Source organism: Achromobacter aegrifaciens (genome assembly GCF_902859735.1).
GTDB lineage: Bacteria > Pseudomonadota > Gammaproteobacteria > Burkholderiales > Burkholderiaceae_B > Achromobacter > Achromobacter aegrifaciens.
The window spans coordinates 1-55,074 of record NZ_CADIJY010000001.1; the positions used below are offsets into that span (position 1 = coordinate 1).

Annotated in this window: 58 protein-coding genes and 2 tRNA genes (1 of these 60 only partly in view); 6 read left to right on the forward strand and 54 right to left on the reverse strand. The window is 66.3% G+C overall.

Features of this window, described 5'->3' with window-relative positions; genetic code table 11:
• A partial coding sequence (locus HV766_RS00005) for a DEAD/DEAH box helicase (protein ID WP_175180340.1) occupies positions 1–1,349 on the reverse strand: 1,349 nt, incomplete at its 3' end.
• A 304-nt stretch (positions 1,350–1,653) separates the two neighbouring features.
• Between HV766_RS00005 and HV766_RS00010 the strand changes: the two genes are divergently transcribed.
• Positions 1,654–3,126: a YdgA family protein gene (locus HV766_RS00010; RefSeq protein WP_125471003.1), complete on the forward strand. Its 1,473-nt coding sequence runs from the start codon at positions 1,654–1,656 to the stop codon at positions 3,124–3,126.
• Between the two features lie 90 nt (positions 3,127–3,216).
• Here HV766_RS00010 and HV766_RS00015 read toward each other — a convergent pair whose 3' ends face one another.
• The 8 genes from HV766_RS00015 to HV766_RS00050 form a co-directional block, all read right to left on the reverse strand.
• Entirely contained in the window at positions 3,217–4,425 is a 1,209-nt protein-coding gene (locus HV766_RS00015; RefSeq protein WP_175180341.1) for a metal-dependent hydrolase family protein, read from the reverse strand.
• Positions 4,426–4,450: 25 nt separating this feature from the next.
• Entirely contained in the window at positions 4,451–6,178 is a 1,728-nt protein-coding gene (locus tag HV766_RS00020; RefSeq protein WP_054455558.1) for an ABC transporter ATP-binding protein, read from the reverse strand.
• Between the two features lie 7 nt (positions 6,179–6,185).
• On the reverse strand, positions 6,186–7,112 hold the full coding sequence (locus HV766_RS00025; protein WP_054455556.1) for an ABC transporter permease: 927 nt from the start codon (positions 7,110–7,112) through the stop codon (positions 6,186–6,188).
• 10 nt (positions 7,113–7,122) lie between these two features.
• Entirely contained in the window at positions 7,123–8,094 is a 972-nt protein-coding gene (locus tag HV766_RS00030; RefSeq protein ID WP_054455554.1) for an ABC transporter permease, read from the reverse strand.
• Between the two features lie 117 nt (positions 8,095–8,211).
• Positions 8,212–9,819, reverse strand: a complete 1,608-nt coding sequence (locus HV766_RS00035; RefSeq protein WP_054455552.1) for an ABC transporter substrate-binding protein — start codon at positions 9,817–9,819, stop codon at positions 8,212–8,214.
• Between the two features lie 356 nt (positions 9,820–10,175).
• Positions 10,176–11,564 (reverse strand): GTPase/DUF3482 domain-containing protein, encoded by a 1,389-nt coding sequence (locus HV766_RS00040; protein WP_175180342.1) that lies wholly within the window; start codon positions 11,562–11,564, stop codon positions 10,176–10,178.
• Entirely contained in the window at positions 11,557–12,999 is a 1,443-nt protein-coding gene (locus tag HV766_RS00045) for a DUF2868 domain-containing protein (RefSeq protein ID WP_225591310.1), read from the reverse strand. The genes HV766_RS00040 and HV766_RS00045 overlap by 8 nt, the downstream gene beginning before the upstream one ends.
• Positions 13,000–13,087: 88 nt before the next feature.
• A complete protein-coding gene (locus HV766_RS00050; RefSeq protein WP_125471001.1) occupies positions 13,088–13,978 on the reverse strand; it encodes an AraC family transcriptional regulator in 891 nt (296 codons plus the stop codon).
• A 155-nt stretch (positions 13,979–14,133) separates the two neighbouring features.
• Here HV766_RS00050 and HV766_RS00055 point away from each other — a divergent pair, with 155 nt between their 5' ends.
• The gene (locus HV766_RS00055; protein ID WP_054455547.1) at positions 14,134–15,027 is read left to right on the forward strand and encodes a DMT family transporter; all 894 of its coding nucleotides are present in this window, start codon (positions 14,134–14,136) and stop codon (positions 15,025–15,027) included.
• Between the two features lie 24 nt (positions 15,028–15,051).
• Here the strand turns inward: HV766_RS00055 and HV766_RS00060 are convergent, their stop codons facing one another.
• The 12 genes from HV766_RS00060 to petA all read right to left on the reverse strand — a co-directional run bounded on the left by HV766_RS00060 (position 15,052) and on the right by petA (position 23,661).
• Entirely contained in the window at positions 15,052–16,248 is a 1,197-nt protein-coding gene (locus HV766_RS00060; RefSeq protein ID WP_175180344.1) for an aminotransferase class V-fold PLP-dependent enzyme, read from the reverse strand.
• A 17-nt stretch (positions 16,249–16,265) separates the two neighbouring features.
• Positions 16,266–16,739, reverse strand: a complete 474-nt coding sequence (locus HV766_RS00065; RefSeq protein ID WP_054455544.1) for a RidA family protein — start codon at positions 16,737–16,739, stop codon at positions 16,266–16,268.
• 97 nt (positions 16,740–16,836) lie between these two features.
• Complete coding sequence (gcvA, locus tag HV766_RS00070) at positions 16,837–17,751, reverse strand: transcriptional regulator GcvA (RefSeq protein ID WP_147400229.1); 915 nt, start codon at positions 17,749–17,751, stop codon at positions 16,837–16,839.
• Positions 17,752–17,885: 134 nt separating this feature from the next.
• Positions 17,886–17,961: transfer RNA gene (locus HV766_RS00075), tRNA-Asn, on the reverse strand.
• Positions 17,962–18,128: 167 nt separating this feature from the next.
• Positions 18,129–18,335: a sulfatase gene (locus HV766_RS00080; RefSeq protein ID WP_082401081.1), complete on the reverse strand. Its 207-nt coding sequence runs from the start codon at positions 18,333–18,335 to the stop codon at positions 18,129–18,131.
• Between the two features lies 1 nt (position 18,336).
• Positions 18,337–19,095, reverse strand: coding sequence for a GAF domain-containing protein (locus HV766_RS00085; RefSeq protein ID WP_175180345.1), 759 nt, complete (start codon positions 19,093–19,095; stop codon positions 18,337–18,339).
• Positions 19,096–19,316: 221 nt separating this feature from the next.
• Positions 19,317–19,392: transfer RNA gene (locus HV766_RS00090), tRNA-Thr, on the reverse strand.
• Between the two features lie 67 nt (positions 19,393–19,459).
• The gene (locus HV766_RS00095; RefSeq protein ID WP_054455540.1) at positions 19,460–19,909 is read right to left on the reverse strand and encodes a ClpXP protease specificity-enhancing factor; all 450 of its coding nucleotides are present in this window, start codon (positions 19,907–19,909) and stop codon (positions 19,460–19,462) included.
• A 12-nt stretch (positions 19,910–19,921) separates the two neighbouring features.
• Positions 19,922–20,533 (reverse strand): glutathione S-transferase N-terminal domain-containing protein, encoded by a 612-nt coding sequence (locus HV766_RS00100; RefSeq protein ID WP_006388039.1) that lies wholly within the window; start codon positions 20,531–20,533, stop codon positions 19,922–19,924.
• A gap of 154 nt (positions 20,534–20,687) precedes the next feature.
• Positions 20,688–21,539, reverse strand: coding sequence for a cytochrome c1 (locus HV766_RS00105; RefSeq protein WP_054455538.1), 852 nt, complete (start codon positions 21,537–21,539; stop codon positions 20,688–20,690).
• Positions 21,540–21,562: 23 nt separating this feature from the next.
• Entirely contained in the window at positions 21,563–22,951 is a 1,389-nt protein-coding gene (locus tag HV766_RS00110; protein ID WP_054455536.1) for a cytochrome b, read from the reverse strand.
• A gap of 74 nt (positions 22,952–23,025) precedes the next feature.
• Positions 23,026–23,661 carry a ubiquinol-cytochrome c reductase iron-sulfur subunit gene (gene petA / locus HV766_RS00115; RefSeq protein WP_054455534.1) on the reverse strand — a complete coding sequence of 212 codons (636 nt, stop codon included), beginning with the start codon at positions 23,659–23,661 and terminating at the stop codon, positions 23,026–23,028.
• Positions 23,662–23,801: 140 nt separating this feature from the next.
• On the opposite strand from petA, the gene mscL reads away from it, so the two are divergent.
• Positions 23,802–24,248, forward strand: coding sequence for a large conductance mechanosensitive channel protein MscL (gene mscL, locus HV766_RS00120; protein WP_042795720.1), 447 nt, complete (start codon positions 23,802–23,804; stop codon positions 24,246–24,248).
• Between the two features lie 117 nt (positions 24,249–24,365).
• On the opposite strand, the gene HV766_RS00125 is transcribed toward mscL, so the two are convergent.
• A complete protein-coding gene (locus HV766_RS00125; RefSeq protein ID WP_175163688.1) occupies positions 24,366–25,133 on the reverse strand; it encodes an aldolase in 768 nt (255 codons plus the stop codon).
• A gap of 144 nt (positions 25,134–25,277) precedes the next feature.
• On the opposite strand from HV766_RS00125, the gene HV766_RS00130 reads away from it, so the two are divergent.
• On the forward strand, positions 25,278–26,306 hold the full coding sequence (locus tag HV766_RS00130; protein WP_054455530.1) for an AraC family transcriptional regulator: 1,029 nt from the start codon (positions 25,278–25,280) through the stop codon (positions 26,304–26,306).
• A gap of 33 nt (positions 26,307–26,339) precedes the next feature.
• Here the strand turns inward: HV766_RS00130 and HV766_RS00135 are convergent, their stop codons facing one another.
• From HV766_RS00135 to HV766_RS00145, 3 genes are all read right to left on the reverse strand, one after another.
• Positions 26,340–27,671 (reverse strand): MFS transporter, encoded by a 1,332-nt coding sequence (locus HV766_RS00135; RefSeq protein WP_175180346.1) that lies wholly within the window; start codon positions 27,669–27,671, stop codon positions 26,340–26,342.
• Positions 27,672–27,721: 50 nt separating this feature from the next.
• Positions 27,722–28,348: a glutathione S-transferase family protein gene (locus tag HV766_RS00140; protein WP_175180347.1), complete on the reverse strand. Its 627-nt coding sequence runs from the start codon at positions 28,346–28,348 to the stop codon at positions 27,722–27,724.
• A 268-nt stretch (positions 28,349–28,616) separates the two neighbouring features.
• Positions 28,617–29,393, reverse strand: a complete 777-nt coding sequence (locus tag HV766_RS00145) for a Nif3-like dinuclear metal center hexameric protein (protein WP_054455525.1) — start codon at positions 29,391–29,393, stop codon at positions 28,617–28,619.
• A gap of 19 nt (positions 29,394–29,412) precedes the next feature.
• On the opposite strand from HV766_RS00145, the gene HV766_RS00150 reads away from it, so the two are divergent.
• Complete coding sequence (locus tag HV766_RS00150; RefSeq protein WP_054455522.1) at positions 29,413–30,573, forward strand: trypsin-like peptidase domain-containing protein; 1,161 nt, start codon at positions 29,413–29,415, stop codon at positions 30,571–30,573.
• 27 nt (positions 30,574–30,600) lie between these two features.
• On the opposite strand, the gene HV766_RS00155 is transcribed toward HV766_RS00150, so the two are convergent.
• From HV766_RS00155 to HV766_RS00280, 26 genes are all read right to left on the reverse strand, one after another.
• The gene (locus HV766_RS00155; RefSeq protein ID WP_054455520.1) at positions 30,601–30,969 is read right to left on the reverse strand and encodes a helix-turn-helix domain-containing protein; all 369 of its coding nucleotides are present in this window, start codon (positions 30,967–30,969) and stop codon (positions 30,601–30,603) included.
• Between the two features lie 77 nt (positions 30,970–31,046).
• Positions 31,047–31,838: a twin-arginine translocase subunit TatC gene (gene tatC / locus HV766_RS00160; protein WP_054455518.1), complete on the reverse strand. Its 792-nt coding sequence runs from the start codon at positions 31,836–31,838 to the stop codon at positions 31,047–31,049.
• A complete protein-coding gene (tatB, locus tag HV766_RS00165; RefSeq protein WP_054455516.1) occupies positions 31,835–32,359 on the reverse strand; it encodes a Sec-independent protein translocase protein TatB in 525 nt (174 codons plus the stop codon). The genes tatC and tatB overlap by 4 nt, the downstream gene beginning before the upstream one ends.
• Before the next feature lie 71 nt (positions 32,360–32,430).
• The gene (tatA, locus tag HV766_RS00170; RefSeq protein WP_054455514.1) at positions 32,431–32,661 is read right to left on the reverse strand and encodes a Sec-independent protein translocase subunit TatA; all 231 of its coding nucleotides are present in this window, start codon (positions 32,659–32,661) and stop codon (positions 32,431–32,433) included.
• A 14-nt stretch (positions 32,662–32,675) separates the two neighbouring features.
• Positions 32,676–33,044, reverse strand: coding sequence for a histidine triad nucleotide-binding protein (locus HV766_RS00175; RefSeq protein WP_054455512.1), 369 nt, complete (start codon positions 33,042–33,044; stop codon positions 32,676–32,678).
• Positions 33,045–33,061: 17 nt separating this feature from the next.
• Positions 33,062–33,412, reverse strand: coding sequence for a phosphoribosyl-ATP diphosphatase (locus tag HV766_RS00180; protein WP_054455510.1), 351 nt, complete (start codon positions 33,410–33,412; stop codon positions 33,062–33,064).
• Positions 33,409–33,813 carry a phosphoribosyl-AMP cyclohydrolase gene (gene hisI, locus HV766_RS00185; RefSeq protein ID WP_054455509.1) on the reverse strand — a complete coding sequence of 135 codons (405 nt, stop codon included), beginning with the start codon at positions 33,811–33,813 and terminating at the stop codon, positions 33,409–33,411. Before hisI ends, HV766_RS00180 begins: the two co-directional genes overlap by 4 nt.
• Positions 33,814–34,096: 283 nt before the next feature.
• A complete protein-coding gene (hisF, locus tag HV766_RS00190; protein ID WP_119449858.1) occupies positions 34,097–34,915 on the reverse strand; it encodes an imidazole glycerol phosphate synthase subunit HisF in 819 nt (272 codons plus the stop codon).
• On the reverse strand, positions 34,912–35,652 hold the full coding sequence (gene hisA, locus HV766_RS00195) for a 1-(5-phosphoribosyl)-5-[(5-phosphoribosylamino)methylideneamino]imidazole-4-carboxamide isomerase (RefSeq protein ID WP_054455505.1): 741 nt from the start codon (positions 35,650–35,652) through the stop codon (positions 34,912–34,914). The genes hisF and hisA overlap by 4 nt, the downstream gene beginning before the upstream one ends.
• Before the next feature lie 56 nt (positions 35,653–35,708).
• Positions 35,709–36,404 (reverse strand): imidazole glycerol phosphate synthase subunit HisH, encoded by a 696-nt coding sequence (gene hisH, locus HV766_RS00200; protein ID WP_054455503.1) that lies wholly within the window; start codon positions 36,402–36,404, stop codon positions 35,709–35,711.
• Between the two features lie 35 nt (positions 36,405–36,439).
• Complete coding sequence (gene hisB / locus HV766_RS00205) at positions 36,440–37,027, reverse strand: imidazoleglycerol-phosphate dehydratase HisB (protein ID WP_013390948.1); 588 nt, start codon at positions 37,025–37,027, stop codon at positions 36,440–36,442.
• 1 nt (position 37,028) lies between these two features.
• Positions 37,029–38,117, reverse strand: a complete 1,089-nt coding sequence (gene hisC / locus HV766_RS00210; protein ID WP_175180348.1) for a histidinol-phosphate transaminase — start codon at positions 38,115–38,117, stop codon at positions 37,029–37,031.
• Positions 38,114–39,418, reverse strand: coding sequence for a histidinol dehydrogenase (gene hisD / locus HV766_RS00215; protein WP_054455499.1), 1,305 nt, complete (start codon positions 39,416–39,418; stop codon positions 38,114–38,116). The genes hisC and hisD overlap by 4 nt, the downstream gene beginning before the upstream one ends.
• Before the next feature lie 53 nt (positions 39,419–39,471).
• A complete protein-coding gene (gene hisG, locus HV766_RS00220; protein WP_054455497.1) occupies positions 39,472–40,149 on the reverse strand; it encodes an ATP phosphoribosyltransferase in 678 nt (225 codons plus the stop codon).
• Positions 40,146–41,411, reverse strand: coding sequence for a UDP-N-acetylglucosamine 1-carboxyvinyltransferase (gene murA, locus HV766_RS00225; protein WP_054455494.1), 1,266 nt, complete (start codon positions 41,409–41,411; stop codon positions 40,146–40,148). Before murA ends, hisG begins: the two co-directional genes overlap by 4 nt.
• A complete protein-coding gene (locus HV766_RS00230; RefSeq protein WP_013390953.1) occupies positions 41,411–41,656 on the reverse strand; it encodes a BolA family protein in 246 nt (81 codons plus the stop codon). The genes murA and HV766_RS00230 overlap by 1 nt, the downstream gene beginning before the upstream one ends.
• Positions 41,657–41,661: 5 nt before the next feature.
• Positions 41,662–42,474, reverse strand: a complete 813-nt coding sequence (locus HV766_RS00235) for an ABC transporter permease (RefSeq protein WP_042795704.1) — start codon at positions 42,472–42,474, stop codon at positions 41,662–41,664.
• Positions 42,471–43,283 (reverse strand): ABC transporter ATP-binding protein, encoded by an 813-nt coding sequence (locus tag HV766_RS00240; protein WP_054455490.1) that lies wholly within the window; start codon positions 43,281–43,283, stop codon positions 42,471–42,473. The genes HV766_RS00235 and HV766_RS00240 overlap by 4 nt, the downstream gene beginning before the upstream one ends.
• Before the next feature lie 169 nt (positions 43,284–43,452).
• On the reverse strand, positions 43,453–44,082 hold the full coding sequence (locus HV766_RS00245) for an MlaC/ttg2D family ABC transporter substrate-binding protein (protein ID WP_175180349.1): 630 nt from the start codon (positions 44,080–44,082) through the stop codon (positions 43,453–43,455).
• A 37-nt stretch (positions 44,083–44,119) separates the two neighbouring features.
• Positions 44,120–44,926 carry an MlaA family lipoprotein gene (locus HV766_RS00250; RefSeq protein WP_054455487.1) on the reverse strand — a complete coding sequence of 269 codons (807 nt, stop codon included), beginning with the start codon at positions 44,924–44,926 and terminating at the stop codon, positions 44,120–44,122.
• A gap of 81 nt (positions 44,927–45,007) precedes the next feature.
• Complete coding sequence (gene mlaD, locus HV766_RS00255; RefSeq protein WP_054455485.1) at positions 45,008–45,505, reverse strand: outer membrane lipid asymmetry maintenance protein MlaD; 498 nt, start codon at positions 45,503–45,505, stop codon at positions 45,008–45,010.
• A 12-nt stretch (positions 45,506–45,517) separates the two neighbouring features.
• Positions 45,518–46,306, reverse strand: a complete 789-nt coding sequence (mlaE, locus tag HV766_RS00260) for a lipid asymmetry maintenance ABC transporter permease subunit MlaE (RefSeq protein WP_054455483.1) — start codon at positions 46,304–46,306, stop codon at positions 45,518–45,520.
• A complete protein-coding gene (locus HV766_RS00265; protein ID WP_175180350.1) occupies positions 46,303–47,139 on the reverse strand; it encodes an ABC transporter ATP-binding protein in 837 nt (278 codons plus the stop codon). Before HV766_RS00265 ends, mlaE begins: the two co-directional genes overlap by 4 nt.
• Positions 47,140–47,381: 242 nt before the next feature.
• Positions 47,382–48,443, reverse strand: a complete 1,062-nt coding sequence (locus HV766_RS00270; RefSeq protein WP_054455479.1) for an NAD(P)H-dependent flavin oxidoreductase — start codon at positions 48,441–48,443, stop codon at positions 47,382–47,384.
• Between the two features lie 18 nt (positions 48,444–48,461).
• Positions 48,462–49,439, reverse strand: coding sequence for a Bug family tripartite tricarboxylate transporter substrate binding protein (locus HV766_RS00275; RefSeq protein ID WP_054455477.1), 978 nt, complete (start codon positions 49,437–49,439; stop codon positions 48,462–48,464).
• A gap of 25 nt (positions 49,440–49,464) precedes the next feature.
• On the reverse strand, positions 49,465–50,688 hold the full coding sequence (locus tag HV766_RS00280; protein ID WP_119449863.1) for a YbfB/YjiJ family MFS transporter: 1,224 nt from the start codon (positions 50,686–50,688) through the stop codon (positions 49,465–49,467).
• A 65-nt stretch (positions 50,689–50,753) separates the two neighbouring features.
• Here HV766_RS00280 and HV766_RS00285 point away from each other — a divergent pair, with 65 nt between their 5' ends.
• Positions 50,754–51,626: a LysR family transcriptional regulator gene (locus tag HV766_RS00285; protein WP_054455473.1), complete on the forward strand. Its 873-nt coding sequence runs from the start codon at positions 50,754–50,756 to the stop codon at positions 51,624–51,626.
• A 34-nt stretch (positions 51,627–51,660) separates the two neighbouring features.
• Here the strand turns inward: HV766_RS00285 and HV766_RS00290 are convergent, their stop codons facing one another.
• From HV766_RS00290 to HV766_RS00300, 3 genes are all read right to left on the reverse strand, one after another.
• Positions 51,661–52,299: an OmpW/AlkL family protein gene (locus HV766_RS00290; RefSeq protein ID WP_054455471.1), complete on the reverse strand. Its 639-nt coding sequence runs from the start codon at positions 52,297–52,299 to the stop codon at positions 51,661–51,663.
• A gap of 194 nt (positions 52,300–52,493) precedes the next feature.
• Positions 52,494–53,960: a glutamate synthase subunit beta gene (locus HV766_RS00295; protein ID WP_175161963.1), complete on the reverse strand. Its 1,467-nt coding sequence runs from the start codon at positions 53,958–53,960 to the stop codon at positions 52,494–52,496.
• A gap of 8 nt (positions 53,961–53,968) precedes the next feature.
• A protein-coding gene (locus tag HV766_RS00300; RefSeq protein ID WP_054455466.1) for a glutamate synthase-related protein crosses the window boundary here: on the reverse strand, positions 53,969–55,074 show its final stretch. It continues 3,634 nt past the right edge of the window; the window shows 1,106 of its 4,740 coding nt (coding positions 3,635–4,740); its start codon lies off the right edge, out of view; the stop codon is at positions 53,969–53,971.

Genomic DNA, 55,074 nt, shown 5'->3' on the forward strand with positions numbered 1-55,074 from the left:
CCTTCGCCGCCGGCACGGGCCGGCGCGGGGGCGCGGTTGCCGGTCGCGGCGCGGGGCTGGCCCTGGCCTTGTCCCTGGCGCGAACGGCCGCCATTGCCATTGCCATTGCCGCTGCGGCCGCCATTACGGCCGCCGCCGCCGCGCGGGCTGCGGTTGTCTTCGTCGCGCTCCTGGCGGTCGTAGGCCGCCGCGGTCGTGGCCGGCGGCGTCCAGCCTTCCACGGGCTTGCGCTCGATGGTCTTCTTGATCAGGCGCTCGATGTCCTTCAACAGCTTGATTTCGCTGTTGTCGACCAGCGAGACCGCGGCGCCGGTGGCGCCGGCGCGGCCGGTGCGGCCGATGCGGTGCACGTAGTCTTCAGGCACATTGGGCAGTTCGAAGTTCACCACCTGGGGCAGTTGGTCGATGTCCAGGCCGCGGGCGGCGATGTCGGTCGCCACCAGCACCGTCACGGTGCTGTCCTTGAAGCCGGCCAGCGCGCGGGTGCGGGCCGACTGGCTCTTGTTGCCGTGGATGGCGGCGGCGGTCAGGCCGTCCTTGACCAGCTTTTCGGCCAGGCGGTTGGCGCCGTGCTTGGTGCGGGTGAACACCAGCACCTGGTGCCAGCCGCTTTCGCGGATGATGTGGCTGATGAGGTCGCGCTTGTGGTGCTGTTCCACCATGTGCACCGTCTGGGTGACCAGTTCGGTGGCGGTGTTGCGCGGGGTGACCGAGACTTCGCCCGGGTTGTTCAGCACGCCGCGCGCCAGGGTGCGGATCTCGTCGGAGAAGGTGGCCGAGAACAGCAGGTTCTGGCGCTGCTTGGGCAGCAGCGCGAGGACCTTGCGGATATCGCGGATGAAGCCCATGTCCAGCATGCGGTCGGCTTCGTCCAGCACCAGGATCTCGACGCCGGACAGGTCCACGGTCTTCTGGCCGCAGTGGTCCAGCAGGCGGCCGGGGGTGGCGACCAGGATGTCCAGCGGCTTTCTCAGCGCGGAGATCTGGGGGTTGATGTTGACGCCGCCGAACATCACCATGGAGGACAGCGGCGTGTACTTGCCATAGGTCTGCACCGATTCCTCGACCTGCGCGGTCAACTCACGCGTCGGGGTCAGGATCAGGCAGCGCGGGCGGCCGGGCTTGCGCTGCTCGGGCTTTTTCTGCATCAGCAGGTGCAGGATGGGCAGCGTGAAGCCGGCGGTCTTGCCGGTGCCGGTCTGTGCGGCGGCGAGCAGGTCGCCACCCTTGAGGACCTGGGGAATTGCCTGGGCCTGAATGGGAGTGGGCGCGGTGTAGCCGGTTTCGGCAATGGCGCGCAACAGGGAATCAGCCAGCCCGAGGTCGGCAAAAGGGGAAGAGGTAGTCAAAACAACTCCAGCGGCAGCCCGTCGCTCAAGTTGAGAGACTCCAATCCAGGCGGACGAATAAAGGAGAAAAGGGAAGCGCCCTGACGGGCGAAGCTTGGCAGCGAAGGGCCTAGCGGACGTGCGCAGATTGGCAAAACGCACCGAAGGATTGTAGCTGATGTGGCGCTGCAGCACCGCCCGGGAAGGCTGGTTCTGTATCAATAAGCAACACATTGCAGCGCCTTTGCACGAAATAAGTGTTTTCCCTAGGCTGCAATCCCTATAATCCGTCCGCTTTCATCCATTTGAAGAATAAAGGATCGCAATGAAAAAATCGGCAATTGTGGGCGTAGTCGTCGCGCTGGGCGCAGTATGGACCGGCACGGCTTGGTATACGGGCCAGAAGGCCGAGGCTTTCGTCAAGCAATCGATCGAGCAGGCCAACCTTGAACTGAAGAAGGTCGGCGAAAAATGGGGTGTGACCCCTGTGGTTGAGCTGGTCTCCTTCGACCGCGGCGTGTTTTCGTCCACCGAGCGCTACCGCGTCAAGTTCACCGAGCCGGCCGCCGACGGCAAGCCGGCCGTCGACCACGAACTCGTGTTCCTCGAGCACCTGGACCACGGCCCCTTCCCGCTGTCCAACCTGAAGTCGGGCTCGTTTGCGCCCGCCATGGTGGCCAGCCGCTTCCAGCTGGAAGAGACGCCCCTGGTCAAGGAATGGTTCGCCGCCGCCAAGGGCGCGGTGCCCCTGTCCGGCGCCTATAGCGTCAGCTACGCCAAGAACATCAGCGGCAACTTCGACATGGCTCCCGTCGAGTTCGCCAAGGACGCCAACAGCCTGAAGTTCTCGGGCATGAAGGGCGACGTGACCTACGCCACCGGCAGCAAGCACGGCACGGTCGCGCTGAAGGCCGACAGCCTGACGCTGGCGGGCGAGTCCGAAGAAAGCGACATCGTCAGCATGGCCATGACCGGCCTGACCCTGACCAGCGACATGACGCCGGCTTCGAACGACATGTACGTGGGCAGCCAGAAGGTCGCGCTCAAGAACTGGACCATCACGTCCAAGGAAAAGCCGCCGGTCCAGCTCAAGGACACCGCGATCACCGTCGACATGACCGAAGCCAACTCGCTCATGGGCGTGAAGATGGCCATGGATTTCGGCATGATCAACGTGCAGGAAAAGGACATGGCCGGCCTGAAGCTGGTGCTGGACGCGCAGAAGCTGGATTCGAAGGCGTTCAAGGCGCTGAACGACGTCTATGAAGCCGCTTCGCGCCGCATGATGCAGAGCAAGGGCGAAGAGCAGTCGCCCCAGTTCACGGATGAAGAAAAGCAGGTCCTCAAGACCAACGTCGAGCTGCTGCTGGCTGGCAACCCGACGCTGGCAGTGTCGCCGCTGGAAGTGCGTACCGCCAACGGCACGTCGACCTTCAACCTGGACCTGGACATGGCCAAGCCGGCATCGCTGGACGGTGAGTTCGCCGATACGCTGAAGCAGACGATCCGCAAGCTCAATGCCAAGCTGGTGCTGTCCAAGGGCAACCTGAGCGACCTGATGGCCATCGAGCCCCAGGTGCGCGGCGTGCCGGCCGAGCAGGCTCAGCAGACCGCCAAGGGCCAGGCTGAAATGGTTGGCACCATGGCTACCGCCATGGGCATGGCCAAGGTCGAAAACAACAACATCGTGACGTACCTGAACTACGCCGACGGCCAGGTCGATTTCAACGGCAAGAAGATGCCGGTCGAGCAGTTCCTGATGATGGTCATGAGCGGCGCGATGGGCGGCGCCCGCTAAGCCGGCGCACCACTCGACTCGAGCTGTACAAAGGCCGCCGCGCCCAGGGCGCGGCGGCCTTTTTCATTGCGGTCTGGGAACCGTCGCGTTTCAGAGGGGCAAGGCGCCGGCGGCCACTTCGCCGTTGCGCAGCACCGCAACGTGGAAGCGCTTGTCGGCCGCCTTCATGATGTCTTCGGTGGGATCGCCCTGCACCAGCAGCAGATCGGCCACGTTGCCCTCGGCGATGGCGCCGTGCTGGTCCATGCCCATCAGGTCGTGTCCGCGCGAGGTGCCGGCGATGAGCGCGTCCACGGGCGTCATGCCGAACTCGACCATGTAGGCCAATTCCATGGCGTTCTCGCCGTGCAGGTTGAACGGGGTGCCGGCGTCGGTGCCCAGCGCAATGCGCCCGCCCGCCTTGTAATACATCTGGAACGATTCGCGGTGGCGTTGCTCCACCGCGCGCGCCTTCTCGACCGCGTAGGCGGGGATGCCGTTGTCGGCGTTGGCGATGATGTTGCGCACCGCGGCGATGGTGGGCACCAGATAGGTCTGGGCGTCCAGCATCTCGCGCAGGCATTCGTCGTCCATGAAGATGCCGTGCTCGATGGAATCGATGCCGGCGCGCACTGCGTTCAGGATGCCCAGCGTGCCTTGCGCATGACTGGCGGTGCTTTTGCGAAAGCGCTTGGCCTCGTGCACGCCGGCCTTCATTTCGTCGAAGCTGTAGTGCGCGTCCATGGGGCTGACGCCGGGCGTCATGACGCCGCCCGTGGCCATGATCTTCACCAGGTCGCAGCCGGCGTGGACCTGTTCGCGCACGGCCTTGATCACGTCCTCGCAGCCGTCGGCCACGCGGCCGATGCGGTTGCCGTGGCCGCCCGTCATGCAGATGATGCGGCCCGAGGCCCTGATCGTGGGGCCGGGAAACACGCCGCGCGCGATGGCGTCGCGCACGCCGAATTCCAGGTAGTCCTTGCCGCCGCAATCGCGCAGCGCGGTGATGCCGCCGCGCAGGCTGGCCTGTGCGTTCTCCAGCGCCGTCAACGTGATCTGCGCAGGGCCTTGCTTGCTCAGTTGCGCGTTGGGATCGGCGCCGCCGGTGTAGACCAGATGGACGTGACAGTCGGCCAGGCTGGGCATCAGCGTCATGCCGTCCGTGCGCACGGTCGCGCCGGCGTAGCCGGAAAACTCCCCGGCCGGCGCCACGCGCACCACGTGCCGGCCTTCGACCAGCACGCCGTGGTTGGGCAGCAGTTTGCCCTTGCCGTCGAAAACCTGGCCGCCTGTAAACAGGGTCTGTCGTGTCGCCGTCATGTCTCGCTCCGGGTTGCGCCTGGCGTTACTCCGCCACTTCCAGGCCCTCGCGGGACATGGATTGCAGGCGGGGCATGAGGCCAAGCAAGTGTTGGCTGTAGGGATGCTGCGGACGTTCGAAGAGGTCTTCGGTGTTGGCCACTTCCAGCAGTTCGCCATAGCGCATCACGCCCACGCGGTCGCACATCTGGCGGATCACCGGCAGGTCGTGGCTGATGAACAGCATGGTCAGCCCGAGTTCCTCTTGCAGGTCTTTCAGCAGGTTCAGGATCTGCGCCTGGATGGACACGTCCAGCGCCGAGGTCGGTTCGTCGCAGATAAGGAAGCGGGGGCGCGTGGCCAGCGCCCGCGCGATGCAGATGCGCTGGCGTTGGCCGCCCGAGAATTCGTGCGGAAAGCGTTCGGCGGCGCGATCGCCCAGGCCCACCACGTCCAGCAGGTCGGCCACGATGCGGCGCGTCTCTGCTTCGCTGGCCGCCAGCTTGTGGAAGCGGATCGGCTCGGCCACGATGTCCAGCACCCGCATGCGCGGATTGAGCGAGGAGAACGGATCCTGGAAGATCATCTGAATCTGCCGCCGGAACGGGTTCAGCTGCTTCTCGCCCTTGAGCGCGGTCAGGTCCGTGCCGCCGAAATTGACCGAGCCTTCGCTCGGCGTGTAGAGGCCGGAGATCAGCCGCGCTACCGTGGACTTGCCGGAACCGGACTCGCCCACCAGGCCGAAGACCTCGCCTTCGCCGATGGAGAAATTGACGCGTTTGACGGCGTCCAGCGTGCGCTGGTTGCGCTTGAGCAGCGCGCTCTTCAACACGAAGCGCATGCTCAGGTCGTTGACTTGCACCAGCGGACCTCCGGTGCGTGCGCCGAAGTCGCGGCGCTGGCCCAGCCAGTGGGTGGCCAGGTCCAGCGGCTGCGCCGGCTTTTTCACGTCCTCGATGTAGGTCACCAGCGGGAAGCGCCGCAGCTTGATGTCGGGACGCGGCACGGCCGAGATCAGGCTGCGCGTGTAGGGGTGGTCGGGGTCGCCCAGAATCTTGGAGGTGGGACCTTGTTCGACCAGCTTGCCGTGGTAAAGAACCGCCACGCGATCCGTCACGTCCGCGATCACGCCCATGTCGTGCGTGATGATGATCATGCCCACCTGCTCTTCGCGGCACAGCTTCTTGAGCAGTTCCAGGATCTGCGCCTGGATCGACACGTCGAGCGCGGTGGTGGGTTCGTCGGCGATGATGACTTCGGGCTCGCAGCACAGCGCCAGCGCGATCACCACGCGTTGCCGCATGCCGCCCGAGAACTGGTGCGGGTATTGTTTGACGCGGAGTTCCGGCTTGTCGATGCCGACCTGCGTCAGTAGCTGCACGGCGCGTTTCTGGGCCTCGGCCTGGGACAGGTTCAGGTGCACCTGCATGGTTTCGACCAGCTGGCTTTCCACCGTCTGCAGCGGATCCAGCGAGGTCAGCGGATCCTGGAAGATCATGCCGATGCGGCGGCCGCGCACTTTGCGCTGCTGCGCCGGAGTCAGCGTGTCGATGCGTTCGCCGTTCAGCAGCACGGCGCCGCCCGCCAGGCGGCCAGGCGCCTCCAGCAGGCCGATCACGGCATTGCCGATGGTGGACTTGCCGGCGCCGGATTCGCCCACCACGCCCAGGATCTCGCCTTTTTCCAGGGACAGCGAGACGCCGTCCACGGCCACCAGCGTGCCGCGGCGGCTGGGAAATTCGATGCGGATATCTTCGATGTTCAACAGGGCCATGGCGTCCTCAGCGCAGCTTGGGGTTGAGCGCGTCGCGCAGCCAGTCGCCCAGCAGGTTGACCGACAGCACCAGCGCCACCAGCGCGATGCCGGGGAAGATGGAGATCCACCACATGCCCGAGAACAGGTAGCTGTTGCCGATACGTATCAACGTGCCCAGCGACGGCGCCGTGGGCGGTACGCCCACGCCCAGGAACGAGAGCGTGGCTTCGGTGATGATGGCGATGGCCAGGTGGATGGTGGCGATGACCAGTACCGGTCCCATCACGTTGGGCAGGATGTGCCGGCGCAGGATGGTGATGGGTCCGATGCCGATGAGGCGGGCCGCCTGCACGTATTCCTTGTTGCGTTCCACCAGTGTGGAGCCGCGCACGGTGCGGGCGTACTGCACCCAGCCCGAGATGCCGATGGCGAAGATCAGCACATACAGCGCGAGCTGGTCGTGCATGTCGCGCGGCAGCAGGCCGCGCGCCACGCCGTCGATCAGCAGCGCCACCAGAATGGCTGGAAACGACAGCTGCACGTCGGCGATGCGCATGATGAAGCTGTCCACGCGTCCGCCTGCATAGCCGCTGATGAGGCCCAGGCTCACGCCCAGCACCATCGAGAACAGCACGGACGCGAAACCCACCAGCAGCGACACGCGCGAGCCATACAGAACCGCCGACAGGATGTCGCGGCCCTGGTCGTCGGTGCCCAGCAGGAAGTCTGGGCTGCCGCCCTCTTCCCAGGCCGGCGGCGTGTTGGCGTCCATGATGCTCAAGGATGCCAGGTCAAAGGGGTTGTGCGGCGCGACGACGGGCGCGAACAGCGCGCCCAGCAGGATGGCCAGCGTGACGATCGCGGCGATGATGGCGCCGGGCGAACGCTTGAAGCTGTGCCAGAGGTCGCTGTCGGCCGCACGGGCGAAGAAGGGAGCGATGCGAGCAATCATGATGAGTCCTTTACTTGCTCTGCACGCGCAGACGCGGGTCCACGGCGAAGTACAGCAGGTCCACGACCAGGTTGATGAGCACGAACATGAAGGCGATCAGCACCAGATAGGCCGCCATGACGGGGATGTCCACCATGCTGATGGCCTGGATGAACAGCAGGCCCATGCCGGGCCACTGGAACACGGTTTCCGTGATGATGGCGAAGGCGATGATGGAACCCAGTTGCAGCCCGGTGATCGTGATGACGGGCACCATGGTGTTCTTCAACGCATGGCGGAAATTGATCAGCCGTTCCGGCAGGCCGCGGGCGCGCGCGAATTTGATGAAGTCGGCGCGCAGCACTTCCAGCATTTCGGCGCGCACCAGCCGCATGATCAGCGTCATCTGGAACAGCGCCAGCGTGATGGCCGGCATGATCAGCGCCAGCCAGCCTGATTTGGTCAGAAAGCCCGTGGTCCACCATCCCAGGCTGACCACGTCGCCGCGCCCGAAGCTGGGCAGCCATCGCAGCTGCACGCCGAAGAACAGGATGAGCAGAATGCCGATGAGGAAGGTGGGCAGCGAGATGCCGGCCAGCGAGATCGCCATGAAGGCCTTGGACAGCACGCCGTGGCGCTTGAGCGCGGTATAGATGCCCATGGGTATGCCCAGGGCCAGCGCCATCACGGCAGACACGAAGGACAGTTCCAGCGTGGCCGGCATGCGCTCTTCGAGCAGTTCGCTGACGGGGCGGCGGTGCCGGTACGATATGCCGAAGTCGCCGCGCACGGCGTTGGCCACGAAGTGCGCGTACTGCACCACGAAGGGATCGTCCAGGCCCAGCTGTTTGCGCAGTTCCGCGCGTTGTTCAGGGGTGGTGTCCTGGCCCACCATGCTGGCTATCGGATCGCCCACATAGCGGAACATGGAGAACGCGATCAGCGCCACCGTCAACATCACCAGCACCGACTGGATAAGCCGTTGCGCAACAAAGGAAAGCATTATCGGGAGCCCTCGGATTCAGATGACGCCGGGCCGCGTTTCCCTCGGGTAGCGGGAACCGGGGCTGGGCCGGGCGCGCCCGGGCGGCAGGTGCCGCCCGGGGCTCGCGTCGCCGGATTACGGCAGGACGACGTCGCGCAGGTCGAGCACGTCGTCGGCGCGCTGGATGACCTGGATGTTGTCCTTCACGCCCCAGGACATGGGCTGCTGGTGCAGCGGCAGGTAGCCATAGTCGTTGCGCACGATCTCGAAGGCTTCCTTGATCATGGCGTTGCGCTTGGCCTGGTCGGTTTCGACGCCGATCTTGTCGGTGAGCTCGTCGACCTTCTTGTTGCAGTACCCGCCCAGGTTGAACTGGCCCGCCGCCGTCTTGGCATTGCGGCACGAGGCCAGGTTCAGCAGCGTGTTGTGCGCGTCGGTGGAGCTGGGCGTCCAGCCCAGCATGTACATGCTGGTCTGGTTGCCGGCCTGCAGCAGGATCTTGCCGAAGTACTTCGACTTGGTCTGCGCCAGCAGGTTGATCTTGATGCCCACGCGCGCCAGCATGCCGGCCACGGCCTGGCAGACCTTTTCGTCGTTGACGTAGCGGTCGTTCGGGCAGTCCATGGTGACCGTGAAGCCCTTGGGATAGCCGGCTTCGGCCAGCAGCTTCTTGGCGCGCTCGGGATCCGGCTTGTACGGCGCGCCGAAGGAATCGTCATAGCCATTGATGGCGGTGGCGATGAGCGAGCCCAGCGGCTTGGCAGCGCCGCGCATGATCTTCTCGTTGATGGCCTTGGTGTCCACGGCCAGCACCACGGCTTCGCGCACCTTGGGATCCTTGAAGGGATTCTTGCCCTTCACGTCCGAGAACAGCAGTTCGTCGCGGTCCTGGTCCATGCCGATGAAGATGGCGCGCGCTTCCGGCGCGGTCAGCGGCTTGACGCCCTTGGCGTCTTCGAGGCGCTTCCAGTCCTGCACCGGTACAGGCTGCACCAGGTCCATTTCGCCGGAGATCAGCGCGGCCACGCGCGTCGCTTCCTGCGTGATGGGCTGGAAGATGACTTCGTCGACGTTGGTCTTGATGTTCTTGTTCCAGTAGCCGTCGTAGCGCTTGAGCACGGTCTTCACGTCGGGCTGGCGCGAGGCCAGCATGAAGGGGCCGGTGCCGTTGGCATTCAGGTTGGCATAGTTGCCCTGGTTGTCGCCCTTGACGTTGGTGGCTTCGGTGGTCTTGTTCTTTTCCGACCACGACTTGCTCATGATGTACAGGAACACCCATTCGCGCGGCAGGATGGGGTTGGGCGTGGGCGTGGTGACTTCGATGGTGTAGTCGTCAATCTTCTTGATGTCGGAGGCCTTGGCGCCGTAGCCCTTCATGTCGGAGCCCGGGGTCAGGCTGCGCTTCCAGGAGAAGATGACGTCGTCCGCCGTGAACGGCGAACCATCGTGGAATTTCACGCCCTTGCGCAGCTTGAACACCCATTTCGTGGGTTCGGGGTTCTCCCAGCTTTCCGCCAGCAGCGGAGTCAGTTTCAGGTTGCCGTCGTAGCCGGCAAGCGTTTCGTAGATGTTGCCCTGGAAGCCCAGCGTGAACGTTTCGTTCAGGGCCATCGGATCCATGGACGTCGCATCGCCTTGATAGGACCAGTGAAAGGTCTTGGCGGCCGCGCCGGCGCTGAAAGCCAGCGATGCGGCGATGGCAGCGGCGAGCGCAGCTTGCTTCAGGTGGGGAAAAGTACGCATAGCCCTCATGCTCCGTGTGGTGCGCGGATAGCGCGACAGAAGTGACAGGGCCCCGGCCCCATGGGGATCCGGGGCATGGCGTTGCTGCTTACGACGAAAGACGGATTGGGGTCTGGCGGGACGCAGCGCGAGCTGCGCGTGCGCCGGTGATGGCGCTGCCGGGAATCACTGCGTAGGACTTCGACTTCACGATAGACCCAACCCCTTGTGATTATCATGACGGGGACGGACCCGCATCGATGTAGGACGAATCTTATCGACGCATTCGTTTAAGCGTCAATCGGTTTGGATTGGGGTTAGTACTTGCTTGCCGGCGGCGTGGAATGGTGCGTGCGGCAAGGCTGGCGGCTCTGCGCTCAGGCGCCGGGCGGGGGCGCGTCGGCAAGGGTTTTCGCCAATTCGCGCACCACGCGCTTGCGGCGGTCGCTGTCTTCGTAGTGCTCGCCCAGGGCCGACCATTCGGGCCGGCTGCGGGCCTCTTTCAACGCTTCGGGCAGGGGCCCTTTGCGCCAGGCATCGTCGTCCGGATGGTCTAGTCTCAATGGCTCGCGCGCGGCATGGCCGCGGCGCTCCAGCGCTTCGATCAGTTGGCGCTGGCGCAGGGCCAAAAGACGCAGCACCGCGTCGTCGACGCTGATTTCGCGCCAGCCGCGCAGCTTGCCCGCCACGCGCTTGCCCAGCTTTTCCACGCCTTGCCACAGGCCGCCGGCGGCCGCGCCGATCAGCATGCCGGTGCCCAGGCTCAAACCGGCGCTGAACAGGTCTACCGCCGCGCCGGCCATGGCGCCCGCGGCGGCGCCCATGCCCACCTGCACACCCATGTCCTTCAGGGCCTGGGGATGGAACAGGTCCATGCCCCAGCGCTCGCCCTGCAGGGGCAGCGCATCATCGGTGAAGTCCGTCGCGCGGAAGTTGTAGAGCGCCAGCAATGCGTTGACGCAGGTCTGCTCGCGCTGGCGCACCTGGTCGCGCAGCGCGCCCGAGGCGGCCGCGAGCGCCGCGTCGTCGCTGGCGCTGGAGACGTGCAAGGCCGCCACGTCGACCAGCAGGTCGGCCAGCAGTTCGTAGGCGGCGCCACGGCGCGCGCGGCGCTGCTCGGCAAGATTGGCGGACAGCCGGGCCAGCGCGGCGGCGTGGCGGTCCAGCAGCACGCCGAGCTTGGCATAGAGCTGTTGTTCGCCATCCAGCGGCGGCGCGACGGTGTCGAACTCGACGACCGCGTGCAGGCCCAACCGGGCCATGGCGGCGCGCCATTCGTCGGCGCGATGCGCGGGCGCGTTGACGAAGTTCAGCACAGGCAGCAGAGGCCGGCCGCAGGCGGCCAGGATGGCGAGTTCGTCGCGGTGCTTGCCCAGCACCGGATCGCGCGCGTCGATGACGTACAGCGCCGCGTCGCAATCCAGCATCTTGGCCAGCACGCGGGCCTCCTGCTCGTAGCGGCCATGCGCCTCGGGCGTGTCGAGGAAGCGGCGGATGCGCGCCGGCCCGTCCAGGCGTTCTTGCGGGCTGTCGAGTTTTTCCAGGTACTCCAGCAGCGAGATGCTGTCTTCCATGCCCGGCGTGTCGAACCATTCCAGCACGGCCCGCCCTTCCAGCCGCAGGCGCGCGCCTTCGACGTGGCGCGTGGTGCCAGGGCTGTCGGCGACTTCACCGAAGGTGGTGTCGCGCGTCAGCGTGCGCAGCAACGAGGTCTTGCCGGTGTTGGTATGGCCGACCAGCGCAATCTTGATGAGGTCTTCAGCCATGGCCGGACTCCAGCCAGGCGAGCGGGGCCAGCGGCGCTTGCAGCACGGCATCGGCGGGCAGGCCCAGCGCCAGCAGGCGTTCGCGCCATAGCGGGGCGCGGGTGGCGGGAGCCTCGGCGTCCGCGCGCGGCGTGACCAGCCATACACGCGTCTGTTCCGCGTGCGCGGCCAGTTCGGCGATCAGCGACAGCGTTCCGCGGTCCGGCGTCTGGCGCGCATCGCAGGCGATCAGCATGCGCGTGGCGGCCTGGCCGGCGAGCGCATCCAGCACGCGGTTGCGCTCTTCGCGGGTATCCAGATTGCCGGCCTGCTGGACGCCCGCGGGCATATCGGCGGGTGGCCAGGCCAGGTCCGGCGGCAGTTCGAGCCCCAGCAGCACCGGCTGGCCGCCCAGGCCCGCGAGCGGCGGCGCGCCGACGCGCGGTTCGTGCAGGGGATCGACCGGGCGGTCTATGCCCGTGGACTGGGCGGGCGGCTCCAGGCGATCGCGCAAGGCGGAGAATCCGGGCAGCGAGGGATCGATGCGCAGGCGGCGCAAGGCGCGCAGCGATCCCGCCACGCACAGGGCGCCGGCCAACAGACGGGGCAGGATGCCGTAGACCACCAGCACGCCGATCAGCCACAGCGACCACTGCGCCTGCGCCTCGGCGGGCAGGGCCTGGGCGCCGTCGCTGGCGCGGATCATGGATGCGTCCGGCAGCGGAAAGCCCAGCAGGGACGGCAGCCAGCCCAAAGCCTGTGTCAGCCCGACGAATGTGTCGGGCGCCAGCAAGGTGGTGGCCCAGATGAAGCGGTAGCTGGCGGTGGAAAGCACGGCCAGCAGCACCGCCAGCGCTGCGCACAGGGCCGTCAGCCACAGCAGGTGGCTGACACTGCCGAAGAGCCAGCGCAAGGCGCCCGCGCGGGCCAGCAGGTTGAGGAAAGCCTGCGGTACCAGCGCGCTGTCGGGGCCGCGGGCCAGCTTGCGCGTGGCCCAGAGCCAGAGACGCCCCAGTCCCGTGACGGAGGACGCCCGCAGCAGGAAGCTGCCCAGCCACAGCAGGAAGGTGAGCGCATGCAGGCCCAGCAAGGCGCCCAGCGCCCACAGCACGTTGACTGGCCGCGAGCCGTCACCCAGCGCGCCCAGCGCGGCGCCTGCGCCGGAAATGGCGGCCAGCAGGAACAACGCGGCCAACATGGCGAGCGCGCTGCGGCGCCATGTGTCGATCAGGGGGATGAGATTCTCGCGCTGCGCCAGCAACGCGGCGCGAGCCAGGATGCGCGCGGGCAGATCGGCGTCCTGCTGGCGTACGCGGCGCACTGCGGCTGCGTCTTCCAGCGGCCCCCAATGCGCTTCGCGCAGACGTATCAGCTCCGCCAGCCAGTGCGCGCGCACGGGGCCGGCGCCGAGGGGTTCAGCCGGGGGGATGGAATCGCGAGAGGTCGTAGACGGCATCGCGTCGGGCGGCGGTACGGTCAGGCCCTGGGGGCGGTGGACCATTGTAGACCGGGCGGGACGGGAAACGGGGCCACAGCCCCACGCGTCAGTGCCTGGCGCGGGCGCTGCGGTACTGTCCGGGCGTGACGCCGACGGCGTCGCGGAAGACCCGCGCCAAGTGGCTGGCGTTGCCGAAGCCGCTGGCCTGGGCGATGCCGGCCAGGTCGCCCTTGCCGGCTGCGAGCAGCTTGCGCGCATGCGCCAGCCTCCGCGCCCGTACCCAGGCATGCGGCGGCTCGCCGAAAGAGGTGTGGAACATGCGGGCGAAGTGGTAGGTGGATAGCGCCGCCACGCCTGCGAGTTCGTCCAGCGTCAGCGGCTCGGCCAGGTGCGCGTCAACATAGTCCATGATGCGCCGGCGCACGGCGGGCGCGAGGCCGCCGCGCAGCGTTGCCGCGGGCTTGCGCGCCACGCCCTGGTTCAGCAGATGGTGCAGGACTGTTTCGGCCGCGCTGCTGGCCGCCAGCCGGTCGGCGGGCTGGTTCCAGTCGGTGTCCAGCAACTGCCGGCAGACGTCGATCAGCGAGTCGTCGTGGATGTAGGTGCGGTCGCGCAGTTCCAGCGTGCGGGGCTCGCAGTCCAACCGCATGACGGCTTCGCGGGCCAGGCGTTCCGGAGCGATGTACAGATGCAGGAATTGCACGCTGTCGTTCATGCTCCAGCGCGAGTAGTGCTCCGAGGGCAGCACGCAGAACTTGCCGGCGCCGCCATGTAGCCTGTCCTGGCCCAGGCGGAACGACTTGTCGCCGCCGCGCAGATAGAGTGACAGGGTGTGATGGCCCGGACTGTCGTAGCCCATGGTTTCGTGGGCGCTGCGTGACCATTGCGAGATGGCGATGCCCTCGCCCAGCGCGGCGGCGCGTCCCAATGTCGCGGTGGAGCCCGCCAGGGTGCGGAAGACGGAGAAATCGGCCGGGGCCGAGGCGACGGTAGCCATATGAGTGGAATGCTACTGCGATCTCGCGCGCGGCGCGTGCGCGCGGGGAAGAAAACCGCAAGAACCGGCAATTCTTGCGGGCCAGGGAGGCGCAAACTGGATTCCCCGGCGGTCTTGCGGACCGCCTTACCGCGTCCCTGTTTCAGCATCGCATCGTGAACCTCTTCCTGTATTTCCTCACAGTCGTCATCTGGGGCACAACCTGGATCGCCATCAAGCTGCAATTGGGCGTGGTGGCGATTCCCGTCTCCATCTTCTACCGCTTCGCGCTGGCGGGCCTGGTTCTGTTCGCGGTCCTGGCGCTGACCCGCAAGCTGCAGAAAATGGACCGACGCGGCCACTGGCTGTGCGTGGGCCAGGGGCTGTGCCTGTTCTGCCTGAACTTCCTGTGCTTCTACACGGCAACCCAGTGGATTCCCAGCGGCCTGGTGTCGGTGGTGTTTTCGGCGGCGACGCTATGGAATGCGCTGAATGCCCGCCTGTGGTTCGGCACCCGCGTCGCGCCGCGCGTGATGGTGGCCGGCGCGCTGGGCTTTTCCGGCCTGGTGCTGCTGTTCTGGCCCGAACTGGCGGGGCAGGAGGCCAGCCATGAAACCCTGCTGGGCCTGGGCTTTGCACTGCTGGGTACGTTCTGCTTTTCGACGGGCAACATGCTGTCGTCGCTGCAACAGCGCGCCGGCATCCGGCCCTTGACCGGCAACGCCTACAGCATGCTTTATGGCGCAGCCATCCTGCTGGCGGGTTGTCTGGCGGCGGGCCTGCCGTTCGAATTCGATACCTCGGCTTCCTACGTCGGCGCCCTGCTCTATCTGGCCATCCCGGGCTCCGTGATCGGTTTTACCGCCTATCTGACGTTGGTGGGCCGCATGGGCCCGGCGCGGGCCGCCTACTGCACGGTGCTGTTTCCGGTGGTGGCCTTGAGCGTCTCTACTTTCGCCGAAGGCTATCAGTGGACGGCGCCGGCCCTGCTGGGCCTGGCGCTGGTAATGCTGGGCAACCTGCTGGTCTTCACCAAGTGGACGCCCTTCGCGCGGCGCGCGGCGGCTTGAACTTGGCCCAGGGCCGGGCAAGCCCTAGCGGGCCAGGGCACGCAGCCCTTCCAGCAGGCGGTCGATTTCCGCGTCGCTGGTCAGATAGCTGACCGAGGCCCGCGCGATCTGGGTCAGGCCACGCGCCTGCATGTCCAGCGGGGTATAGGGCACGCCGTTGCTGCCGATGGTGATGCCCTGTGCCGCCATGGCGCGTTGCACGGATACGGCGTCCTGATCGGCGAAGTTGAAGGACACCAGGCCCGAGCGTTCGCGGCCCTGGTCCAGCACCGTGATGCCGGGGATGGCCGCCAGTTCGGTCCGCAGGGCCTGGGCCGTGGCGGCGATGCGGGCGCGGATGGCTGGCAGGCCGATGTCCAGGGCTTCCTGCAAGGCGTTGGCCAGGCCGCAGCGCAGCGCCAGCGAGGCTTCCGCCGATTCCAGGCGCGCGGCGTCCTGGCGCAGCACCGGCTCGCCGTCGGCGCCCAGGGGGGCGGAATGGGTGTCGACGAAGGCGGGCGTGAGCTGGTCCAGGAAGTCGCGCCGCACGTACAGCAGGCCTGTGCCGCGCGGGCCGCGCAACGCCTTGCGTCCGGCCCCGCTCAACACATCGCAGCCGATCTGCGCGACGTCCACGGGCAACTGGCCGACCGCCTGTGCCGCATCCACGAAATACGGGATGCCGTGGCGGCGCGCGACGCTGCCGATGGCGGCGGCGGGATTGATCAGGCCGCCGTTGGCGGGCAGCCAGGTCAGTGCGATCAGGCGCACCCGCTCATCCAGCATGGCCTCCAGTGCCTGCGGATCGACGCAGCCGCTGTCGTCCGAGGGAATGGTCTCCAGCGTGGCGCCAGCACGCTGCGCCTTGAGCCGCATGGCGGCCAGGTTGCCGCCCCATTCGTGGCGACCCACCAGGATGCGGTCGCCGGCGCGCCACGGCGCCATCGCCGCGAAAGCCGCGCCCCAGCCGGGCGAGTTGCCGCCGGTGAGCGCGATCTCGGTCGGGTCCGCGTTGAGCAGCCGGGCCGCCAGTGTGCGAGCCTGCTCGATCAGCTCCCGCGACCGCACGCCCGCCTCCATGGGCCCTTGCGTCGCTTCGCGTTGCAGGTGCGCGTGGATGGCATGCAGCGTGGCGGCCGAGGGCAGCGACGCGCCGGCGTGATTGAAATGGACGGTGGTGTGCGCGCCAGGGGTCTGGGCGCGCAACGCTTCCACGGCGCTGGGAGTCAAGGGGGCGGACATGGCGGCTCCGGCAGGGATCAGGCTTGCGTGAGCGCGATAACGGCTTCGATCTCGACCGCCACGCCCTGCGGCAGGGATGCCACGCCGACGGCGCTGCGAGCATGGCGGCCGGCGTCGCCGAACACCTCGACCATCAGGTCGGAGGCGCCGTTGGCAATGGCGCTCTGGCGGTTGAAGTCCGGCGTGCTGGCCACGAACACGCCCAGGCGCACGACGCGCGCCACGCGATCCAGCTTGTCGCCGGTGGCGGCGGCGATCTGCGATAGCAGGCCCAGCGCCGACAGGCGCGCCGCTGCCACGCCATCGGCGTCAGAAACCTGGTCTCCCAGGCGGCCCAGATAGGCGGCCTTGCCGTCCTTGCGGGAGATCTGGCCCGAGATATACAGCAGGTTGCCTTCCTGCACGAAGGGCACGTAGTTGGCGGCGGGAGCGGCGGCGGCTTCGAGGGTCAGGCCAAGTTCGGCCACGCGGCCGGAGATCGAGCGGGTCATGAGGGACTCCTGAACAGGGAAAGTATGGGCAAGCCTCATGCTATCGGCCGCTGCCGGCCCTGACCAATCAATTTTCGCGCAGTACACATGAGTAAAACTAATGTGTGTCGCCCCGCTCCGTGGCCGCCTGCGCCAGCCATGCGTGGAAGCGCTGTGCCGCTTCGCCAAGCGCGCCGCGCGGCGTCACGAACCACCAGCCGATGCGAGGAGCTTCGAGCGCGGCGTTCGGCAGGGCCTCCACCAGCGCGCCGCTGGCGAGCTGGGCGGCGATAAGGCGGTGACGGCCCATCGCCATGCCTTGCCCCGCCAGCGCCGCTTCCACGACGATGTTGTAGTCATGCAAGCGTACGGGCCGCACGCCGCCCAGGTCCACGCCGTGATGTCGCGCCCAGGCGTCCCATTCGAAGGGATGGCGGGCATGCGAGGCCAGCAGCGGGAATCGCAGCAGATCCTGCGGCGTGCGCGGCCGTTTCCTGCCCGCGATCAGCGCGGGCGAGCAGACTACCGACAGCCGCTCCGCCATGATCAGCCGAGCCCGCACGCCTGGCCACACGCCGCGCCCGTAGCGGATGGCGACGTCGACCTCGCCGCCCGCAACGTCCGCCAGGCCGATGTCGGGCTGCAATTGGAGATCGATGTCGGGATGGGCGGCGGCAAACGCCGCGAGGCGCGGCGCCAGCCAGCGCGTGGCGAACGAGGCCAGCAGCCCGACGCGCAGCGTCTGCCGCACAGTCTCGGGCGCACGGACCTCGTCGGTACCCAGGCGCAGCAACTCGAAGGCCGCGTGTACGCGCTCGTAATAGGCCTGACCCGCCGCGGTCAGCGCCACGGCGCGGGTGAGTCGCTCGAACAGGGCCACGCCCAGTTCGGCTTCCAGTCGCTGGATATGGTGGCTGATGGCGCTTTGCGTTACGAAGAGCTCCTGCGCAGCCAGGGAAAAACTCATGCGCCGCGCGGCAGCTTCAAAGGCGCGCAGGGAAACCAGGGCAGGCAGGGATCGCGCGGAACGCATGGAGGCAGGCGATGTGGTGATGAGGGAATGCGCATCATCGTACGCCGCGCGCGGCCCGGCAAACAGCGCGCGCGCACCGCGTCCCAATGCAAAAGGCCCGCAACAAGTTGCGGGCCCTTCAGTACTGCATTCTTTGGCTCCCCGAGCTGGGCTCGAACCAGCGACCTGCGGATTAACAGTCCGTCGCTCTACCGACTGAGCTATCGGGGAACAGGTAGAGGGGGCGAATTATGCACAAAAAAACGGAAGAATGCAAAACGGGCCAGGCGTAACGGGTCGACGCGCTGAATATTTGCCTTTCTCACCAGGACACAAGTGTATGCGGCGACCATCTGCGGTATCGAAAAGCAGCCAAACCGGGCGCAGTACAAATGGGGTCAGGCAGGAGCCATTCCTCTCAGCGGCGACGGTGGGCCAGCTTCTTCAATGGCCCCTTGCCGGATACCCGTGCTTGCACTGGTAATGGCACGCAACCCGTATTCGGTGAGCATCAGTTCCCGAACCTGGATTACCGCGCCCGGCCTGGAAATTAGCCGGGATCCCTTGAAGAATGCGTCAGGTTTCTTGTTGGTGGCAGCGTTCATATCAATACCTTTTGCTGACGAAGTCGCTGATCGCTTTGGCGCCGGCGCCTACGATTTCCGCAACGTCGTTGCGTTCGAAAAGCGCATGGTCGCTCGAGTCCAGGTAGATCACGCCCATGGGATGCTGGCCTGAACGGTCCAGGACGGGCACCGCCATAGCCAAATAGCGGCCGGGTCCAAGACGGCGGGCCTGGGCCGCGGTATACCCCCATTCAAGCACTAGTGCCGAGCGGAGTTGATCTTCCGTTCTGTGTTGGCTGGACATCACCAGCGGTGTCTTGCTGCGGACAGCTCTGCCCGCGATGCCGGTGTGCACGGGAAAGGTTCGTCCTGCACCCTCGCCGCCAGCGCCCGCGTAGTTGATGATCTGCTCGATTTCCTGCGGTTCATGAACGGGAGGCACGACCCGGTGGAAGGTGGTGCGCAGGTCGGTTCCACAATTGCGCTTGTCGCACCATTCGGCAAGCATGGTGTGCATGGTGGAGACCGCTGCATCGAGACCTTCGTGGACGGCGGCCGGTCCATCCATCTCGTCGTCGGCGCGTGCAGCAGCCACGCGAACCAGGGCTGCCAGAATCAGCCAGACGCTCGTGGCGGCCGTCAGACCGAACATCCAGGGTTCAAACAGCGGTTCGCGCCAGCTCTTCACCGCGGCGCTACCGGCGACGAGGAGTGGCGGGCCATTGAACAGGACTTCTCTAGGCCACCTCTTTTGCCAGAGGCGTTTTTGCCGCACGCCGGGGAGATGATTTGTCTGCATGGGGAACCGCGCCTCCTGAGGCCAGAACTTGGCGCGATTGTAGGCAGCGATTTCGCGGAAAGGCCGGTTTTCGGGGCTCGGGACAGCGTAAATAGGACAAAGCGCAATGGGCTGGCTTGGCCTCACGCTTTCCGTTCATGACGCAGGCAATAAAAAACCCGCGCCGTCATAGCCGGAGCGGGTTTTTGAGATCGTCTCAGGACGGATCTGCATCTGGAATCTGGTGCCGGTGAAAGGAATCGAACCCTCGACCTTCTCATTACAAGTGAGCTGCTCTACCAACTGAGCTACACCGGCGCTGCGTGCCTGGGGCACGCGAAGGGCTGCATTGTAATGAAAAAAATGCAGACCTTGCGGGGATGCCTTATTTGACGATGGTCAGGCGCGGACGCTTGGGTTCGTCGTCGTCTCCGCCGTCGTCGCCGGGGGCGGCGTCGGCGTCGGAGCCCTCGGGCGCGGCGGTGGCCGTCGCGCCCTGGGCGCCAGCTTCCGGCGGTTCGTAGGGCTGCACTTCGAAGCCCATGCCGGCGCCGGTTTCGCGCGCATAGATGGCGCTGACGGCGCCCACGGGAACGTAGACGTTTTCGGTCACGCCGCTGAAGCGGGCCTGGAATTCGATGAATTCGTTGCCCAGCACCAGGCGGTTGGTGGCCAGCGTGCCCACGTTCAGCGTGATCTGGCCGTCGCGCACATGGGCGACGGGCACCATGGTGTGCTCGTCGACCTGCACGGTGATATAGGGCGTATAGCCGTTATCGGTGCACCATTCGTGCAGCGCGCGGATCAGGTATGGTTTGGTCGAAGTTTCACCCATCACGCAACAGCCTTAGCGACGCATCACTTTTTCCGAAGGCGTCAGCGCTTCGATGTAGGCCGGACGCGAGAAGATGCGTTCGGCGTACTTTTGCAGCGGAGCCGCGTTCTTGGGCAGTTCGATGCCGTAGTGGTCCAGGCGCCACAGCAGCGGAGCCACGGCCACGTCGAGCATGGAGAATTCCTCGCCCAGCATGTACTTGTTCTTCAGCAGCATGGGGGCCAGCTGGGCCAGGCGGTCGCGGATGTTCTGGCGGGCGTTGGCCAGCTTCTTTTCGTCGGGCTTGGCGCTGCGGTCTTCCAGCGTCGAGACGTGGACGAACAGTTCCTTCTCGAAGTTGTAGAGGAACAGGCGGGTGCGGGCGCGCATGACCGGGTCGGCGGGCATCAGCTGGGGATGCGGGAAGCGCTCGTCGATGTACTCGTTGATGATGTTCGACTCGTACAGGACCAGGTCGCGTTCGACCAGAATGGGCACTTGACCGTACGGGTTCATCACCGAGATGTCTTCGGGCTTGTTGTACAGGTCGATGTCGCGGATCTCGAAATCCATGCCTTTTTCGAACAACACGAAGCGGCAGCGTTGCGAAAACGGACACGTGGTTCCGGAATAGAGCACCATCATGGCGGTAAGTCCTTTATTGAAAAACGAAAGGCCAGCGCCTTAATCTAGCAGGCGCTGGCCCCAATTGCCAGGCGGGATAGGCGTACAGCCCTATCCGCTGATGCCGTCCCCATTTGCAATCGGGGACGGATAAAAACCTGGCGGGGCGTTGCGGTTAGCGCACGTGTTTCCAGTACGAGGCGTTGAGGCGCCAGGTAACCAGGAAGAACAGCAGCAGGAACAACATGACACCGACGCCGAGACGGACGCGGAATGTCTGGACGGGTTCGGCCATCCAGGACATGAACGCAGTCAGGTCGGCGACGTCGTTGTCGTATGTTGCGACTTGGGCCGGGTTAGCGGCCTTGAATTTGGCATCGAAGGTGGCATGGCCGTGGTAGTTGGCTACCGGTTCGGCCTTGACCGTGGAAAAACCCTGTGCATCGTACACCGTGGTGACGCGTTCCCAGGTTTTGGGGGCGCCCGCCTTGCCTTCGACCTCGTGCATGGCGACGGTCGTGAGTTCGCGCGGACCCTGCACTTCCCAGAGCGCGTGGGGCATGCCCACCGACGGGAAGACCAGGTTGTTCCAGCCCGTGGGACGCGCCGTGTCGCGGTAGAAGGTGCGCAGGTAGGTGTAGATGTAGTCGGCGCCCGAGGGGCCGGCGTTCACGGATTTGGCGCGCGCGATCACGGACAAGTCCGGGGGCGTCGTGCCGAACCACTGCTTGGCGTCCTTCGGGGTCATGGCGACGTTCATCATGTCGCCGACCTTTTCGCCGGTGAACAGCAGGCTTTCCTTGATCTGCTGGTCGGTCAGCCCGATGTCCTTGAGCTTGTTGTAGCGCATCGAGGACGCGCTATGGCAGTTCAGGCAGTAGTTGACGAACAGCTTGGCTCCGTTCTGCAGCGACGACATGTCGTTGACGCGGTACGGGGCCTTGTCCAGGGGGTAGCCGCCTCCGGCGGCAAGGGTGGCGGTACACGTGAGCATCAAGGCCACGGCACCAATCAGCTTCTTGATCATGGTTAATCCGTTATCTGGTGGGCTCAGTGGGCGTGGAACGTGACGCGGTCGGGCACCTTCTTGAAAGTGCCCAGGCGGCTCCATACCGGCATCAGGAAGAAGAATGCCAGGTACAGCAGCGTGCCGATTTGCGACGTGATGTTCAACGGCGGACTGGGCGGCTGCGTACCGATGTAGCCGAGCACCAGGAAGTTGACCATGAAGATGCCGTAGATCCACTTGTGCCAGGTCGGGCGGTAGCGGATCGACTTGACCGGGGAATGGTCCAGCCACGGCAGGAAGAACAGGATGACGACCGTGCCGCCCATGGCGACCACGCCCCAGAACTTGGCGTCGATCACGCGCAGCAGCACGGCCACGACGATCAGGATGCCGGGGACGGCGATACGCATGAAGCCCTTCAGGTTGCTCTTGACGAGCAGCGCGATGGCGCCCAGCACGGAAGCGCCCGCCAGCACCCAGGTGAACTCGTCGGTGGTGGCGCGCAGCATCGAGTAGAACGGCGTGAAGTACCAGACCGGCGCGATGTGCGGAGGCGTCTTCAGCGAGTCAGCAGGGATGAAGTTGTTGAACTCGAGGAAGTAGCCGCCCATTTCCGGCGCGAAGAACACGATGAACGCGAACACGAGCAGGAAGCCGGCCACGCCCATCAGGTCGTGGACCGAGTAGAACGGGTGGAACGGGATGCCGTCCTTCGGGCGGCCGTACTTGTCCTTCGGGCCTTGCTTGATCTCGATGCCGTCCGGGTTGTTCGAGCCGACTTCGTGCAGCGCCACCAGGTGGGCCGCGACCAGGCCCACCAGCACCAGCGGGATGGCGATGACGTGGAAGGCGAAGAAGCGGTTCAGCGTGGCATCCGACACGACGTAGTCGCCGCGGATCCAGATGGACAGCTCAGGGCCGATGAAGGGAATGGCCGCGAACAGGTTCACGATCACCTGCGCGCCCCAGTAGGACATCTGGCCCCAGGGCAGCAGATAGCCGAAGAAGGCTTCCGCCATCAGACAGAGGAAGATCGCGACGCCGAAGATCCACACGAGTTCACGCGGCTTGCGGTAGGAACCGTAAAGCAGCCCGCGCAGCATGTGCAGGTACACGACGACGAAGAACATCGACGCGCCGGTGGAGTGCATGTAGCGCACCAGCCAGCCCCACGGGACTTCGCGCATGATGTATTCGACGGACTGGAACGCGCGTTCGGCGTCCGGCTTGTAGTGCATGACCAGGAAGATGCCGGTCACGATCTGCAGCACCAGCACCAGCAGGGCCAGTGAGCCAAAGAAGTACCAGAAGTTGAAGTTCTTCGGTGCGTAGTACTCGGACAGATGGGCTTTCCAGGTGGAGGTCACCGGGAAGCGCCGGTCCAGCCAGCCCAACAGGCCTGTCGTCTCGACGGTTTTCTCGCCAGCCATGTAACGGCTCCTTCTCTAATACGTGGCGTATTTGTTTTACTTACGTAATTCGGGAAAAAAGCGCGACGCGCGCGTCAGGCCTTGTTGTCTTCATCGACGCCCACGATGATGCGGGTGTCGGTGAGATATTGGTACGGCGGGACTTCGAGGTTGTCGGGAGCGGGCTTGTTCTTGTAGACACGGCCGGCCAGATCGAACGTGGAGCCGTGGCAAGGACAGAGGAATCCGCCCTGCCAGTCGGCGCCCAGACTGCCGCCTTTCTCGAAGTGGGACGTGGGCGAGCAGCCGAGGTGGGTACAGATGCCGACGCAGACGAAGAGCTCGGGCTTGCGCGAGCGGCCTTCGTTTTCGGCGTATTTGGGCGTGAAGCCGGGGCGCTTGGAATCAGGATCGGCCAGCAAGGCGTCCTGGGTCTTGAGACCAGCGAGTTGTTCAGGCGACCGGTGGATGATCCAGACCGGTTTTCCGCGCCATTCAACCGTCTTCATGGTGCCGACGGGAATGTCGCCGACGTCCACTTCAACGGGAGCCCCGGCAGCGCGGGCCTTTTCGGAGGGAGAAAACGTGCTCACAAGCGGCACTGCCGTTGCGACACCTGCTACGCCACCCACAGCACAGGCGGTGGTAACCCAGAAACGTCGCGAAGGATCAGGTGGCAGGTTGGGATCAACCGCACCGTCATCATCGTGCACCAGCGTATCCTGACTCATCTTCCTATCCTTGTTGATGCGCCCGCTCTACGAGTAGCATCACTTCTGCGGCATCGGGTTCGCGGGAATTTGTAACAACATAGCAACCGCGTATTATAGCGCCAGCCCACTCACGGGCGTATCACGAAGGGAGTGCTTTTATGAGCAAAGCGACTGGTTTCGTCAAAGAATTCCGAGATTTCGCTGTCAAAGGCAACGCAGTGGACCTGGCGGTCGGTGTCATCATCGGCGCGGCGTTCGGCAAGATCGTCGATTCGCTGGTCAAGGACATCGTCATGCCGTTGGTCAACTTCATCCTCGGAGGCTCGGTCGATTTTTCGAACAAGTTCCTGGTTCTGTCGATGCCGGCCGGCTACAACGGCCCCATGACCTACGCCGACCTGACCAAGGCTGGCGCCAACGTTTTTGCGTGGGGTAACTTCGTCACGATCATCATCAACTTCGTGTTGCTGGCGTTCGTGATCTTCTGGATGGTCAAGGCCATCTACAAGGCCCGCACCAAGGCCGAGGAAGCGCCGGCGCCCGCTGCGACGCCCGAAGACGTGGCGCTGCTGCGCGAAATCCGCGATCTGCTCAAAAAGCCCTGATCCGATGCTGCCGCAGGCCCGGAATCCACGCAGACGCGGATCCGGGCGGCGGCTGGCGGACGTTCCCGCCGGCGCACGCCGGCCCCCGCTGAACGATCCGCTGCCTGTTTTCTTCCCCTAGTCCCGTTCCGCAGCCATTTGCCGTTCGACGCGCCGAGCGAACATGGCGAAGCTTGCGCGCACGATGCTGGGCTTGAGCAGGAAGTCGTGCGATTCGGCGGCCAGCGCATCGTTCACCGGTTTCACCTCGCCATAGGCGGCGGCCGCCTGCAGCTGATTGCGGGCGGCGCGTTCGATCAGCACCGACAGGTACAGCGCTTCCTCGATGCATGAGCCGGCCGCCAGAAAGCCATGGTTGGCCAGCAGGATGCTGCGCTTGGCGCCCAGCGCCGCCGAGATGATCTCGCCTTCCTGGTCGGCAATGGGCAGGCCGGGCCATTCCTTCAGATGAGCACAGTCGTTGTGGAACGGCGTCGCGTCCATGTGCGCGACGACCAGCGGCTGGCCCGTCATGGACAGCGTCGATACATGGGGCGGGTGCGTGTGGATGATGCATTGCACGTCGGGACGCTGGCGATAGACCCAGAAGTGAAAGCGCACGGCAGGGTTCGGCGTGCCGGGGCCGTCGAGCACTTCCATGTTGTCGTTGATGCGGATGACCGAGGCCGGGACGATCTCGTCGAAGGCCTGGGCCAAGGGCGTCGTCAGGAACGTGCCGTCTTCCTTGCGTACGGTGATCTGGCCCGCCAGCGTTTCCGAATGGCCTTCGCTGGCGAGAATGCGACAGCTCAGGGCCACCTTCTCTTCTTCGCTCCAGTTCCCGAAGTCGAGCTTGTTCGCGGAGCGCGCAAAGAAGGCGTCGGCATGGGCTTGTTTTTCCAGCATGGGGTCTCCTTGGGATAATGGCTCCATTACACGCCCGCCTCCGCCGCCAGCGATTGACCGATCACGAACGAGGGTTGACTCAATGCGACAGGAAGGCCGGCGCCTTTCGGCCAGTGTTGGCCGACCCGACTGAGTGTTCCGAGCATGCCACGCGCCCGCCAGACAGTGAATCCATCCGCCCGGCCCGCCTGTTCCGAGGCGGATCTGAACTTTGCGCCCCAGTTCCGCCCTTTCTATGCGCAGGAGATCGCTGGCTACGAGCGCGAACTGGACAAGCTGGTGCTGCCGGGCGAATTCAGGGCCCTGACCGAACCGCCCAGGCTGCTATTGCAGGCCTGCAGGCTGCGCGCGGGCGGGCTGGTGGTGAGTCTGGAGTCCACGCCGATCAGCGTGCAGCACCGCGCGGAACATGCGGCCGATCTGGAGCATGCGGAGTTCCTGGCGAGCTTTGTGATTGCCGGACACGGCGTCATCGTGCAGAACGATGCGACGCTGCCGCTGGAACCCGGCGACATCATCTTCCGCACGACCGCGCTGCCATCGGAAATCCGGATGTACACCGATTCGCGCATTGTGGTGGTCAAGGGGCCGCTGTCGCGCCTGTTGGGCGCGCACAGCCTGGCGATGTCGCAGTTCACCGCGCAGCGCGGCGTGGCCGTCCTGCCCATGGTGCAGACCGCCCATCGGTGCCTGCATCATGTGTTCTTCGACAAGGCGGAATCGAACCCGACGTCGTCGCTGTTTGCCGAACAGGCGCTGTTGGCGCTGCTGGCTTCGATCTACACCAGCCAGGCGCTGGAGAAGATACCGGGCGATGCGCGCGGGCCCGCCGATAACTGGCAGGTGCTGGCCAGCTACATCGATGCCCACATCACCGATCCGGAACTGTCGGTGCAGGCGGTGGCGGATGTGCTGCGCGTGACCACGCGCTGGGTGCACCGCTTGTTCAAGATGCGCTCGCTGCAATACACCAGCTACGTGCGTGAACGCCGTCTGCAGCTGGCCAGGGAAGCGCTGGAGGATCCGCGGCGTGCGCATGTCGAGGTCAAGGAGATCGCGGCCTCTTGCGGCTTTCAGCACGCGAGCCATTTCATCCGCCGCTTCCATGAACGCTTCGGCATGTCGCCGGCCTTGTACCGCAAGACTGCCAGAAGCGGCAACGGCGGCGCGTAGCGTCGCGCCGCCTGCTCTTGCCGTGCCTGCGCGTCAGGCGCGGCGCAGGTCCTGCGGCGTGGGCTTCATGAGAAACGCCGAGGTGCCGGCCACGATGCCGAGGAAGGCCAGATAGACGCCGACGGGAAGAATGCTGTCGAATTTCTGCACCAGCGTGGCCGAGATCAGCGGCGCCAGCCCGCCGCCGATGGCGGCCGAGAACTGGACCCCGATGGACAATCCGGAATAGCGCAGCTCTGCGGGAAACTGCGCGCTGTAGAGGCTGGATTGCGGCGCGATCATGATCGCGTAGTTGAAGGCCATGGCGACGAAGACGGCGAGACTGTATGCCATCAACGAACCGCTGCCGACCGCGAGAAAGATCGGAATGGCCATGAGTCCCAGCAGCATGCCGCCCCAGCCACAGACGCGGCGCGCGCCGATGCGGTCGGCCAGCACGCCGAACAGCGGAATGGTGAACATCAGCACGCCGGCGCCGTAGAGCAAGGCATGCAGCGCGTCGGCGCGGCTGAAGCCGAGCTTGGACACCGCGTAGGAAACCGAGAACACCAGGAAGGTGTAGATCAGCGTGACCTCGGCGATCTTGCAGCCTATGCACAGCAGCAGCGATTTGCCGTGCGCGCGCAGCAGTTCACCCAGGGGCATCTTGTCTTGCACGGACTGTCTGTTGCGCGCCTTCTCGCGCTTGACCTCTTCGAATTCAGGCGATTCGTCGATGCCGTGGCGGATGAACAGGCCGACGACGATGAGCACGGCGCTGGCCAGGAACGGCAGGCGCCAGCCCCAGGACAGGAAGTCCTCTTCCGGCAGCCGCGTCACCAGCGCGAAGGAACCGACCGACAGCAGGATGCCCAGAGGCGCGCCCACCAGCGGCAGGCTGCCGAAGAATGCCTTCCATTTGGGCGGCGCGTGTTCGACCGCCATCAGCATGGCGCCGCCCATTTCGCCGCCGAACGACAGTCCCTGGCCGATGCGCAGCGCCACCAGCAGCACCGCCGCCGAGATGCCGATCTGTTCATAGGTCGGCAGCAGTCCGATGAGCACCGTGCATATGCCCATCAGCAGCAGGCTGAGAGTCAGCATGGACTTGCGGCCGATGCGGTCGCCGAAATGGCCGAAGAGGATGCCGCCGATGGGCCGCGCCAGCATGCCGCTGGCGAAGGCTCCGAAGGCGGCCAGCGTGCCGGTCGCGGGATCGAACTGCGGGAAGAAAATCTTGTTGAACACCAGCGCCGCGGCGGTACCGTAGGCGAGGAAGTCGAAGGCTTCCACGGCGGTGCCGATGACCGTGGCAACGGCGACCCGGAACAGATTCGGTTTCTTGTGTGATTGGGCTATAGGCTGCGCGGCCTGGATGGCGTCCATGTCGTTCCCTCTTGTCTTGTAATAGTGGTTTTTGTCGTTGTGCGCGGGCCTCAGGGACCCGGTGGCACATACCCCGGCAACTGCTGTATGCGCTTGCGCCACGCCGCGATGGCGGGATAGGCGTCGATGTCGACGGCGGCTTCCTCGGCCAGCGCCAGGTAGCCGTAGCAGGCAATGTCGGCCACGGTCGGCGCATCGCCGCCCGCCAGCCAGGCGTGGCCCGCAAGACGCTGGTTCAGGCGTTGCAGCACGCGGTCGGTGCGGGCCTGCATGCCAGGCACGTCGAGCAGGGCCTCGCTTACGCCCAGGTGGTGCGCGGCTTCGGCGTTGCTGACGACGTGTGTCAGGCGCAGCGGCTGGAGGCTGTTGGCGATCTCGTTGGCGGATACCGACATCCAGGCATGCATGGCGCCGATGCGCGGCAGCGGCGCCAGCCATTCGGGGGCGTAGTGATGCGCCAGATGCAGCAGGATGGCGTGGCTGTCCCAGATGGCGGTGTCGCCATCGGTCAGCGCGGGGATCTGCTGGAAGGCGCTGACGCGCTCGAATTCCGCGGTCTGGTTCTTGCGGGCCAGCACGTCGACGAACCGGCTTTGGTAGTCCCGGCCGATGAGCGCAAGAAAGAGGCGCACCTTGTAGCAGTTGCCGGAGCGCGGGTGGTCGTAGAGGGTCAGCATTCAATGGCTCCGTGTGTAGGAGGCCCGGCCGGAAAGGGCCGGCAGCGGGCGGCTGCATGGAATGCTAGGGCTGTGGACTGGGTGCGGAATTGACAGGGAGAGAACCGCGATTGACCAGATGCGACGCACAGGCGCCGCCTTGATCGCGCCCTCTGGTTTTCCCCTAGCCGAGTCCTGCCGATTCGGGCGCGAGCGGCGCGCACGGCCATAGCGCGCCGTGCAATGAAAACGCCCCCTTGCGGGGGCGTGTTTTTGGGGGCGCTGCTGGTTATGCCGGGTTGTCGATGTCGACGAATTCGACCTTGATACCGAAATGTTCCGCGACCGCCTGGCCCAGCGCCTGCGCGCCGTAGCGTTCGGTGGCATGGTGGCCTGCGGCGATGAAGCCCACGCCGGTTTCGCGCGCCAGGTGCACCGTGGATTCGGAGACCTCACCCGTGATGTAGGCGCTGGCGCCTGCGTCCGCCGCATCGCCCAGCATGCCTTGCGCGCCGCCCGTGCACCAGGCCACGCGCGCCAGCGGCATGTCCGGGTCGCCCACCACCAGCGGCTGGCGGCCCAGGCGCTCGGCCACGCGCTCGCCCAACTGGCCCAGCGTCGCCACGCCTTGCGCGGCGCCCAGCCAGACCAGGTTGTCGGGGCCACAGGTTTGCGGCGCGCCATCGTCGCGCAGCGCGGGCGTCAGGCCCAGCACGCGCGCCAGCTGAGCGTTGTTGCCCAGCGTAGGATGCGCGTCCAGCGGCAGATGGTAGGCGTACAGGTTCAGGTCGTTTTTCAGGGCCAGGGCCATGCGCGCGCGGCGCGTACCGATGACGCGGCGGTCCTCGTTGCGCCAGAGCCAGCCGTGGTGCACCAGCACCGCATCCGCGCCGCGCTCGACCGCCACGCGCAGCAGGGCTTCGCTGGCCGTGACTCCGGCGATAATGTGTGCGATTTCGGATCGGCCTTCCACCTGCAGCCCGTTGGGGCAATAGTCCTTGAAGCGCGCCGCTTGCAGGGTGTCGTCCAGCCAGTTGGCCAGGACGTGGGAGTCCACTTTACTCATAGCTAGTCCTATCAGAATCATGCGCCGATATTGGCTGATCTTTGCTCAGGCCGTCACGGTCTGCCTGGGTATTCTATTCGTCGTGACGACCTTGCGGCCCGACCTGCTGCGGCTGGCCGGACCCGCGGCGGGGCCGCAGTCCGCAGCGGCCGCCGCAAGACCGCCCGCTGCGCGCACCCAGGCCACGGCGTCCTATGCCGAGGGCGTGGCCCGCGCGGCTCCTTCCGTGGTCAACGTATACACCACCAAGCACGTTAACGTGCCGCTGATTCCGCTGCCCGACGATCCGGTGCTGCGCCAGTTCTTTGGCCAGGTGCCCGGCGTGACCCGGCGGCAGGCCTCGACCAGCCTGGGGTCCGGCGTGATCGTGAACCAGGACGGCTACGTGCTGACCAACTACCACGTGGTGCAGGCCGCGGAAGCGATCGAGGTTGCGCTGTCCGATGGCCGCCGCGATACCGCGAAAGTGGTGGGCGCGGATCCGGACACCGATCTGGCCGTGCTGAAGCTGGCCACCTTGCGCGCCCTGCCCGCTGCCACGCTGGCGCCGGACCGGGGCTTGCGCGTGGGCGACGTGGTGCTGGCCATCGGCAATCCGTTCGGCGTGGGGCAGACCACCACGCTGGGCATCGTGTCGGCGCTGGGCCGCAACGGACTGGGCCTGAACACCTACGAGAACTTCATTCAGACCGACGCGGCGATCAACCCCGGCAATTCCGGCGGCGCGCTGGTCGACGCCGCCGGCAATCTGGTGGGCATCAACACCGCCATTTATTCCGAATCAGGCGGGTCGATGGGCATAGGCTTCGCCACCCCCATCGAGATCGCGCGCAAGGTCATGGACGAGATCGTCAAGACCGGCGCGGTCAAGCGCGGCTGGCTGGGCGTGGAGCCGCAGGACGTGACCCCGGAGCTGGCACGCGCCTTTGGGCTGGACCGCGACACCACCGGCGTGATCATCGCTGGCGTGATGCGCGACGGGCCGGCGGCGCGCGGCGGCCTGCGGGTGGGCGACATCGTGCAGTCGGTCAACGGCAAGCGGATGATGGATACCGCCAGCCTGCTGTCGGAGATCGCGCAGCTGCCGCCGGGCCAGAGCGCCAAGCTGGGAATATTGCGCAGCGGCAAGCCGGCCGAGCTGGCCGTGGTGGTGGGTACGCGCCCGGGCAAGCCGCGCTAGGACGGGGCCGGGTCTGCGGGCGGGGGCTCAGGTCGCGGCGGGATCTTTGGCCATCAGGCGCACCGCCGACAGGATGGCTTTCTTGGTGCTTTCGGATTGGGTGCGCAGCAGCGCCCATATTTCCGTGCAATAACCGTCCGGGGCATGGTCCGGCGGGAATGCGCTGTCTTGCGGTGTATCCCCACCCGGCCCCACGCCGTCGGTCAGCCACGGCACGCTGGTGTCCAGCGCCCGCGCCAGCCGCAGCAAGGTGGCGCGAGACGGCGAGTAGCAGTCTTCGCGCATGAGGATCCGATGGATGCACGATTGCGGCACGCCGGAAATGCGCGCCAGCTGGTTCTGGCTTTTGATGCCGCGCCAGCGCATCAGGGTATGCAGTCTTTGGGCGAGTGACATAAGGGCAATGTAGAGTTGCCGCAGGCCGCCCACAAGGTGAAACGGTCCTGCTTTGTGGGCAGGACCGTCCGAAGGGATCAGTGGCGTTCTGTCAGCGAGTCCGAACCGGCCTCGCTCTCTGCTTCTGGTTTGGGAGTGACCAGCCGGGCGCAGATCAGCCCGACCTCATACAGCAGGCACAAAGGCACTGCCAGCATGAACTGGCTGACCACGTCGGGCGGCGTGACCACGGCGGCGATGATGAAGGCCCCCACCACCACGTAGCCGCGCGCTGCCTTCAGCTTGGACAGTTCGACCACGCCCATCTTCACCAGCAGCACCACGGCCACGGGCACTTCGAAGGTGATGCCGAAGGCCATGAACATCGTCATGACGAAGCTCAGGTAGGCCTCGATGTCCGGCGCCGGCGTAATGGACTGCGGCGCGAACGTGGCGATGAAGTGGAACACCGTGCGGAACACCACGAAATAGCAGAACGCCATGCCCGCGATGAACAGAAAAGTGCTGGAAACGATAAGCGGTAGCGCCAGGCGCTTCTCGTGCCGGTACAGGCCGGGCGCCACGAAGGCCCAGGCCTGGTACAGCACCACGGGCAGCGCCAGGATGAACGCAGCCATCATCGTGACCTTGACGGGCACCATGAACGGCGTGATGACGCCGGTGGCGATCATGCGCGTGCCTTCGGGCAGCGAAGCCAGCATCGGCTGGGCCAGCACGTCGTAGATGGCCGACGCGCCGGGGTAGATGAACAGCACGATGAATATGCCGATCACGGCGGCGGCGGCGCGCAGCAGGCGGGTGCGCAGCTCGACCAGGTGGGAGATGAAGGTCTCCTGCTGGCCTTCTTCTTGGGAGGCGTCCTGGGTCACGTCGGGGTTCCGGAGGGCGCAACGGGCTTGGCGGCGGGCGCGGCGTCGTCGGCCTTGGGCGCGCTGGGCGCGGGTTGTTGGGTTGCGGCAGGCGCAGGCGCAGCCACCGGCGGCAGATCCAGGTCCAGGCTGTGGTTCTGGCCGGGCGGCGGCGCGATGCTGCGTTCGGGATCGGCAGGCGTTTCGCTGGCCACGGCCGGTTCGGCCTTGATGTTAGCTTCGCGCGCGACTTCGTCGAGTTCCGCGCGGAACTGCTGGACGGGTTCCTGCAGCGAGGCCTGGGTTTCGTTCAGCGACTTCTGCACGCCCTGGGCGGCATCTTCCATTTCGCTCTTGAACTTGCGCAGTTCGTCGAGCTCGATTTCGCGCTGGATATCGGATTTCACGTCATTGACGTAACGCTGCGCGCGCCCGAGCAGGTGGCCGACGGTGCGGGCAACCTTGGGCAGGCGTTCGGGGCCGATGACGATCAGGGCGATGACGCCGATCACCATCAGTTCAGTGAAGCTGACATCAAACATTCGACGGCCGCTCGGGAGTGGATGCAATAAGGGCCGGCCTGTTCAGGACGGCCCGGGAGCCGAGCAGGCGCTCAGGAGTTGGATTTTTCCTTGGCCTGCACGTCGATGGTGTCGCCGGAGACGCGTTGTTGCGCGATCGGTTCGGCCGGCTTGTCGCCGCCGTTGGCGTCCTTCATGCCTTCCTTGAAGCCCTTGACCGCGCCGCCGAGGTCCGAGCCGATGTTGCGCAGCTTCTTGGTGCCGAAAATCAGCGCCACGATGACCAGGACAACCAACCAATGCCAGATGCTGAAACTACCCATGATGTTTCTCCGAATTACGCGTTGGGGGCCACGCGCCCTTTCCAGGGTCGCGAGCCGCCGATGATGTGGAAATGCAGATGCGGGACTTCCTGGCCGCCTTCGACGCCAGAATTGATCATGATGCGAAATCCGCCATCAGGGCCCGGATTGCAACCGTTTTCAGCGGCTAACCGCGGCGCTAACGACATCATTCTACCCAACCATTCTGCGTCCTCCCCCTTAATATCCTGCATGGATGTGACATGACGTCGAGGGATCAGCAATAAATGTACCGGCGCGGCCGGATTAATGTCGTGGAACGCAACAAAGTCCTCGTCCTCGTAGATTTTCTTGGACGGGATGTCGCCAGCGGCGATCTTGCAGAAAATACAGTTGTCGCTCATTTTTCCGGGTTCCGTGTTCAATCTTGCGGGCGGCTTGCCTTTTCCACCAGGCCGGACAGGCCCTCGCGGCGAGCCAGTTCGGCCAGTACGTCTTCGGGCCGAAGCTTGAAATGGGTCAAGGCCACCAGGCAATGGAACCACAGGTCGGCGGTTTCGCTGACGATGCGGTCGGGCACGCCGTCCTTGGCGGCCATGACCAGTTCGGTGGCTTCTTCGCCGATCTTCTTGAGGAAGGCGTCCGGGCCTTTGGCCAGCAGCTTGGCGGAATAGGAGGCTTGGGGATCGCCGCCGTTTTCGGGACGGCGGGTTTCCAGGGTATCGGCGATGCGCGCGAGGATTTCGGCGGCGCTTGCGGCTTGAGCGGTCATTTGTAGATCAGTTCGGGGTCTTTCAGCACGGGGTCCACCGTGATCCAGGATGCCTGGTCGGTCTGGCCTTCCAGGCGGCGGTAGAAGCAGCTGGCGCGCCCGGTATGGCAGGCGATGCCGCCTTGCTGGTGGATCTTGAGCAGGATCACGTCGCCGTCGCAGTCCAGGCGCAGTTCATGGACTTCCTGGGCATGGCCGGACTCTTCGCCCTTGCGCCAGAGGCGCTGGCGGGAACGCGACCAGTAAACGGCGCGCCCGGTGGCGGCCGTTTCGGCGAGCGATTCGCGGTTCATCCAGGCTACCATCAGGATCTGGCCGTTTTCGGCGTCCTGCGCGATGGCGGGTATCAGGCCGTTTTCGTCGAAGACGACATCGGCCATCCAGGCGGGTTCGTTGCTCATCTCATTCATCCGTTGTCCTCGCGCGGCGCCTTGCAGGCCGCCACTGGCGCGTGGGGACTCATAATCTTACGGCAATACCTTGTTGCACGCCTGAGAGGGGCCTCCCAAACTGATCCAGACTATCCCCAATCCAGGCCAGCCGAGCTGGGTTTTTCAATGCGTGCCAAGCAATCCGGCCTATGCAATTCGAGGCGCCACACAAGCGGGGCCGCGCGGAGCCGGGCTCTGCCGGTCCGCTGCGGCGCCCCCCTGGGGGGGAAGCGCCGCAGGCGCTTCGGGGGGGCTACATCCGGACCGGGATGCCCTGCTCAGCCATGAAGTGCTTGCACTCGCCCACAGTGTGCTGGCCGAAGTGGAAGATGCTGGCGGCCAGCACCGCGCTGGCGCGGCCGGTGGTGACGCCGTCGGCCAGATGCTGCAGGTTGCCCACGCCGCCGGAGGCGATGACGGGCACGGGCACGGCGTCCGAGACGGCGCGGGTGAGTTCCAGGTCGAAACCGGACTTGGTGCCGTCACGGTCCATGCTGGTCAGCAGGATTTCGCCGGCGCCGTAGGCGGCCATGCGGCGCGCCCAGGCCACGGCGTCCAGCCCGGTGGCCTTGCGGCCGCCGTGGGTGAAGACTTCCCAGCGGGCGGGTTCGCCCGCGGCCGAGACGCGGCGCGCGTCGATCGCCACCACCACGCATTGCGAGCCGTGGTAGTCCGAGGCGGCCCGGACCAGTTCCGGATTGGCCACGGCGGCGCTGTTGATGCTGATCTTGTCGGCGCCGGCATTCAGCAGGCGCTGGATGTCGGACACCTGGCGCACGCCGCCGCCCACCGTCAGCGGAATGAAGACCTGCGAGGCCACCTGCTCGATGATGGGCAGGATCAGGTCGCGGCCGTCGCTGGTGGCGGTGATGTCGAGGAAGGTGAGTTCGTCGGCGCCCTGTTCGTTGTAGCGGCGGGCGATCTCGACGGGGTCGCCCGCGTCGAGCAGGTTGACGAAGTTCACGCCCTTGACGACGCGGCCCGCGGTGACGTCAAGGCAGGGAATGATGCGGCGGGTCAGCGCGCTTTGCACGGGCGCGCCGGCCGCGGGGGTGCTGCTGGAGGTGGTCATTTTGCCAGTTCGTCGGCGCGTGCCTGCGCCGCTTGGAAGTCGAGCGTGCCTTCGTAGATGCTGCGGCCCAGGATGGCGCCTTCGACGCCGTCTTCCTCGACGGCGCAGAGAGCTTCGATGTCCTGGATGCCGGCGATGCCGCCCGATGCGTAGACCGGGATGCGCACGTGCTGGGCCAGGCGGACCGTGGCTTCGACGTTGACGCCGGACAGCATGCCGTCGCGGCCGATGTCCGTGTAGATGATGGCTTCGCAGCCGTAGTCCTCGAACTTCTTGGCCAGATCGAGCACGTCGTGGCGGGTCAGCTTGCTCCAGCCGTCGGTGGCGATCTTGCCGTCGCGGGCGTCCAGGCCGACGATGATCTGGCCCGGGAAGGCGCCGCAGGCGTCCTGCAGGAAGCCGGGATTCTTGACCGCGGCCGTGCCGATGATCACGTAGGAGATGCCGGCGTCGAGGTAGCGTTCGATGGTGTCGAGGTCGCGGATGCCGCCGCCGATCTGCACGGGGATGTCGTCGCCGACAGCGTCCAGGATCGCCTTGATGGGGGCTTCGTTCTTGGGTTTGCCGGCGACGGCGCCGTTCAGGTCGACCAGATGCAGGCGGCGAGCGCCTTGGTCGAGCCAGCGTGTGGCCATGGCGGCGGGGTCTTCAGAGAACACCGTTGCATCGTCCAGGTCACCCTGGCGCAGGCGCACGCAGCGCCCGTCTTTGAGATCGATGGCGGGGATCAGCAGCATGGTGGGCAGCGAAAAAATATATGGGTTGAAAGGGCTGGCGGGCGTGGGCTCGGAGCCTACGGCTGCCAGTCTACAAAATTGCGATACAGGCGCAAACCGTGCTCGGCGCTCTTTTCGGGATGAAACTGCACCGCGAAAATGTTAGCTGCCGCCACCGCGCAGGTAAAGGCAAGGCCATACTCGGTTTCACCAACAGTCAGGTCCGGATCTTCCGGGTCGGCGTAGTAGCTATGGACGAAATAGAAGTGCGTTTCGTCCGGAATGCCGGCCCAGATAGGATGAGAGCGCGTCTGGCGCACTTTGTTCCATCCCATGTGCGGGACCTTGAGGCGCTCGGGGCGGGTGTCGGCCAGTCCGGCGCCGCCGGCGTCGGTCAGGCAGGCCGCGTCATCGCTGACGGGATCGGCAAAGCCGGGGCCCGAGAAGCGGCGCACCACGCCGGGGAACAGCCCCAGGCAGGAGGTGCCGCCTTCCTCGCTGGAATCGAACAGCATCTGTTCGCCCACGCAGACGCCCAGCAGAGGCTTCTCGCGCGCGGCGCGCACCACGGCCTCGCGCAGGCCGGATTCGTTCAGGGTGCGCATGCAGTCCGCCATGGCGCCCTGGCCGGGAAACACGACGCGGTCGGCCGCGGCGATTTCCTGGGGCTGGCTGCAGATGCGGATGTCGGCATCGGGGGCGGCGTATTTCAGGGCGCGGGCGACGGAATGGAAATTGCCCATTCCGTAGTCGACGATGGCGATAGTGGTCACTTCTTTCTGCCTGCTGCGGGTGGATGGCGGAGGTGTTACAGCACGCCCTTGGTGGAGGGCACGACGTCGCCCATGCGGGGATCGACTTCCATGGCCATGCGCAGGGCGCGGCCACAGGCCTTGAAGACCGTTTCCGCCTGGTGGTGGGCGTTGACGCCGCGCAGGTTGTCGATGTGCAGCGTGATCAGGGCGTGGTTGACCAGGCCCTGGAAGAATTCGCGCGTCAGGTCCACGTCGAAGTCGCCGATGCGGGCGCGGGTGAAGGGGATGTGGTATTCCAGGCCCGGGCGGCCGGAGAAGTCCACCACCACGCGCGACAGCGCTTCGTCCAGCGGCACGTAGGCGTGACCGTAGCGGCGCAGGCCGGCCTTGGTGCCGACCGCCTTGGCGATGGCCATGCCCAGCGTGATGCCCACGTCTTCCACCGTATGGTGCGCGTCGATGTGCAGATCGCCTTCCGCCTTGATGTCGAGGTCGATCAGGCCGTGGCGGGCGATCTGGTCCAGCATGTGGTCCAGGAACGGCACGCCGGTGTCGATCGTCTGCTTGCCGGTGCCGTCGATATTGACGGCCACGCGGATGCGGGTTTCGTTGGTGTTGCGGGTGATCTCAGCGGTACGCATGTTAAGCACTCAAAATCTCTTGCAGGGCGGATAGCAAGGCGGCGTTTTCGGCCGGGGCGCCCACCGAGATGCGCAGGCAGTCGGCCAGCAGCGGATGGGCGTTGGAGAAGTTGCGAATCAATATTTTGCGCGTTTTCAGGGCAAGATGCACGGCGTTGCCGTCCAGCTTGCCGGAAAAGCGGGCAAGAACGAAGTTGCCGGCGGAAGGGAATACCCGCACCCCGGGCAGTTGGGCCAGGGCGGCGGCCAGCGGTTCGCGGTCTGCGCGCAGGCGGGCGGCCTGTTCGTCCAGCACCGGCTTGTGGCGCAGCACGGCCGACAGCGTGGCCTGGGTCAGCACGTCCAGGTTGTAGGGCGGGCGGACCTTGTTCAGTTCCGCGATCCAGGCTGGGTGGCCGGCCAGGTAGCCGAAGCGCAGGCCGGCCAGGCCGATCTTGGACACCGTGCGCATGACGACCACGTTCGGCGCGTCCAGCACCTGCGGCATCCAGGTGTGGCCGGCGAAGGGCTGGTAGGCCTCGTCCAGCACCACCAGGCCGGGGGCGGAGGCGATGATGGCCGCTACATCCTCATCGGACCAGAGGCCGCCGGTGGGGTTATTGGGCACGGCCAGGAACACCACTTTGGGCTGGTGTTCCTGGATGGCGGCCAGCATGGCCGGCAAGTCCAGGGTCAGGTCGGCCGTCAGCGGCACGCCGACGAAGCGGGCGTGGTCGAAGCGCGCGGCCATGTCGAAGTAGACGAACGACGGCCAGGGCGACAGCACCGTGTCACCCGGATTGCAGCAGGCCTGCACCACGATGTGGATGAGCTCGTCCGAGCCGTTGCCGAACAGCACGTCTGCCCCATCCGGCACGCCGAAGGCCGCTTTCACGGCCGCTTGCAGCGCCGACAGGTCAGCCGCGGGGTAACGGTTCAGCGGCGTGTCGCGCACGGCGCGGGCGATGTCGTCGCGAACCGCCTCGGGCAGTTCGTAGGGGCATTCCATGGCGTCGAGCTTGATGCAGCCCTCGGCATGGGCCACGGGATAGGCGGCCAGCTCGCGGATGTCCGCCCGGACGGTGCCGGCGATGCGGCCCGGCACGGTCATGGCTGGTCGATCCGGTATTGGGCGCTGGCGGCATGCGCCTGCAGGCCCTCGCCCAGCGCCAGTTCGGCGGCGATGCGGCCCAGCTTCTGGGCGCCCTGGTGCGAAACCTGGATCAGGCTGGAGCGCTTCTGGAAGTCATAGACGCCCAGCGGCGAGGAAAAGCGCGCAGTGCGCGAGGTCGGCAGCACGTGGTTGGGACCGGCGCAGTAGTCGCCCAGCGATTCGGAGCTGAAGCGGCCCATGAAGATGGCGCCTGCGTGGCGGATCTGCGCGGTCCATTTTTCGGGGTTCTCGGTGGAGATCTCGAGGTGCTCGGGAGCGATGTCGTTGGCGATCCGGCAGGCTTCTTCGAGATCCTGGACCAGGATCAGCGCGCCGCGGTTGGCCAGGCTGACGCGCAGGATGTCGGCGCGCGGCATGGTGGGCAACAGGCGTTCGATCGAGGCCTGCACTTCTTCGATGAAGGCGGCGTCCGGGCACAGCAGGATGGATTGCGCCAGTTCATCGTGCTCGGCCTGGGAGAACAGGTCCATGGCGATCCAGTCGGCCGGCGTCTTGCCGTCGCAGATGACCAGGATTTCGCTGGGGCCGGCGATCATGTCGATGCCGACCACGCCGAACACGCGGCGCTTGGCGGCGGCGACGTAGGCGTTGCCCGGGCCGACGATCTTGTCCACGGCCGGCACGGTGGCGGTGCCGTAGGCCAGCGCGCCCACGGCCTGCGCGCCGCCGATGGCGAAGACGCGGTCCACGCCGGCGATGGCCGCGGCGGCCAGCACGATGGGATTGCGCACGCCGTCCGGCGTGGGCGTGACCATGACCAGTTCCTGCACGCCCGCGACCTTGGCCGGAATGGCGTTCATCAGCACCGAGGACGGATAGGCGGCCTTGCCGCCGGGCACATACAGGCCCACGCGGTCCAGCGGAGTCACCTGCTGGCCCAGCATGGTGCCGTCGGCATCCGTGTAGGTCCAGGTCTCGGCGCGCTGGCGTTCGTGGTAGCTGCGCACGCGGTCGGCGGCGGCTTCCAGCGCGTTGCGCTGAGCGGCGGGCAGCGCGGCCAGGGCCGCCTGCCAGTCCGCCTTGGGGATCTCCAGCGTCTGGGCCGATGCGCCGGGCATGCGGTCAAAGCGCTGCGTGTATTCCACCAGCGCGGCGTCGCCGCGGGCGCGCACGTCGGCCAGGATGCCGGCCGCGGCGCGGTCGATGGATTCGTCCTCGGTGGCTTCGAAGGCCAGCAGCGTGGACAGGGCGGATTTGAATCCGGGATCGCGGGAGTCGAGACGATTGATCAGGGCCATGGCGTCATGGAGCAAGCAGGTAACGGCCGCCGCGGCGTCGCGGCGGGCGAGGGTCAGGCGTTGCGGGCAGCGGCTCTTTCGAAGGCGTCCAGCAGCGGTTGCAGGCGGGCGCCGCGGGTCTTCAGCGCGGCCTGGTTGACGATCAGGCGCGAGGAGATCGGCATGATGTCTTCCACCGCGACCAGGTCGTTGGCGCGCAGGGTGCCGCCGGTGGACACCAGGTCCACGATGCAGTCGGCCAGTCCCACCAGCGGCGCCAGTTCCATCGAACCATACAGCTTGATGATGTCCACGTACACACCCTTGGCCGCGAAGTGTTCACGGGCTGACTGCACGTATTTGGTGGCCACGCGCAAACGCGCGCCCTGGTGGACGGCGCCTTCGTAGTCGAAGCCCTTGCGCACGGCCACGGCCAGGCGGCACTTGGCGATGTTCAGGTCGATCGGCTGATACAGGCCGCCGGGCTGCTCCTTGGCGTGCTCGATGAGCACGTCCTTGCCCGCGATGCCGAGGTCGGCCGCGCCGTACTGCACATAGGTGGGCACGTCCGAGGCGCGCACGATGATCAGGCGCAGGCCGGGGTCGCTGGTGGGCAGGATCAGCTTGCGCGAGCTTTCGGGATTCTCGGGGACTTCGATGCCGGCCTCGGCCAAGAGCGGCATGGTTTCTTCGAAGATGCGCCCTTTGGACAGGGCCAGGGTCAAGGGGGGGATGACGGTGGCATCGTTCATGCCTGTTCCTTGGTGACGCGTTGGATGTTCGCGCCCAGGGCGCGCAGTTTGACTTCCATCTGGTCGTAGCCGCGATCCAGGTGGTAGATGCGGTCGACCAGGGTTTCGCCTTCGGCCGCGAGGCCGGCGATGACCAGGCTGGCCGAGGCGCGCAGGTCGGTGGCCATGACGGTGGCGCCCGACAGCTTCGGCACGCCGCGCACGATGGCGGTGTGGCCGTCGATGTCGATGTCCGCGCCCATGCGGCGCAGTTCCTGCACGTGCATGTAGCGGTTTTCGAAGATGGTCTCGACGACGACCGAGGTGCCTTCGGCCACGGCGTTCAGCGCCATGACCTGGGCCTGCATGTCGGTGGCGAAGCCGGGGTACTCCAGCGTGCGAAAGCCCACGGCGCGAGGGCGCGAGGACATGGCGCAGCGGATCCAGTCGGGGCCGGTCTCGATGGTGAGGCCGGCCTCGGTCAGCTTGCCCAGCGTGGCGCCGAGGATGTCCGCGTCGGTATTGCGCAGGACGATGTCGCCGCCCGCCGCGCCGACGGCGCACAGGAAGGTGCCGGCTTCGATGCGGTCGGAGATGACGCGGTGTTCGGCGCCATGCAGGCGCTCGACGCCGTCGATCACGATGCGGCTGGTGCCGTGGCCCTGGATGCGAGCGCCCATCTTGATGAGCAGTTCGGCCAGGTCCACCACTTCCGGTTCGCAGGCGGCGTTTTCCAGCACGGTCCGGCCTTCGGCCAGCACGGCGGCCATCAGCAGGTTCTCGGTGCCGGTGACGGTGACCATGTCGGTGCGCACGGAGGCGCCCTTCAGGCGCTTGGCGCGCGCCACCACGAAGCCGTGTTCGATGCTGATTTCCGCGCCGAGCGCGGCCAGGCCCTTGATGTGCTGGTCCACGGGGCGCTGGCCAATGCTGCAGCCGCCGGGCAGGCTGACGCGGGCTTCGCCGAAGCGCGCCAGCAGCGGGCCCAGCACCAGGATGGAGGCCCGCATGGTCTTGACCAGATCGTAGGGAGCTTCCAGCTTGTCGACCTGGTTGGCCTGCAGCGTGACCGTGCCGTCCGCGTCACGCTCGGCGCGCATGCCCATGCGGCCCAGCAGGCGCAGCATGGTGGCCGTGTCGTTCAGGTGCGGCACGTTGCTGAGGGTCAGCGCGTCGGCGGTCAGCAGGCCTGCGCACAGGATGGGCAGGGCCGAGTTCTTGGCGCCGGAGATGGAGATTTCGCCTTGCAGGCGCGAACCTCCGGTGATGCGTAGCTTGTCCATTACTTGCCTGCTTGCTGGTATTCGGCGGGAGTCAGGGTGCGCATGGACAGCGCATGGATCTCGGCCTTCATGCGGTCGCCGAGCGCGGCATAGACCAGCTGGTGGCGCTGGATCAGGCGCTTGCCTTCGAATGCAGTGCTGACGATGACCGCGTCGAAATGCGAGCCGTCGCCTTGCACGTCGAGATGTTCACAGGGCAGGCCGTCCGCGATGTATTGGCGGACTTGCGCGGGAGTGGGAAGCATGGACGTCAGTTCCTGAGTTTGTAGCCGCTGGCCAGTAGCCGCAGCGCATAGAGCGATAGCGCGAGGAACACCCCCGTCACCACCGCCAGGCTGCGCCAGGGGGAGACGTCCGACACCGAGAAGAATCCGTAGCGGAAGCCGTCGATGGTGTAGAAGATGGGGTTCCAATGGGACACGCCCTGCCAGAAGGCGGGGAGCGTGTGGATGGAATAGAACACGCCGGACAGGAAGGTGGCCGGCATGATGAGGAAGTTCTGGAAGGCCGCGAGCTGGTCGAATTTTTCGGACCAGAGGCCCGCGATCAGGCCCAGCACGCCCATGATGCCGCAGGCCAGCACGGCGAAGACGGCCAGCCACAGCGGGTGGGCGGGAATCAGCGACACGAAGAACAGCGCCACCACCCACACGCACAGCCCGACCGCGAGGCCGCGCACGATCGCCGCCAGCACATAGGCGGCGAAGATGTCGCGGTGCGACAGCGGCGGCAGCAGCATGAAGACCAGGTTGCCCGTGATGCGGCTCTGGATCAGCGACGACGAGGGATTGGCGAAGGCGTTCTGCAGCATGCTCATCATCATGAGCCCGGGAATCAGGAACGCCGTGTAGGGCACGCTGCCATACACCATGACGCGCCCTTCCAGCACGTGGGCGAAGACCAGCAGGTACAGCAGCGCGGTGATGACGGGCGCGGCGATGGTCTGGAAGCTGACCTTCCAGAAGCGCAGCAATTCCTTGCGCAGCAAGGTCGGGAAGCCGGAGCCCGCATCCAGGCGGGGCTGCACCAGCGGCTGGCTGGCGGTCGCGGCGGGCTGGGTCATGACGAGATCTCTTCGGGTTGCAGGGCGGGCGCGGGTTGCTCGTCGCCTTCGTGCATGATGCGCACGAAGGCGTCTTCCAGGTCGACCCCGCCGACGCGGGCCATCAAGGCCTGGGTGGTGTCCAGCGCCACGATGCGGCCGCGCTTGAGCATGGCGATGCGGCCGCACAGGGCTTCCGCTTCTTCCAGGTAGTGGGTGGTCAGCATGATGGTGTGGCCGGCCTTGTTCAGGCGCGAAATGAATTCCCACAGCGTGCGCCGGAGGTCCACGTCGACGCCGGCGGTGGGTTCGTCCAGCACGATCACGGGCGGGCGGTGCACCAGCGCCTGGGCCACCAGCACGCGGCGCTTCATGCCGCCGGACAGCGCCCGCATATTGGAGTTGGCCTTGTCGGCCAGCCCCAGGTTGAACAGGATTTCGTCGATCCAGTCGTCGTTCTTGCGCAGGCCGAAATAGCCGGACTGGATGCGCAGGGTCTCGCGCACCGTGAAGAACGGGTCGTAGACCAGCTCTTGCGGCACCACGCCCAAAGCCCGCCGCGCCGACTTGTAGTCGGCCACGACGTCGTATCCACAGACCGTGGCGCGGCCCGAACTGGCGTGCGCCAAGCCGGCCAGGATCGAGATCAGCGTGGTCTTGCCGGCGCCATTGGGGCCGAGCAGGCCGAAGAACTCGCCGTGCTCGATATTCAGGCTGACATTGTCCAGCGCCTGGAAGCCGGCGGCGGGCGCGCGCCCGAGCAGCTTCTGCCAGCCGCGCTGGCGCGGGGAGTAGACCTTGGAGACGTTTTCTAGACTGACGGCGGACATGACGGCGGGAGATGGCCCGAAAAGAGCGAATTGATCATTATATAAGCGCGTCGCTGCCGTTCCGGCCGGTAGCCCTGGCATTCCCCCGGGTATCCGGCTGGTCTGTCCCTAAAAGAATCGGCCCGGCGGGCCACTGGGGCGCGCCGGGCCGCGACAGCCGCAAGGCCGATCATTGGTTGCGTTGGTTCAACGCCTTGATCAGGCCGTCGATGCCGTCGCGGTTGATCTGCTGCGCGAACTGGTTGCGGTAGTTCTCGATGAGCCAGATGCCTTCGACGTTCATGTCATAGATCTTCCAGCCTTGGCCCGTCTTTTCCAGGCGGTAGTCGACGCCCACCGGCTGGTCGTTGCCCTGGGAGATCAGGGTGCGCACGACCACGTCGTCGGCTTTGGGGTCGCCGCGGAACGGCAGTGCGCGCACCGTGGTGCTGGACGTGACGCGGGTCAGCGCGCCGCTGTAGGTGCGCACCAGCGTGCCGCGGAAGGCCTCGGCCAGTTCCTTTTTCTGCACATCGTTGGCCTGGCGCCAGTAGCGGCCGGCGGCCAGGCGCGTGGTCTTCTGGAAGTTGACGTAGGGCAGGATGTGCTCGTTGACGACCTGGTTGATGCGGGCGGTGTTGCCCGCCTTGACGGCGCCATCGGCCTTCAGCACGTCCAGGGCCTCGTTGGCCGCGGCGAGCACGAACTGGTCGGGAGAACCGTTGGGGTCGGGTTTGGCCTGCGCGCCGGCGCTCAGGCCCAGGGCCACGAGGCCCGTGAAAACCAGACGCTGCAGCAGGGAAACAAAGGAAACTCGCATCAAAACTCCTTACTTGTACTGGGGCGCACCCCGCGGCTTACTTGGCCGCAGGTTGCGCCGCGGGTTGAGCCGCCGGCTGCGCGGCGGGGGCGGCGTCGTCCTCGTCGTCTTCGTAGTTGGGCAGCGAGGACTCGTCGTCCACCTTCTGGCCCAGCACCATGGCGGCGCGGCGCTGCAGATAGGCGTCGCGCACGAAGCTGTAGGGATCGAGCGCGACGCGGTCGATGGTGTCGGTGGCGCTCAGCAGGCTGGCGCGCGTGTCCACCACGCGCAGGCCCCACAGCGAGTTGCGCAGGCGCACGTTGTCGATGGAATCGACGCCCATGTAGCCGTAGGTGGTGCCCGCGTAGTCGCCGATCAGGCCAGCGCCGTCGCGTACCGACGACGAGCCGAAGAACGGCAGCACCAGGTACGGACCCTGGCTGAAGCCCCACACGCCCAGCGTGGTGCCGAAGTCGTTCGGGATGCGGCGCGCGCCGTTGGCCGAGGCGACGTCGAAGCAGCCGCCCACGCCCATGGTGGTGTTGAACAGGAAGCGGCCCAGCGTGTTGACGAAGTCGTGGCCGCGGCCCTGCAGGAAGCTGTTGGCGCCGGACCAGAGGTCACCGACGTTGCTGAAGATGTTGTGCACGCAGCTGCGCACCGGCTGCGGCGTGACGAAGGTGTAGGCCTGCGCCACCGGCTTGAAGACGGCACGGTCGACGGTGTCGTTGAATTTGTAGACGCCCCGGTTGAAGCCTTCCCAGGGATCGCGGGGATCCGGGTTCTGCGGCGCGGCGCAGCCTGCCATCAGCGCGCCCGCGGCGGCAACGGTGGCAATCCTGCAAATGGTTTTCTTATTCATGATCAGGGCATCCCTATCAACGATTCTTATGATATTGCGTACCTTGGACGCGCTGCTGTTACCGCGTCTGTCGCATTGTCTTTAATTTGGCGTTTTCGCGGCGGGTTCCGGCGCGCTCGAGCCTTGCTTCTCGGCCGACCCGTACAGGAACTGGCTGATCAGTTGTTCAAGCACCACGGCGCTTTGCGTGTAGCGGATCTTGCCGCCGTCGACAAAGTTTTCCTCTTCGCTGCCCGCGGTCAGGCCCAGGTATTGTTCACCCAGCAGGCCCGACGTCAGGATGGACGCCGAAGTGTCCTTGGGGAACTGATAGGCCGTTTCCAGGTTGACCGAGACGATCGCCTGGAAGGTCTTGTCATCGAACGAGATGCCGGCAACCCGGCCCACGACGACCCCCGCGCTCTTGACGGGCGCGCGCACCTTGAGGCCGCCTACGTTATCGAAGTTGGCCGTCAGCGTATAGGTCGGGGCGAAAGAAAAGGTGCTCAAGTTGCCGGCGCGCAACGCCAGGAACGCCAGCGCGACCGCGCCCAGCAATACAAACAGGCCTACCCAGAAGTCGGTTTTTTCGCGAGACATGATCGATCCGTATCAATTTCCAAACATCAAGGCGGTGAGCAGGAAGTCCAGCCCAAGTACCGCCAGGGAGCCCACCACCACGGTGCGCGTGGTCGCGCGGGCAACGCCTTCGGGGGTGGGCTTGGCTTGCCAGCCCTCATAGAGCGCGACCAGCGTCACGGTGACGCCGAAGACCAGGCTCTTGATGACGCCATTGGCCACGTCTTTCCAGACGTCGACGCCGTTTTGCATCTGCGACCAGAACGCGCCGGCGTCCACGCCGATCAGCAGCACGCCCACGACCCAGCCGCCCAGGATGCCCACCATGGAGAACACCGCCGCCAGGATGGGCATGGCGATGATGCCGCCCCACAGACGCGGCACCAGCACGCGGCGGATGGGGTCGACGGCCATGACTTCCATGGCCGCGAGTTGCTCGCCGGCTTTCATCAGGCCGATTTCGGCCGTGAGAGAGGTGCCCGCACGGCCCGCGAACAGCAGCGCCGTGACCACGGGTCCCAGTTCCCGCACCAGCGACAGGGCCACCAGCAAGCCCAGCGCTTCTTCAGAGCCGTAGCGGTTCAGCGTGTAATAGCCTTGCAGCCCCAGCACGAAGCCCACGAACATGCCGGAAACGGCAATGATGAGCAGCGAGTAGTTGCCGATGAAATGGACCTGCTGCGACACCAGCCGCGGACGCGACAGCGCAATGCCGCTGCGAGCGAGCATGGCGCCGAAGAACCGGGTGAAGTAGCCGATGCCGGAAACGCGGTTGCGCACCCAGCCGCCCAGCGCGCCGATGGCGTTGTTGGATCCGCTCATGCGCGGCGGCCCTCCTGTTGCGAAAGCCACTTCTTGAAAGCGGGCGTCTCGGGATATTGGAACGCGACGGGGCCGTCGGGCTCCCCTTTGAGGAACTGTTGCACGTAGGGGTCTTGCGAGGCCGACAGCATTTCGGGGGTGCCGGCCGCGGCAAGCTTGCCCTGGCCGACCAGGTACACCTGGTCCGCGATGGCAAACGATTCATGCACGTCGTGCGTGATCAGCACCGAGGCGCAGCCGAGGCGGTCGGCCAGGTTGCGGATCAGGCGGGCGGTAATGCCCAGCGAGATCGGGTCCAGCCCCGCAAACGGCTCGTCATACAGAATGAGTTCGGGTTCCAGCACGACGGCGCGGGCCAGCGCCACGCGCCGGGCCATGCCGCCGGAGATTTCCGCCACTTTCAGGTGCGCGGCTGCGCGCAGGCCGACGGCGTCGAGCTTGTCCAGCACGCGCTCGGTGACTTCGGGCTCCGCCAGTTTGGTGTGTTCGCGCAGCGGGAAGGCCACGTTCTCGAAAACGTTCAGGTCAGTGAAAAGCGCGCCCTGCTGAAATAGGACGCCCATGCGCGTGCGCAGCGATTGCAGTTCGGTGCGGCTGACGTGGGCCATGTCCTGGCCGAAGGCCAGCACCCGGCCCCGCTGCGCGGTGAGCTGGCCGGTGGCCGCGCGCAACAGCGTGGTCTTGCCCGAACCCGAGCCGCCCATGATGGCGACCACCTGGCCGGCGAGCACGTCCATGGAAATGTCGCGCAAGACGGTGAAATCACCATAGCCTAGCGCTACACCTTCCAGGCGCAGGGCGAATTCCGGGGTCTTGCTGGTTTGAGCGGGCATGGGCAACGAAAGGGTGTTTCGGCGGCGGAGCTTGCCCTGCTGTCCGGTCGATGCGACCGGCAAAATTCATGGCCGGCGCGGCGAAGACAGGCGGCGTCGGGAAGCGCCCTGTTACTCATATGCCGGGGGCGAGGTCGGGCCTGGGCTCCCGGCGGCGAGGCGCCATTGTAGCCCGACGCTTTGTAATCACAACGCGAGAGCCCGCGCGTGGAACAGTGTTTTCGGTTCAGGGAACAATATGCTCAGCGGCGCGCCTGCGCCGCCGCGGTCTCCCGGGCCAGCCGCGCGACCAGGTCGGCGGTGGTCTCGCGCCGCGCGAGCGGCGCGCCCTGGCCGGCCCACAGGGACAGCATGTCGGTGTTGCCGGCCTTGCCGCCCGCCGTGCGCATGGGGCGCGTCAACGCGTTCTGCAGGGGGTAAGGCAGGATGTCGGCCGCAATCGCGTCGGCCTCGCGCATGAAGGCGTTTTCGATGCCGCGGGCGGGCCGGCCCGAAAACGCACGGGTCACCCGCGACTGTTCCGCCCGGGAGGCGGGCAGCAGCGCCTTGTAGGCTTCATTGATGCCGGATTCCTCGGTCGTCAAGAAAGCCGTCCCCATTTGTGCCAGATCGGCGCCCAGGGCCAAGGCGGCGGCGATACCGCGGCCGTCCATGATGCCGCCAGATGCAATAACAGGGACAGAGACTGCGTCGACCACCTGGGGCACCAGCGCCATGGTGCCGATCAGCGATTCCTCGAAACCGTCCAGGAAGGTGCCGCGGTGGCCGCCGGCCTCGGCGCCTTGCGCCACGATGGCGTCCACGCCGTCCGCTTCAAGGGCCACCGCTTCGCGCACGGTGGTCGCGGTGCCCACGGTCAGAATGCCCAGTTCGCGGCAGCGCGCGATGGCCGCGGCCGGCATGCGGCCGAAGGTGAAGCTGAAGACGGCCGGACGCACCCGCAGGATGGCTTCGATCTGCTGCGGCAGCGGATCGGCTTGCGGGCCGGGCGCGGCGGGCGCCGGCAGGCCCAGCTGCTGGTGGTAGCGCGCCATCAGCGCCAGCATGCGACTGGCGTCGCCGCGCATGGGTTCTTCCGGCACCGACGCGAACAGATTGATGGCGAACGGCAGCGGCGTGCGCGCACGGATGTCGCGCGCCGCCGCCTCGATCTGCTCGGGACTCATATAGGCCGCCCCGAGCGAACCCAGGACTCCCGCCTTCGATGCTTCGGAAACCAGCTCCACCGTCGTGGCGCCGCCGGCCATGGGGGCCTGGACGATGGGATGGTGCAGCTTGAGCAGATCAATCAGACGGGTAGCCATGGAATTACTCCTGGAAGGTTACTGAAGCTGGATGTTCCCAGCCTTGATGACGTGGGCCCACTTCTCGGTTTCGCTCTTGATGAAGGCGCCGAATTCCTCGGGCGTGCCGCCGCCCGCCTGGCTGCCGGTGTCGGCGATGGCCTTCTGCACGTCCGGTTCCTTCAGGATGCGGTTGAACTCGGCGTTGAGCTTGGCGATGATGGGCGCGGGCGTGCCGGCGGGGGCGACGATGCCCTGCCAGTTGTAGGACTCGAAGCCCGGCAGGCCGGATTCGGCCATGGTGGGCACGTCGGGCAGCACGGCCAGGCGCTTGGCGGACGTGACCGCGATGGGGTGGATCTTGGCGCCCTGGATCGCGGGCAACGCGGAATAGCCCATTTCGAACATCATCGAGATATGGCCGCCCATGAGGTCCGTCGCGGCCAGGCTGCCGCCCTTGTACGGGACGTGAACGATGTCGATCTTGGCCTGTTCGCGGAACATTTCGCCGGACAGGTGGTGCGCGCCGCCCACGCCGGACGAGCCGAAGGACAGCTTGCCGGGCTGCTTCTTGGCCAGCGCGATCAGGTCCGCCAGCGTCTTCACCGGCAGTTCGTTGTTCACGCTCAGCACCAGCGGGCTGTTTTCGATCAGGATGATCGGGGCCAGATCCTTTTGCGGATCGTAGGGCATGTCCTTCATCAGCGTCGGGTTGACCGCCATGGGCGCCAGATTGCCGGTGCCGATGGTGTAGCCGTCCGGCGCCGCGCGCGCGATCAGGTTGGTGCCGACCACGCCGCCGGCGCCTGCCTTGTTCTCGACCACGATGGGCTGGCCCAGCGTGTCGCCCAGCTTGCGCGCCAAAAGGCGTACGCGGGTGTCGGCGAAGCCGCCCGGCGCGTAGGGCACGATCATGGTGATGGGCTTGGCCGGCCAGTCGGCGGTCTGGGCCTGGGCGGCGCCGCTGAAGGCGGCGGTGGCTGCCAGGGCGGCAATAAGGGGACGCAATGCTTTCATACAGATGACTCCTGGTTTTGTTTTTTTAATGTGAACGGGCCCGCGGGCCGATCGCATTATGCCCAGCGGCCACGTCATCTGTCGTGATCTTTCCCAAACGCCATGCGGACAACGCCAACAGTGCCGCGCTGGCCGCCAGCACTTGCGGCAGCCCGGCGCCCCAATGCGCCGCCCAGGACGCCAACAGCGGTCCCAGGATCTGGCCGGCGGCGAAAGCCGCGGTCATGAGGGCCGCCGCGCGCGGCGCGGCGGCGCCGGCCGAACGCCTGGCGGCCAGCATTCCCGCCTGCGTAATCACCATGAAGGTGCCGCCCACCAGCACCGCGGCCACGATCACGGCGGCGATGTGGTGCCATAGCGCCACGGCCAGCATGCCCAGCGCCATGAGCGCCTGGGCGGCGCGCCAGACTTGCACGCTGTCGCGGCCCCGTGCCAGGCGGGGCACCAGCAGGCAGGACACCGCTGCGGCCATGCCGAACAGGGGCCAGGCCCAGCCGAAGATGGCCGGGTCGGGAATGATTTCCTTCGCCATCGCCGGCAGGAAGGTGGCCGGAATGATGTAGCCCACGCCGAACGCGCCATAGTGCAGCGCCAGCGCGGGGATGTCGCGTGGCAGCCGGGCGGCGGGTGCGGCGGCGCTGGCTGATTGCGCTGGCATTGGCGCCGCCTGGCGGCGCAACCCCGGCCAGGCGATCGCGGACAGGGCCAGCGCCAGCGCCCCCAGCGCGAACCAGACCGTGTCGGCGCGCGCGTCCCAGGCTGCCAGCGCCAGGCAGGCCAGCCCCGTCAGCGCAATGCCCGCGCCCACGCCGGCGTAGGTCACTGCGGACGCGCCCGCCTCGCGCGGATCGCCCGCGGGCACCGCCCGCCACGCCGCCACGCAGATGAAGGCGCTGGCGCTGGCGTAGCCGGCGGCCAGTCGCAGCGCGCACCAGACCGCCATGCCATGCCAGACAGGCATGGCCAGCGTCAGCAGGGCCACTGCCAGCAGGCTGGCCGCCAGCGTGCCCCGCAGCCGGCGGATGGGCCAGGCGACCGCAGCCAGCGCGCCCAGCAGATACCCCGCGTAGTTGGCCGAAGCCAGCCAGCTGCCCTGGGATAGCGACAGGCCGGTTTCCTGGGCCATCAGGGGCCAGACCGGCGTGAAGGCGAACCGGCCTATCCCCATGGCGGCGGCCAGGGCCAGCGCCGCCGGCCATGCCAGGGCGGCAGCGCTGCGTGACGAGGAAGGGTAATTGGGCGTTGACATGGCCCTTACTCTACGGCTGTACTAATATCATTAATAGTGAATTATTAAGATAGTGAGTTCTCAAAATGAGAAACTTGGACCTGGATGCGCTGCAGATCTTCAAGGCGGTTGCCGACCAGGGCGGCGTGGCGCGCGCCGCTGCCCATCTGAACCGCGTGCAGTCCAACGTGTCGACGCGCCTGAAGCAGCTGGAGGCCTCGCTGGAGGCGCCGCTGTTCCGGCGGCAGAACCGCCGGCTGGTGCTGTCTGACCAGGGGCGGGTGCTGCTGTCCTACGCCGACCGGCTGCTGCGCCTGGCGGACGAAGCCCAGGCCGCGGTACGCGACGGCTCGCCGCAGGGCGTGCTGCGCATCGGCACCATGGAAAGCACGGCGGCCGCGCGCCTGCCGCCGATCCTGGCGGCCTATCACGCGGCCTGGCCGCAGGTGCGGATCGAACTGGTGACCGGCACGTCGGCCGCGCTGGCGGCCAAGGTGCGCAACTACGAAATCGAGGCCGCGTTCGTGGCGCAGCCCTTTCCGGGCGATGGCCTGGCCACGATGGACGCGTTCAAGGAAGAACTGGCGTTGATCTCGCCGCTGGCCTGGGATCCGATCGACAGTCCCAAGGACCTGGGCGACCGCAGCGTGATTGCCTTCGCGTCGGGATGCTCATACCGGCGCATCCTGGAATCCTGGCTCAACCAGGAAGGTATCGCGCCCGGCAAGGTGATGGAGTTCGCCTCGTACCACGCCATCGTCGCCTGCGTGGCGGCGGGCTCGGGCGTGGCGATTGTGCCGCGTTCGGTGTTGGCGGTGCTGGGGGCGGAGCACACGGTGCGCATCGGCGCCCTGTCCGGCTCGCATGGCCGGGCCCTGACCCAGCTGGTCTGGCGCGCCGACGACGACACGCCGGCGTTGCAGGCCCTGCGGCACAAGCTGGAGGCGCCGCAAGGCTGAGGAAGGCCGCGCCTGGCGCGCGGCCCTTTTGCCTTTAGAAGCGGTAGCCGACGCCGATCGTCGCGACCCACGGATCGATGCGCGCGGTGCCGATGTGCTGGCCGTCCAGCTTCACCTTGGAACGGATGTCGATGTAGCGGATGTCTGCGTTCATGAACCAGCGCTCGTTGATCTTGAAGTCAGCGCCCAGTTGAGCGGCCACGCCCCAGGAATCGCCCAGCTTCAGGTCCGAACCCTTCAGCGCGCCTTCCGCCTTGGTGTCGAAGAAGTGGGTGTAGTTGATGCCCACGCCGATGTACGGCTGGATCATGCTGTCGGGCAGGATGTGCCATTGCAGGCTGAGCGTCGGCGGCAATTGCTTGGTCGAGCCGATCTTGCCCAGGCCGCTGCCGCTGACGTCATGCTGGAAGGGCCAGGCGCCCAGCAGTTCGATACCGATGTTGCGCGTGGCCATGTAGGTCAGCGTGAAGCTCGGGCGTACGTTGTTGTTGACGTCGAGTCCGACGCTGCCGTTGAGCACGGTGCCATTGTTGGACGAGGGGCGGACCTGCGTCACGCCGACCTTGAACAGCACGTCGCCCGCTTCGTGGGCATGCGCGGGGGCGGCGAGCGTGCCAGCGGCGATCAGGCCGGCGATGGCGGTGGCGCGGATACGGCCGTTCAGCGAAAACATTCTCTTCTCCGATCTTTCCATTGGGTGAGACGACAGGTTCTCAAACCTGGCGGCCGGCCCGCTTGATGTGTGTCAAATCGTGAAAAGACCGCAATCGAAAAGTGGTTATGTTGCAACAGGCGGGGGCGCGGGAAAAAAAATCGCCGCCGGCGCAATGCGCTCGGCGGCGATCCGGCCCGGCCTGATCGTGGCGATCAGCGCGGCAGTTCGCTGCTGCCCATGAGGTAGGCGTCCACCGAGCGCGCGCACTGGCGGCCTTCGCGGATGGCCCAGACCACCAGGGACTGGCCGCGGCGCATGTCGCCGGCCGTGAAGACCTTCTCGACGTTGGTGCGGTAGTCGTCGGTATTGGCGCGTACGTTGCCGCGGGCATCGCGGTCCACGCCGAAGGCGTCCAGCACCGTCTGCACGGGCGACACGAAGCCCATGGCCAGCAGCACCAGGTCGGCCTTGATCTCGAATTCAGAGCCTTCGACTTCGCGCATCTTCATCTGGCCGGTGGCGTCGTCCTTGAACCATTCGACGCGTGCGCCGATCAGCTTTTCGACCTTGCCATTGCTGCCCTGGAGCAGCTTGGTGGTCACGGACCAGTCGCGTTCGCAGCCTTCTTCGTGCGAGGACGAGGTGCGCATCTTCAGCGGCCAGTACGGCCACGTCATGGTCTTGTTCTCGCTTTCCGGCGGCTGGGGCATCAGCTCGAACTGCGTGACCGAGGCCGCGCCATGGCGGTTGCTGGTGCCGACGCAGTCGGAACCCGTGTCGCCGCCGCCGATCACCACCACGTGCTTGCCCTTGGCCAGCGTCTGGTTGGTGAGCCGGTCGCCCGCCACCGCCTTGTTCTGCTGGCGCAGGAAGTCCATGGCGAAGTACACGCCCGACAGCTCGCGGCCGGGCACCGGCAGGTCGCGCGGGGTTTCCGAACCGCCGCTCATCACCACCGCGTCGAACTCGGCCAGCAGCGATTCCGGCGTGCGCACCGTCAGGCCGTCGGCCACGGGGTCGCTGGGATTGCCGATGTAAGTCGACGGCGCGAATTCCACGCCCTCGGCTTCCATCTGCGAGATGCGGCGGTCGATCTGGTGCTTTTCCAGCTTGAAGTCGGGGATGCCGTAGCGCAGCAGGCCGCCGATGCGGTCGCTCTTTTCGAACAGCGTCACCGAGTGGCCGGCGCGGGCCAGCTGCTGCGCGCATGCCATGCCCGCGGGGCCGGAGCCCACCACGGCAACCTTCTTGCCGGTCTTGCGCGCCGGCACCTGCGGCGACACCCAGCCTTCGGCCCAGCCCTTGTCGATGATGGCGTGTTCGATGGACTTGATGCCGACAGCGTCGCTGTTGATGTTCAAGGTACAGGCAGCTTCGCACGGCGCCGGGCAGATGCGGCCGGTGAACTCGGGGAAGTTGTTGGTGGAGTGCAGCACGTCCAGCGCGCGCTTCCAGTCCTGCCGGTACACCAGGTCATTCCAGTCCGGGATGATGTTGTTGACCGGGCAGCCGTTGTTGCAGAACGGGATGCCGCAGTCCATGCAGCGCGCCGCCTGCTGCTTGGCCTGATCGTCGCTCAGGTGCAGCACGAATTCGCGCCAGTTCTTCAGCCGCTTCTGCGGGGCCTCGGAGGCCTCCTGCAGACGCTGAAATTCCATAAAGCCGGTAATCTTTCCCATGGTATCCCTCACGCAGCCAGTTGTTGCGGGTTGGCTGCACGCCACATTTCACCCAATGCGCGGCGGTAGTCCGTCGGCATGATTTTCACGAATTTGCCGCGCGAGGCTTCCCAGTCGCCCAGGATCTCGCGGGCGCGGAAGCTGCCGGTGTAGCGGAAGTGATCTTCCACCAGGCGGCGCAGGATGGTTTCGTCCGTTTCGCGTTCACCGCCGCGCTGCGCGCTGTGCCAGACGTCGATGTTGTTCTGGGCGAGCTGTTCCGCGTGCGGCACGATGCTTTCCAGTTCGACCATGGACAGGTTGGCGCGCTGCTTGAGCGTGCGTTCCGGATCCCACACGTAGGCCACGCCGCCCGACATGCCTGCCGCGAAGTTGCGGCCGGTCGTGCCCAGCACCACGACGGTGCCGCCGGTCATGTATTCGCAGCCGTGGTCGCCGGTGCCTTCCACGACGGTGGCCGCGCCCGAGTTGCGCACCGCGAAGCGTTCGCCGGCCACGCCGTTGAAGAACGCCTCGCCCGCCAGCGCGCCGTACAGCACGGTGTTGCCGGCGATGATGTGGTCCGGGCCGAAGCCGCGGAAGTCGTTGGGCGAGCGCACGATGATGCGGCCGCCCGACAGGCCCTTGCCGACATAGTCGTTGCCTTCGCCCACCAGGTCCATCGTGATGCCGTGGGCCAGGAACGCGCCGAAGCTTTGGCCGGCCGTGCCGTTGCACTGGATGTGGATGGTGTCGTCCGGCAGGCCCTCATGGCCGTAGCGCGCGGCCACCGCGCCCGACAGCATGGCGCCGATGGTGCGGTTGCGGTTGCGCACGGGGACGATGAAGGACACCTTCTCGCCGCGTTCCAGCGCGGGCTTGCTGCGCTCGATCAGCTGGTGGTCCAGCGCGCCGGCCAGGCCGTGGTCCTGCTCTTCGGTCTGGCGCACGTCGGCGTCGGATTGCGTTTGGTGGAACACGCGGGCGAAGTCCAGGCCCTGGGCCTTCCAGTGCTCCACGCCCGAACGCATGTCCAGCAGGTCGGCGCGGCCGATCAGGTCGTCGAACTTGCGGATGCCCAGCTGGGCCATGATTTCGCGGACTTCCTCGGCGATGAAGAAGAAGAAGTTCACGA

Bases quoted from the DNA above. Each gene is read 5' to 3' on its own strand.
- HV766_RS00010 (WP_125471003.1), top strand. From the start codon at position 1,654: ATGAAAAAATCGGCAATTGTGGGCGTAGTCGTCGCGCTGGGCGCAGTA.
- HV766_RS00015 (WP_175180341.1), bottom strand. From the start codon at position 4,425: ATGACGGCGACACGACAGACCCTGTTTACAGGCGGCCAGGTTTTCGAC.
- HV766_RS00020 (WP_054455558.1), bottom strand. From the start codon at position 6,178: ATGGCCCTGTTGAACATCGAAGATATCCGCATCGAATTTCCCAGCCGC.
- HV766_RS00025 (WP_054455556.1), bottom strand. From the start codon at position 7,112: ATGATTGCTCGCATCGCTCCCTTCTTCGCCCGTGCGGCCGACAGCGAC.
- HV766_RS00030 (WP_054455554.1), bottom strand. From the start codon at position 8,094: ATGCTTTCCTTTGTTGCGCAACGGCTTATCCAGTCGGTGCTGGTGATG.
- HV766_RS00035 (WP_054455552.1), bottom strand. From the start codon at position 9,819: ATGCGTACTTTTCCCCACCTGAAGCAAGCTGCGCTCGCCGCTGCCATC.
- HV766_RS00040 (WP_175180342.1), bottom strand. From the start codon at position 11,564: ATGGCTGAAGACCTCATCAAGATTGCGCTGGTCGGCCATACCAACACC.
- HV766_RS00045 (WP_225591310.1), bottom strand. From the start codon at position 12,999: ATGCCGTCTACGACCTCTCGCGATTCCATCCCCCCGGCTGAACCCCTC.
- HV766_RS00050 (WP_125471001.1), bottom strand. From the start codon at position 13,978: ATGGCTACCGTCGCCTCGGCCCCGGCCGATTTCTCCGTCTTCCGCACC.
- HV766_RS00060 (WP_175180344.1), bottom strand. From the start codon at position 16,248: ATGTCCGCCCCCTTGACTCCCAGCGCCGTGGAAGCGTTGCGCGCCCAG.
- HV766_RS00065 (WP_054455544.1), bottom strand. From the start codon at position 16,739: ATGACCCGCTCGATCTCCGGCCGCGTGGCCGAACTTGGCCTGACCCTC.
- gcvA (WP_147400229.1), bottom strand. From the start codon at position 17,751: ATGCGTTCCGCGCGATCCCTGCCTGCCCTGGTTTCCCTGCGCGCCTTT.
- HV766_RS00080 (WP_082401081.1), bottom strand. From the start codon at position 18,335: ATGAACGCTGCCACCAACAAGAAACCTGACGCATTCTTCAAGGGATCC.
- HV766_RS00085 (WP_175180345.1), bottom strand. From the start codon at position 19,095: ATGCAGACAAATCATCTCCCCGGCGTGCGGCAAAAACGCCTCTGGCAA.
- HV766_RS00095 (WP_054455540.1), bottom strand. From the start codon at position 19,909: ATGGGTGAAACTTCGACCAAACCATACCTGATCCGCGCGCTGCACGAA.
- HV766_RS00100 (WP_006388039.1), bottom strand. From the start codon at position 20,533: ATGATGGTGCTCTATTCCGGAACCACGTGTCCGTTTTCGCAACGCTGC.
- HV766_RS00105 (WP_054455538.1), bottom strand. From the start codon at position 21,539: ATGATCAAGAAGCTGATTGGTGCCGTGGCCTTGATGCTCACGTGTACC.
- HV766_RS00110 (WP_054455536.1), bottom strand. From the start codon at position 22,951: ATGGCTGGCGAGAAAACCGTCGAGACGACAGGCCTGTTGGGCTGGCTG.
- petA (WP_054455534.1), bottom strand. From the start codon at position 23,661: ATGAGTCAGGATACGCTGGTGCACGATGATGACGGTGCGGTTGATCCC.
- mscL (WP_042795720.1), top strand. From the start codon at position 23,802: ATGAGCAAAGCGACTGGTTTCGTCAAAGAATTCCGAGATTTCGCTGTC.
- HV766_RS00125 (WP_175163688.1), bottom strand. From the start codon at position 25,133: ATGCTGGAAAAACAAGCCCATGCCGACGCCTTCTTTGCGCGCTCCGCG.
- HV766_RS00130 (WP_054455530.1), top strand. From the start codon at position 25,278: ATGCCACGCGCCCGCCAGACAGTGAATCCATCCGCCCGGCCCGCCTGT.
- HV766_RS00135 (WP_175180346.1), bottom strand. From the start codon at position 27,671: ATGGACGCCATCCAGGCCGCGCAGCCTATAGCCCAATCACACAAGAAA.
- HV766_RS00140 (WP_175180347.1), bottom strand. From the start codon at position 28,348: ATGCTGACCCTCTACGACCACCCGCGCTCCGGCAACTGCTACAAGGTG.
- HV766_RS00145 (WP_054455525.1), bottom strand. From the start codon at position 29,393: ATGAGTAAAGTGGACTCCCACGTCCTGGCCAACTGGCTGGACGACACC.
- HV766_RS00150 (WP_054455522.1), top strand. From the start codon at position 29,413: ATGCGCCGATATTGGCTGATCTTTGCTCAGGCCGTCACGGTCTGCCTG.
- HV766_RS00155 (WP_054455520.1), bottom strand. From the start codon at position 30,969: ATGTCACTCGCCCAAAGACTGCATACCCTGATGCGCTGGCGCGGCATC.
- tatB (WP_054455516.1), bottom strand. From the start codon at position 32,359: ATGTTTGATGTCAGCTTCACTGAACTGATGGTGATCGGCGTCATCGCC.
- tatA (WP_054455514.1), bottom strand. From the start codon at position 32,661: ATGGGTAGTTTCAGCATCTGGCATTGGTTGGTTGTCCTGGTCATCGTG.
- HV766_RS00175 (WP_054455512.1), bottom strand. From the start codon at position 33,044: ATGAGCGACAACTGTATTTTCTGCAAGATCGCCGCTGGCGACATCCCG.
- HV766_RS00180 (WP_054455510.1), bottom strand. From the start codon at position 33,412: ATGACCGCTCAAGCCGCAAGCGCCGCCGAAATCCTCGCGCGCATCGCC.
- hisI (WP_054455509.1), bottom strand. From the start codon at position 33,813: ATGAGCAACGAACCCGCCTGGATGGCCGATGTCGTCTTCGACGAAAAC.
- hisF (WP_119449858.1), bottom strand. From the start codon at position 34,915: ATGACCACCTCCAGCAGCACCCCCGCGGCCGGCGCGCCCGTGCAAAGC.
- hisA (WP_054455505.1), bottom strand. From the start codon at position 35,652: ATGCTGCTGATCCCCGCCATCGATCTCAAAGACGGGCGCTGCGTGCGC.
- hisB (WP_013390948.1), bottom strand. From the start codon at position 37,027: ATGCGTACCGCTGAGATCACCCGCAACACCAACGAAACCCGCATCCGC.
- hisC (WP_175180348.1), bottom strand. From the start codon at position 38,117: ATGACCGTGCCGGGCCGCATCGCCGGCACCGTCCGGGCGGACATCCGC.
- hisD (WP_054455499.1), bottom strand. From the start codon at position 39,418: ATGGCCCTGATCAATCGTCTCGACTCCCGCGATCCCGGATTCAAATCC.
- hisG (WP_054455497.1), bottom strand. From the start codon at position 40,149: ATGAACGATGCCACCGTCATCCCCCCCTTGACCCTGGCCCTGTCCAAA.
- murA (WP_054455494.1), bottom strand. From the start codon at position 41,411: ATGGACAAGCTACGCATCACCGGAGGTTCGCGCCTGCAAGGCGAAATC.
- HV766_RS00230 (WP_013390953.1), bottom strand. From the start codon at position 41,656: ATGCTTCCCACTCCCGCGCAAGTCCGCCAATACATCGCGGACGGCCTG.
- HV766_RS00235 (WP_042795704.1), bottom strand. From the start codon at position 42,474: ATGACCCAGCCCGCCGCGACCGCCAGCCAGCCGCTGGTGCAGCCCCGC.
- HV766_RS00240 (WP_054455490.1), bottom strand. From the start codon at position 43,283: ATGTCCGCCGTCAGTCTAGAAAACGTCTCCAAGGTCTACTCCCCGCGC.
- HV766_RS00245 (WP_175180349.1), bottom strand. From the start codon at position 44,082: ATGCGAGTTTCCTTTGTTTCCCTGCTGCAGCGTCTGGTTTTCACGGGC.
- HV766_RS00250 (WP_054455487.1), bottom strand. From the start codon at position 44,926: ATGAATAAGAAAACCATTTGCAGGATTGCCACCGTTGCCGCCGCGGGC.
- mlaD (WP_054455485.1), bottom strand. From the start codon at position 45,505: ATGTCTCGCGAAAAAACCGACTTCTGGGTAGGCCTGTTTGTATTGCTG.
- mlaE (WP_054455483.1), bottom strand. From the start codon at position 46,306: ATGAGCGGATCCAACAACGCCATCGGCGCGCTGGGCGGCTGGGTGCGC.
- HV766_RS00265 (WP_175180350.1), bottom strand. From the start codon at position 47,139: ATGCCCGCTCAAACCAGCAAGACCCCGGAATTCGCCCTGCGCCTGGAA.
- HV766_RS00270 (WP_054455479.1), bottom strand. From the start codon at position 48,443: ATGGCTACCCGTCTGATTGATCTGCTCAAGCTGCACCATCCCATCGTC.
- HV766_RS00275 (WP_054455477.1), bottom strand. From the start codon at position 49,439: ATGAAAGCATTGCGTCCCCTTATTGCCGCCCTGGCAGCCACCGCCGCC.
- HV766_RS00280 (WP_119449863.1), bottom strand. From the start codon at position 50,688: ATGTCAACGCCCAATTACCCTTCCTCGTCACGCAGCGCTGCCGCCCTG.
- HV766_RS00285 (WP_054455473.1), top strand. From the start codon at position 50,754: ATGAGAAACTTGGACCTGGATGCGCTGCAGATCTTCAAGGCGGTTGCC.
- HV766_RS00290 (WP_054455471.1), bottom strand. From the start codon at position 52,299: ATGTTTTCGCTGAACGGCCGTATCCGCGCCACCGCCATCGCCGGCCTG.
- HV766_RS00295 (WP_175161963.1), bottom strand. From the start codon at position 53,960: ATGGGAAAGATTACCGGCTTTATGGAATTTCAGCGTCTGCAGGAGGCC.